The following is a 54,339-nucleotide window of genomic DNA, read 5'->3' as shown; positions in this document are numbered from 1 at the left end:
GCTCGGCCCCCCGACCCGGCGGCTCGGCCCCCCGACCCGGCGGCTCGGCCCCCCGACCCGGCGGCCCGATCCCCGACCCCGCGGCTCGGCCCCCGACTCCGCGGCTCGGCCCCTCCCCGGCCCCAACCTGCGCGGCCCCGCCGCCCCGCCGACCGCTCGCAACTCGCTTGCCGCTCGGAATCTTGGACAGTTACGGTGCGCACCGCACGGTAACTGTCCAAGATCAGCTGGGTGCGCCTCCAGCACGGCCCGGAGTCGCATCGCATCGCGGGGAGGGGACGGGGAGGCATGGGGGACGCGATTCGCCGCCGCGACGGGCAGGTGCTCGTCTTCGACGCCGACGACACGCTCTGGGAGAACAACGTCCTGTTCGAACGGGTGATCGACGACTTCCTGGAGTGGCTGGACCATCCGACCCTCGACCGGGCCGAGACCCGGGCCATCCTGGACGACATCGAGCGGGCCAACGCGGTGGCGCACGGCTACGGCAGCAAGGTGTTCCTGCGCAGCCTGGGGGAGTGCCTGGAGCGACTGCGGCAGCGGCCCGCGACCGAGGCGGAGCGGCGCGAGATCGAGGGGCTGGCGGCGGCCCTGGTCGCGCACCAGGTGGAGTTGATGCCCGGGGTGGCCGAGGCGCTGGACGTCCTGGCCGTCCGGCACCACCTGCTGCTGCTGACCAAGGGCGAACGCGAGGAGCAGCAGCGCAAGCTCGACGCCTGCGGTCTGTTGCACCACTTCCGGGCCGCGCACATCGTGCCGGAGAAGGACGTCGACACCTACCGGTGGCTGGTCCGGGAACACGGCGTCGACCCCGCTGTCACGTGGATGATCGGCAACTCCCCGAAGTCCGACATCCTGCCCGCCCGCGCCGCCGGGCTGAACGCCGTGTTCATCCCGAACGACAACACCTGGGTGCTGGAGCACGACGAGCTGGACCCGGCCGACCCGGGCGTGCTGCGGCTGTCCGCGTTCCCCGATCTGCTGCGCCACTTCTGAGCCGCAGCCGGGCCGCCGGGGAGCCACAGCCGGGCTGCCGGGAAGCGGCGGCGGCGCACCGGACACAATGGTCGCCTCGACGGGAAACAGCGTTGGCCCCGAGGGGTGTGTTACGTCGACATGCCGCTTTTCCGCCTTGACATCAATCACGCCGCCTCGGCCCCGGCTCGTCCTTGTCCGGGCCCCGGCGGCACGCCTAGCCTGATTCGGCGCTCACGGCCCTTCGGGGTGGGCCGGGAGCGTGCCGAAGTCCGGTTGCCGGGCACACGGAGCTGAGTGCAGGCGGCAGGCTCGCCGCGTCGAGCCCGGCGTGGGCGGCGTGCCACGCCCACGTGCTCACGCGGTGCGTCCGTTACGACGCCGGACGGCTGGGGGCAGGACCGGGGAGTTGCGGCCCCGGTCCTGACACCCTCGGCGGATCGCCTCTCCGTCGCGTCGCCTGACGGCGGAAGACCCGCCGTCGCAGAGCGCCGCCCGACGACGGAAAATCCCCCCGTCGCAGAGCGCCACCGTGGGCATCACCATTCGATTCGGTGACCGGTGCGTCGGCGGGCCGGCGGGTGGGCCCACTGGTCGCCTGACTGCGCCGGCGGATCACCGTCGCGGGCCGCTGCGGCCGAGCCCTGCGGAGGGCGGCAGGGCACGGGCTACTCCCGCCGGCTCGGCCCGGGACGTGGCGGCCCGGCCGGTAACGAGCGTTGCCGGGCACGTCACGGGGCGTCGACGACCTCGCGTCCGAGGGGCCAGATCGCGGCGGGAACGAGCTTGAAGTTGGCGATTCCGAACGGAATGCCGATGACCGTGAGGCACAGCGCGACACCGGCCAGGACGTGGGACAGGGCCAGCCACCAGCCCGCGAGCACCACCCAGAGGACGTTGGCCAGCCCGGAGGCGATCCCGGCGCCGGGCTTGGGCACGACGGTGCGCCCGAACGGCCACAGCGAGTAGACCGCGAGCCGGAGCGACGCGACGCCGAACGGGATCGTGACCACCAGGACGAAGCAGATCAGCGCGGCGATGCCGTAGCCGGCGGCGAGGACGATGCCGCCGCCGAAGACGAGCCACAGCACGTTGAGCACAAATCGGATCATGTCTTCGAGCATGACCGACCGGTACCACCCGGTGCCGGCCGTCCGGCCCGTCGGGCGCCCTGCAGCGTGGGACCGCCCGCCACCGGACCCGGGGCGGGCGGGAGCGGCGGGAGCGGCGGGAGTACGTCTCAGGAGACCTCGCCGCGCACGATCGCCACCGCCACCCGGCAGAACTCGTCCATGTCGGGATTGAATCCGGCGGCGATGTCCGGGTGCAGCCCTGAGCGCGTCTCGTCGAGCAGCCGCTGGCAGACCTGCTCCACCGGCTCACCGGCGTAGCTGGCGCTGATCCGTTCCGTGGCGGCCTGCAACGCCGAGGTCAGCTGGTCCTCCAGCGGGCCCTGCAGCTTCTGCTGCACGGGATCGAGCCCGCGAGGGTCCAGCGTGACATGTGGCTCCGACATCGGCGCTCCCTTCGTCGGCGTCCGCGGTACCCCACCGCGGCCATCGGTCAAACCACGTGCGGTACGGCGGCCACCCGCACCCGGTACGAGAAGTTCTCGGCCGGCTCCTGCGCGTACGACAGCCGGCGGATCTGCCGGTCGTCGTCGTAGAGGGCGACGTCCACCAGGACGCCGAGGTGGGCCAGGCCGATGCTGGCCACCCGCTTCTTGTCCTGGAGCACCCCACACACCCCGCCCAGCAGGGCGCTGGCGTCGGAGGTGCGGTGCCCGGGCGGGCAGCGCAGCACGAGGTCCACCTCGATCGGCCCCGACAGCGGCGTCCAGCCGGTGCGCTGGGCCGCTTCGCAGGCCGCCTCGAGCAGGGCGCGGACCCTCGTCGCCTGCCGGTGCCCGGCGGCGAAGACGGACAGCGCCTCGGTCCTGACCGGTGGCAGGCCACTCACCTCGAACGTCAGGGCGAGAGCGCGCGTGTCCTGCACGACGGCACCTCCTCGTTGGCAACGATCCTGCCCAACGCAGCCGGCGGCGGCGGAGGATCCCGCGAGAACCCACCGATCGGGGCGGACCGACCGGCCCGGGGCGCCCGACGCCGATCATGAGGTTGGTCGCGACGAAACGGACGAATCGCCACGCCAACGTCATGATCAACGAGGCAGGGGAGGGGTGGGGGGATCTTGTTACGGTGTGGTCGTGGCGGATGGAGCGGCTGGTTGGGGGAGGAAGGTCCTGCTCTGGGCCGGGCTTCCCTTCCTCGCCCTTCTCGGGCTGGCCCTCGGTGTACCCGACGTCGCCCCGGCCTGGCAGGCGAAGTCCGGTGGCGGCACGGCGGGCACGTTCACCGCACTGCACGAGAAGTGCAGCCGCTACTGCGTCTGGTACGGCGACTTCGTCCCGGACGAGGGCGGGACGCCGCGTCACGACGTCATCGTCTACGACGGGCCGGACCGGCTGACCCAGGGGACCACCGTGGCGGCCCGCGACACCGGCGCCCGCAGGGGCGTCTTCGCCGTCCAGGGCGGCGACACCTGGCTGCTCTTCTCCGGGCTGGCGGGGGCCGGCGCGCTCGCCGCGATCGGCTGGGTGGTGCTGCTGGTGCGCGCGATCACCAACCGGCGCCGCGTCGGGCCCTGACCGGGCCAGCCAGCCACGCCTCCCCGAGCGGGCAAGGCGCCTCGACCGGGGAGGCCCGAGCAGGCGACGCCGCAGGCCCCGGGAGGGCAAACGGCCGTAGGCCCGGGAAGGCGACGGCGCCGCAGGCCCGGGTAGGCGACGGCCGCAGGCCCGGGCGAGCGATTGCCGTAGGCCCGGGCAGCCGACTGCCGCAGGCCCCGGCAGGCGACGCCGCAGGTCAGTGGCGGGCGCGCTTGACCTCGTGGAAGGCGGGCATCCGGATCAGGGGTAGCAGCGAGTCCCAGATCGTCAGGGCGTCGTCGGTGCCGGGGACCTCGGTCAGGATCGGGCCGTGGATGCCCCGCTCGGCGCCCGGGACCATGAGCACAGGCGCGCCGATGTCCGGGCCGGCCGAGGCGTACGCCAGGGCGTGCGACTCGCGTACCGCCTCGTCCCAGCGGTCGTCGTCGAGTGCCGGCGCAGCCTCTCGCAGGCCCGCCGCCTCGACGGCCGCGTCCACGATCTTCGCCGACAGCGGGTTGCCCGCGTCGTGGCTGCGGGCGCCGACCTCGGCGTAGAACCGGGCGACGTCGTCGTGACGGCCCTCGGCGCGCAGCGCCTCCACCAGCCGCAGCGCCCGGCTGGAGGCGGTCATCGCGTCGGCGTACTCCGGCGGCACCCCGCCCGAGTTGAGGATGGCCAGGCTGAATGCCCGCCACTCGATGTGCAGGCCCCGGGCGTCGGCGACCGCGACGAGCCAGCGGGAGGTGCGCCAGGTCCACGGGCAGGCCGGGTCGAGGAAGAAGGTGGCGTCCATCGGCCGAGCCTACGGGCGACCGGGCCGGCCCGCACGGCGGTGATCCGCGCCACAGCCGGTGCCTCCGGCGCCGTCCCAGCAGCGTCAGGTTTCGCAACTTCGCAGGTCGGGCAGTGTTGGGGCCACGAAACGTCCGGGCGACGCAACCGCTGGTCAGACGGCCCGAACGGCTCGCCGTGCGCCGGGGCGCGGAGCCTCTCCCCGGCCTTGGCCGACACGAGGGGAGGGGTGATGAGCGACCCTGAAAAGGCCGGACGCCGACGGCGGCCACGCGTGCGCGCGGTGGCTGCCGCCGCGGCGTTGACGCTGGTGGCACCGATGGCGGCCGCCTGCGGTTCCGACGGGGACGGCGGCACACCCACGATCAACCTGTACTACCCGCCGGAGCAGAACCTGCAGAAGGTTGTTGACGACTGCAACGCGCAGGCCCAGGGGCGCTACAAGATCGCCTACCGGGTGCTGCCCCGGCAGGCCGACGACCAACGGGTGCAGATGGTCCGCCGGCTGGCGGCACAGGACAGCGGCATGGACGTCCTCGGCCTCGACGTGACCTGGACCCAGGAGTTCGCCAGCGCCGACTGGATCAGGGAGTGGACCGGGCAGGACCGGGCCGAGGTCGAGCAGGGCACCCTCGCCGGCCCGCTGGAGACGGCGCGCTACGAGGACAAGCTCTACGGCGCGCCGAAGAACACCAACGTCCAGCTGCTCTGGTACCGCAAGGACCTGGTGCCGCAGCCGCCGAAGACGTGGGACCAGATGATCTCCACCGCCCAGGAGCTGAAGCAGCAGGGCAAGCCGCACCAGGTGCTCACCATGGGCGCCCAGTACGAGGGCCTCGTCGTCCTCTACAACACCCTCGCCGAGAGCGCCGGCGGCAAGATCCTCAGCGACGACGGCAAGAAGGCGGTCATGGACGAGGGCACCGTGCGGGCACTGGAGCAGCTCCAGCGCTTCGCCACGTCGGGCGTGACGTCGCCATCGTTCAGCAACGCCACCGAGGACCCGGTCCGGCTGGAGTTCCAGTCCGGCGACGGCGCGTTCCAGGTCAACTGGCCGTTCGTCTACCCGGCGCTGCAGGAGGCCGACCCGGAGCTGGCGAAGCAGGTCGGTTGGGCCCGTGTCCCGGGCGTCGACGAGAACACCCCGAGCAAGGTCACCATCGGCGGGATCAACATGGCGGTCAGCGCCTACTCGAAGTACCCCGAGGAGTCCTTCGAGGCGGCCCGCTGCATCCGCAACGAGAAGAACCAGAAGTTCTCCGCGGTCAACGACGGCGTGCCGCCGACCATCGAGAAGGTCTACGCCGATCCGGAGATGGCCGAGGCGTACCCGATGCGGGACACCATCCTCGAAGAGCTCAAGGAGCCGGCGGTCCGGCCTTTGACCCCGGCGTACCAGAGCATTTCCACCGTCATGTCGGCGATCCTGTCGCCGCCGTCGGCGATCCGGCCCGAGCAGACCGCCGACGAGCTGCGCGACGCCATCGCCGACGCCCTCGAATCGAAGGGGGTCCTGCCGTGAGCCAGCGCACCCGGCGACTCGACGCCGACCGCCCGGAGGTGGCGGCATGAGCGTCAACGCCACGCCGGCCGGCGCCGACGTGGCCGCCGACGAGACGGCCGCCCGGCCCGGCCGGGACGCCAAGGTGCCGGCCCAGCGCGCCGGTCGGGGCCGCAAGGCCCCGCTGAGCGAGAACAAGAAGGCCGAGCGCCGGCTGGGCTGGCTGCTCTGCGCACCCGCCGCGCTGGTCATGGTGCTGGTGACCGCGTACCCGATCATCTACTCGGTCTGGCTGTCCCTCCAGCGCTACGACCTGCGTTTTCCCGCCGAGCGCCAGTTCGTCGGGCTGGAGAACTACGCCACCGTGCTGACCAACGAGTTCTGGTGGACGGCCTTCGGGGTCACCGCGTTGATCACGGTGGTCACCGTCGCCGTCGAGCTGGCGCTCGGCATGGGACTGGCGCTGATCATGCACCGTACGCTGGTCGGCCGGGGCATCGTGCGGACCGCCGCCCTGATCCCGTACGGCATCGTCACGGTCGTCGCGGCCTTCTCCTGGCGGTACGCGTGGACGCCGGGCACGGGCTACCTGGCCAACCTGTTCAGCGACGGCGCGCCCCTGACCGAGCGGGCCAGCTCGCTGGCGATCATCATGCTGGCCGAGATCTGGAAGACCACGCCGTTCATGGCGCTGCTGCTCATGGCCGGCCTCGCCCTGGTGCCGGAGGACCTGCTCAAGGCCGCCTCCACCGACGGCGCCACCTCCTGGCAGCGCTTCACCAAGGTGATGCTGCCGGTGATGAAGCCGGCGATCCTGGTCGCGCTGCTGTTCCGCACCCTCGACGCGTTCCGGGTGTTCGACAACATCTTCGTGCTGACCGCGGGCGGCAACGAGACCTCATCGGTGTCGATGCTCGCCTACAACAACCTGATCCGGGGCCTGAACCTCGGCATCGGGTCGACGATGTCGGTGCTGATCTTCCTCACCGTGGCGATCATCGCCTTCGTCTTCGTGAAGCTGTTCGGTACCGCTGCCCCCGGCAGCGACGACGGGGAGAGGCGTTGAGATGGCTGACACCACCACCCGGGCCAAGCTGCGCTGGGGCCTGCTGGACGCCATCGTGGTCGTCTTCGCGCTGGTGCCGGTGCTCTGGATCATGTCGTTGTCGTTCAAGACGCCGGCGACCCTGACCGACGGGAAGTTCATCCCGCAGGAGTGGACGCTCGACAACTACCGGACGATCTTCCAGACCGACCAGTTCGTCCGGGCCCTGGTCAACTCGATCGGCATCGCGCTGATCGCCACCGTGATCGCCGTGGTGCTGGGCGCCATGGCCGCGTACGCGATCTCCCGGCTGGACTTTCCCGGCAAGCGGCTGCTGGTCGGGGTCTCCCTGCTGATCGCGATGTTCCCGCAGGTGTCCCTGGTGTCGCCGCTGTTCGAGATCGAGCGGCAGCTCGGCCTCTTCGACACCTGGCCGGGCCTGATCCTGCCGTACATCACCTTCGCGCTGCCGCTGGCGATCTACACGCTGTCGGCGTTCTTCAAGCAGATCCCGTGGGACCTGGAGAAGGCGGCGAAGATGGACGGCGCGACGCAGGCCCAGGCGTTCCGGCGGGTCATCGCCCCGCTCGCCGCGCCGGGACTGTTCACCACGGCGATCCTGGTCTTCATCTTCTGCTGGAACGACTTCCTCTTCGCGATCACGCTGACCTCCACCGAGCGGGCGCGCACGGTGCCGGTGGCGCTGTCGTTCTTCACCGGCGAGTCGCAGTTCGAGGACCCCACCGGGGCGATCTGCGCCGCCGCCGTGGTGATCACCGTTCCGATCATCCTGTTCGTCCTCTTCTTCCAGCGCCGCATCGTCTCCGGCCTGACCTCCGGCGCAGTCAAGGGATAGGTGGTACTCATGGCTGACATCGTGCTCGACAAGGTGAGCAAGAAGTTCCCGGACGGGACCGTCGCGGTGGCCGACGTCGACCTGGAGATCGCCGACGGCGAGTTCGTCATCCTGGTCGGCCCGTCCGGCTGCGGGAAGTCCACCACCCTCAACATGATCGCGGGCCTGGAGGACATCAGCTCCGGCGAGCTGCGCATCGGCGGCCAGCGGGTCAACGACAAGGCGCCCCGGGACCGGGACATCGCGATGGTGTTCCAGTCCTACGCCCTCTACCCGAACATGACCGTGCGGGAGAACATGGCGTTCCCGCTGCGGTTGGCGAAGCTGGACAAGGAGACGATCAACCGGAAGGTCGAGGAGGCGGCGAAGGTCCTGGAGCTGTCCGCGCTGCTGGACCGCAAGCCGGCCAACCTCTCCGGCGGTCAGCGCCAGCGGGTCGCGATGGGCCGCGCGATCGTCCGGCAGCCCAAGGCGTTCCTGATGGACGAGCCGCTGTCCAACCTGGACGCCAAGCTGCGGGTGCAGATGCGCACCGTCGTGTCGCGCCTGCAGAAGAAGCTGGGCACCACCACCGTCTACGTGACCCACGACCAGACCGAGGCGATGACCCTCGGCGACCGCGTGGTGATCATGCGGGGCGGCGCCGTGCAGCAGGTCGGCCCGCCGCAGGAGCTGTACGACCACCCGCGCAACCTCTTCGTCGCCGGCTTCATCGGCTCGCCGTCGATGAACTTCCTGCACGCCGCGGTCGAGGACGGCAAGCTGCGTACGGCGCTGGGCGACGTGCCGATCGGCGAGCGGATCCGGCGCGAGCTGGAGGGGGCCGACGCCCCGCGCGAGCTGATCCTCGGTATCCGGCCGGAGCACTTCGAGGACGCCGCGCTGATCGACGACGACACCCGCCGCCGGGGCGCGGAGTTCGAGGCGCCGGTCGACATCGTCGAGTCCATGGGCTCCGACAAGTACGTCTACTTCAGCGTCGAGGGGGAGCGGGCCAGCGCCGCCGAACTGGAGGAGCTGGCGGCCGATGCGGGCGCCGACTTCAGTGGCGGTGGGGCCAGCCTGGTGACGCGGCTCTCCGCCGAGTCCCCGGTCGAGGAGGGACAGACCCGGCGCGTCTGGTTCAACCTGGAGAAGATCCACCTGTTCGACCCGTCCGACGGGCGCAACCTGACCCTGCACGAGGGACGGGCGGCGGGCGCGCTCGCCGACTGACGTACGCCGAGACGGGCGGGTGGGTCGAACCGACCCACCCGCCCGTCGCCGTGTCAGCGGTCAGCGACGTCGCCGACTGCGTTCCGGGATGTCCGCGTCCACCCGCTCCCGGCGGATCCGGTCGTCGATGGGCTGCTCCTCGACGACCTCGTCCTTGGCCAGGTGGACCCGCTCGACGGGCACCGTCTCCTTGCCGACCACCGGCCGCTCGGCCCGCAGGGTCATCTCCTGCTCGGCCTCGCCGATGTCGGCGCGCATGCCGCGTGCGTCGCGGGCGGCGATGGGCTCCCGCTCCACGTGCACCTCGTCGTGCTCGACCGGCACGGTGGTGTGCACGTCCTCGGTGACCACGTACTTGCGCAGCCGTGCCGTGCCGGCGGGCTGGCTCTCCGTGCCGACCCGCATCCGCTCCTCGGACCGGATCATGTCCTCGCCGGCGGCGGGCTTCCGTCCCCGGTCGGGGGCTTGCGGCGCCTGCGGCGTCAGGCGGTAGTGGCCGTAGAGCTGCTGGATCTGCGTCGTGTCCAGCGGCTGTTCGGTGCCGGCGTCCACGGCCGGGGCGTCCTTCACGGTCGACTTGTCGTAGTCGACGGTGAGTCCGCCGTCGGTGATCCGGGCCTTGTCCAGCGGGGCCATCGACTCCTTGCGGCCCATCAGGCCCGTCTGCACGCTGACCCACGTGGGCTCGCCGGCGGCGTCGGCCCAGATCTGGCCCACGCTTCCGATCTTCGAACCCGAGCGGTCCTTGACGTCCTGTCCGTACAGCGAGTTGGCCTGCTGTGCACTCAGCTTCATCGGTCGTCGACCTCCCTCTCGTGTCACGGGCCGGATACCCGGCCGGCCGGCACGGATTCGTCGACGGCCGGCCGGATAGGAGCAGCACCGGCCTTCGGGCGGGCGCGGCGGGCGAGGCGGTCCGCCGGGGCCAGTGGGGCCGATGGGATCCGTGGGATAGGTCGCGCCTTCGGCCTGGCGGTCAGTCGGGCCAGACGATCCGTAGCGGCAGGCCCAGGAAGTCGGCGTAACGGCCCAGCGCCACCGCCACCCGGGCCCGGGTCCCCTCCTCGAAGGGCACCAGCGGGAACACCGTGACCGTCACCCGGTTTCTGCCGACCGCGCGCTTCCACGTGCCCACGACCCGCCCGTCCCGGACGACCGTGGCCTGGAACACGCCGTTGCGCCCCGGCACGATCGCCTCGGCGTGGGCGGGGTCCAGCATCAGCGAGCGGTCCTTGAAGCCCAGCAGGTACTCGTCGAAGCCGGGCAGCACCAGCAGGTCGTCGACCGGCTCGCGGGGCGCGTCGAGCAGGGCCGCGTCGACGAGCGCCTCCTGCCCGTCGACCCGCACCACGGTCAGGGCGTCGCCGGCCGCCGCGAAGCCCCGGCGCGCGTCGGTGAGCGTCAGCCCCGTCCAGCCGGCGAACTCCCGGGCGGTGACGGGCCCGTGCCCCCGGACGTAGCGGTGGGCGAGCATCGCCAGGGCCTCGTCCCGCTCGGGCCGGCGAGCCTCGGGCGCCCACTCGGCGAGCAGGGCGAAGGTCTGCTCGGTGCCGACGTTGGGCGCGAGGCAGGTGACGCCGCGGACGCTGGCGTACCAGAGCAGGTGGTAGCCGCGCTGGTCGCCGGTGTCGATGCCGGCCGCCTCCAGCGTGGCCAGGCACCGCGCCCGGGTGAGCCGGCCGCCGCCGGCCAGCGCGGCGCCGAGCACGTCGAGCGCGCGGTCCGCGTCGGTCTCGGTGAGCCCGAGCTGCGCGCGGCGGGTGGCGGCGCCGGCCAGCGAGCGTACGCCGGTCAGCTCCAGCATCCAGCGGGCGTCGCGGGGCGGCACGAGGTGCACGGTGCCCCGCATCGGCCAGGTGCGCAGCGCCTCCCGGCGTTCCAGCGCGGCGTGCACGTCGGCGTGGCCGAGCGCGGGCAGCCGCACCCCGAGCGACCACATGCCGCTGGCCAGGTCCTGCGCCTGCATGGCCCCGAACCACCCCACCACGCCCTCGACCCCGCCCACCGCCGCCGTGGGATGCGGGCGGAGCAGCAGGCCGGTCATCCGCAGCGCGAGCGCCTCGCGCCCGGTCAGCTCCGCTGGCATGGGGGCTCCTCCGCTCGGGTGGGGCACCAGACTAGGGCCGACCTCCGACATCCGACGCATGACCGCCGTCGCGGCGGGAAAGCGGCCGGCCAGCAGGCGCGCCGTCCGCGCGCCCGGAGGGAGCGACATGACCGCGTCCAGCGAGCCGGCCCGGGGCGCCGGCACACCGACCCGCGCCGGCCGAGGCGGCCCGGCCGCCAAGACCAGCGCCGCCGCCTTCGCACTGGTCTTCGGGGTGGCCGCGCTGATCAGCGTGCTGACCGTGATCCTGTCCTGGATCGGCCTGCTGCTCGGCATCATCGGCGTGATCCTGGGCATCGTCGGGCTCAGGATGGCCGGTCGGCCCGGGGTGACCGGCCGGGGCGTGGCGATCGGCGGCCTGGTGCTCAGCGCCCTGGCGGTGCTGATCGGGCTGGCCTTCGCCGCCGGGATCACCACCGTCCTCAACAACGAGGACGCCGTGAACCGGATCCAACAGGAGGTCGACGACCTGCGCGACCGCCTCGACACCTGACCCGGCGGCCCCTGCCGCGGCAGGCCGGGGCGCGTCGGCTCCCCTGATCGCGCTTCGCCGGCGACGCTGCCGGCGCAGCGCGATCCCCCGTTCAGGGTGGCCGGTGCCGGGCGGTTGCCGGTCCGCCGGCGCCGTGGCACCAGCATTCCCGGCCGGCGGTCGGACCGGCACCGGAACGGATCGAAACTTGCGGACATCTTGAGCTACCGACGGCAGCGGGGCCGTCACAGTGGGCGGTGCATGACGGGCAGGTCCACGAAGCCCCGGGCCGGGCGCGCGACCCCGGGTGACCGTTTGACGGCGCAAACATCGGGTAGTCGCGGGAGCTGACCCGACATGAGGAGGGAACACCCGATGGCTGCCCAGACCAAGGTCGCGGTGATCTACTACAGCGCCACCGGCATCACGTACCAGATGGCGCAGGCGGCGTGCGAAGGCGCCGGTGAGGCGGGCGCCGAGGTGCGGCTGCGCAAGGTGCGCGAGCTGGCGCCGGACGAGGCGATCCGTTCCAACTCGGGCTGGCACGCGCACCAGATGGAGACCCAGGACGTCCCCGAGGCACAGCTGGACGACCTGTCGTGGGCCGACGTGGTGATCTTCGGGACCCCGACCCGGTACGGCGTGATGGCCGCCCAGCTCAAGCAGTTCATGGACACCACAGGGCCGCTGTGGTCGCAGGGCGCCCTGGCGGACAAGGTCTATTCCGCGTTCTGCTCGACGGCCACCTCGCACGGCGGGCAGGAGGCCACCCTGCTGTCGATGTTCAACGTCTTCTACCACTGGGGCGGAGTCGTGGTGACCCCCGGCTACACCGACCCGAGCCAGTTCGTCGCCGGCAACCCCTACGGCGCCTCGCACACCAGCAACAACGGCGAGACGGCGCCGGACGACATCGCGCTCGGCGCCACCGCGTTGACCGCCAAGCGCGCGGTGCGGATCGGTGCGGCGCTGAAGGCGGGCCTGGCCGGCTGACCCGGCGTCGCCGGTTCACCGGCTGGACCGGCGCTGCCAGCGGGTCGGCTGTACCGGCGCGACCGGCGGCCCGGGCGGGGGCTCTCGACCCGTCCGGGCCGCCGGTCGCAGCACCCCTACCCCCGATCGGGGCGGCTATGCACGCTCGGCCGCTCCCGACAACCCGCCGTGCGCCGTCGACGGATGTCCCGTCGGCGCCGGCAGCAGCGCGCCCACCAGATCGGCGAGGACGGCCACGCCGTCGGGGCTGAGCACCGACTCCGGATGGAACTGCACCCCCGCGAACCCGCGCCCGCGCAGGGCGTGCACCGCGCCGTCCGCCGCGTCCCGGGCCAGCTCCACCGGGCCGTACGGGGTGTCCAGCCGGTCGGCGTCGGCGCGCGCCGTGAAGGTGGCGTAGAAGCCGACCCGGCGGCGCGTGCCGAAGATGTCCACCTCCCGCTGGAGCCCCTGGTAGGGCGCGTCCCGACGGTGCGGCGCCAGCCCGAGCAGGCCGGCGAGCAGTTGGTGGCCCAGGCAGACGGCCAGGGTCGGCCGGCCCTCGGCGAGCAACCCGGCGAGCAGCCCCCGCATCGTGCGCATCTTCGGCTCGGTGGTGCTGCCCGGGTCGCCCGGACCGGGGCCGACCACCACCAGGTCGTGGCCGTCCACCGGACCGGCGGCGTGCCACGGCCGCACTGTCACGGCCAGGCCGAGCGCGCGCAGCTGGTGGGCCAGCATGCCGGTGAAGGTGTCCTCGCCGTCGACGATCAGCGCCCGCCGGCCGGCCAGCCCGGGCAGGCCACCGGCATCCGGCGACCGCTGGTCGAGCCAGAACCGGGCCAGCGGCGCGTTGCGTGCGGCCAGCGCGGCCCGCACCTGCGGGTCGTCGGCGAGGCGTACGGCGGGCTCCGGGCCACCGGCGGGCGCCTGCGGGCCGAGGCCGAGCGCGGCCAGCACGCCGGCCGCCTTGGCGTGCGTCTCGGCCACCTCGCCCTCGGCGGTCGAGTGCCGCACCAGGGTGGCCCCGACCGGCACCCGCAGCTCGCCCTCGGGGGAGATCTCGGCGGTACGGATCAGGATCGGCGCGTCCAGGCTCTGCCGGCCGGCGTCGTCGTGGCCGAGCAGCGCCAGCACCCCGGCGTAGTAGCGCCGCCCGGTGCCCTCGTGCCGGGCGATGACCCGGCAGGCGTTCTCCATCGGGCTGCCGGTGACCGTGGGCGCGAACATCGTCTCCCGCAGCACCTCCCGCACGTCCTTCGTGCCCCGGCCGGCGAGCAGGTACTCCGTGTGGGCCAGGTGGGACATCTCCTTGAGGTGGGGCCCGACCACCTGGCCGCCGTGCTCGGCGACCGTGGCCATCATCTTGAGCTCCTCGTCGAGCACCATGTACAGCTCCTCGACCTCCTTGGGGTCGGCGAGGAAGCGCAGCAGCGCGGCCCGGTCGGCGCCCGCGCCGGTGTGCCGGAAGGTGCCGCTGATCGGGTTCATCATGACCAGGCCGTCGTCGACGCTGACGTGCCGCTCCGGGCTGGCCCCGACCAGGATCCGGGTTCCGGTGTGCACGAGGAAGGTCCAGTACGCGCCGCGCTCGCTCCGCAGCAGCCGGCGCAAGGCGGCGAGCGCGGCGACCAGCGGCGGACCCTGCACGGTGGCGCGCAGGCAGCGGTGGATGACGAAGTTGGCGCCCTCGCCGCGCCCGATCTCCTCGGCGAGCACCCGGCCGACGGTGGCGGCGTACTCGTCGTCGGTGACGTCGAAGGCGGCGTCGGCCGTGCGCACGGGCACGTCGGGCAGGGCGGCGAGCGCCTCGGCCAGGACGACCCGTTCGTGCCGGTCGATCTCGAGGAACTCCAACGGGACGCCGTCGTCGACGCAGGCGAAGCCCCGCTCGGTGATCTGCCGGTAGGGCACCAGCGCCAGCGTCCGGGGGCCGGGCGCCCCGCCGGGCAGGGGGAGGTCGGCGAGCCGGCCCGCCGTGCGTACCGTGCCGGTGAACAGCTCCAGGTGCGCGGCGTCCTCGCGGCGGACGAGCGCGAACGGGCCGGGGTCGCCGCCGCTGGCGACGGCGGCGAGCAACTCGGTCAGGTGGGTCATCGGGTCTCCTCGGGCCGGGCGGCGCCCGGCGGGGCGACCGGGAGGGCCGGGGAGAGACCGGCGGCCGCCTCGTCGGGCGGCCGCGTGGGAAGCTACGCGCGGGGGATGGCCGCCAGATCGGCGGGCCACCAGCAGGACAGGTGCGCGGGCATGCGATCACCCTACGGCCCCGCGCGGGCACCGGAAAGCCGATCGGGCGTACGGCCCAGGCGCTGGGACGCCGGGGCGCGCCGCACCGGGTAACTTGACCCGCGATGAACATTCTCGCGCTCGACCTGGGCACCTCCTCGGTACGCGGACTCGTGCTGGACACGGACGCCCGCCCGCTGCCCGGCGCGCTGGCCCGGCGCAAGGTGAGCCTCGCCGTGCACGACGACGGCACCGGCACGCTGGACGGCCCCGGCTACCTGGCCTGCCTGGTGGCGTGCCTGGACGAGCTGGCCGCCGGTGGCCACCTGCGCGACGTGTCGCTGGTGGCGACGTCCGGGCAGTGGCACTCGGTGGTCCCGCTCGGCGCCGACGGCGCGCCCCTCGGACCGGTGCTGACCTGGCTGGACACCCGTCCCGAGGCGCCCGCCGGCCCGGCCGGCCCGGCCGACCCGGCCGACTTCCACCGGCGCACCGGCACGTGGTGGCACCGCTGCTACTGGTCGGTCCGGTTGCCCTGGCTGCGGGAACACACCGGCGGGCGGGTCGCCCGGTTCGCCGGCCTGGCCGAGTACGTGCTGGGCGAGCTGCTCGACTCGGCACCCATGTCGATCTCCCAGGCCTCCGGCACGGGCCTGCTGGACCTGCGGACGCTGGACTGGGACGCCGAGGCGTGCGCGCTGGCCGGCAGCCACGCCGACGAGCTGCCCGAGCTGGCGCCGAACGGATGGCGGGGCCGGCTGCGGCCGGCGTACGCGCGGCGCTGGCCGCAGCTCACCGACGCGCCCTGGGCCGGCCCGGTGGGCGACGGCGCGGCGTCGAACGTCGGCTCGGGCTGCGTCGAGCCGAGCCGGGTCGCGGTGACGGTCGGCACGTCGGCGGCGGTGCGGCTGGTGCAGCGCGTCCCGGCGGGGCAGGCCATGCCACCGCTGCCCGAGGAGCTCTGGCGCTACCGGGTCGACCACGACCACGTGGTGACCGGCGCCGCGTACTCCTCCGGCGGCAACCTCTTCGCCTGGGCCGACCGGGAGCTGCGGTTGCCCGGGGGCAGCGAGCTGGAGGCCGCCCTGGCCCGGGTGCCGCACGACAGGACCCTGCCGGTGAACGTCCGCTTCGGCGGGGACCGGCCGCCCGGGATGTCCCCGGCCGGCTCGGGCGCGCTGGGGGGCCTGAGCTTCGGCACCACCTCGGTGGAGATCCTGGCGGGGCTGATGCGGGGCCTGTGCGACCTGGTCGCCGGCGACCTCGTCGTGCTGGAGTCCACGGTGGACGAATCGGTCGAGGTGGTGCTCGGCGGGGGAGCGGTGGCGGCCTCCGACTGGTGGCGTACGTCGTTCGCGGCGGCGCTCGCGCCCCGGCCGGTGTGGTACGGGCGCAACCCGGAGGTCGGGGCGAGCGGCGCGGCGCTGGTGGCCCTTGGGCGCATCGGTGACGCCTCCCGGCTCGCCGCCATCGTCCGGACGGACGAGACCGGCTCACCCTCCTGAGTAGCACCTCAGCCCGCCCCGTTGACACGGCTAGCGGGCCTGGTTGGATGGACTCCGCTCCCCGGCTCGCGGCGGACGCGGGACAGGGAGGGGGTAGGTGTGGGGGCAGGTCCGGAACCGTCCGACGACGGGGTGTCGCAGCACCGCCGGCGCCGGTTCGACGTCCGGGTCGTGCCGCACCGTCGCCGCTCCCCGTTCCGGCTGCGGGACTGGCGGATGCGCACCAAGCTCGTCACCGTGCTGGTCATCCCGTCGGTCGCGTTCCTGGTGCTGGCCGGCGTGCAGACCCACACCCTCGTCGGGCGGACGACCGCGTTGGGTGACTTCGCCCAGCAGGTCGGCATCGGCCGGGAGATCGTCACGCTGGTGCACCAGCTCCAGCAGGAACGCGACCGGGCCGCCGGTGAGCTGGGCGAGTTGCGCCGAGGCGGCGCGGGCGCCGACCGGGACTCGGCGATCGTGGTCCTGAGGCCGTTGCAGGCCGCCACCGACCAGGCGCTGCGCGACCTGCGCCGGGCCGCCGGGCCGCTGGCCGACGCGGACGCCTCCTGGCGGGTCGCCTACTCGGAGGTGCTGGAGGCCTACGACCAGGTCGTCTACATCCGGGCCGCGATCCCCCCGGCGGTGCTGGGCAGCGACACCATCCTGAGCAACTACCACCGGGCCGTCGACGCGCTGCTGCGCCTGCTCGCCGAGCCCTCGCCGGGCGAGGACCGGCCCGCACTCAGCGACGCGGTGCTGCGCTACGTGCAGCTCGCCCGGGTCAAGGAGCTCTCCTCACGGGTCCGGGCCCAGCTCTACGAGGCCGCCCGCGCCGGCCGGTACGGCGTGGAGGACCAGGTGGTCCTGACCGACCTGCGCGCCCAGCAGCTGACCGCCCTGGGCGCGTTCCGGGTCGCCGCCACCGCCGAGCAGGTCCGCCGCTACGACGAGACCTCGACGGATCCGGGGTTCCTGACGGCCACCCGGTTGGAGGAGCAGAGCCTGGTGACCGGGGCCGCCGCGCCGAGCGTGCTGCCGGCGCCGCAGTGGTGGGCGGCCGGCGAGCAGCGTCAGGAGCTGCTCCGCCGCATCGAGGCGTCGGTGCTCGACGACGCCGTACGGCAGGCCGACGGGGTGAGCGCGACGCAGCTGCGGACCACGCTGCTGGTCGTCGGCAGCATCCTCGCGGTGCTGCTGGTCGCCCTGCTCATCTCCGTCCTCGTCGGCCGGTCCATGGCCCGGTCGATGCGGCTGCTGCGCGGCCAGGCGCTGCGGATCGCCCAGCTGGAGCTGCCGGACGCCCTGGACCGGCTGCGTACCGTGACCGGGGGTGTCCCGGCCATCGAGGTCCCGCCGGCGGTGGTCCGTTCGCTCGACGAGATCGGCGAGCTGGCGGAGGCGTTCGTCGCGGTGCACCGCAGCGCGGTCAACGTCGCCGTCGAGCAGGCGACCACCCGGCGCAACGTCAACGCGATGTTCGTCAACCTCGCCCGGCGCAGCCAGGTGCTCGTGGAGCGCCAGTTGGAGCTGCTCGACGACCTGGAGCGCGAGGAGAGCGATCCGGACCAGCTGGAGAACCTCTTCAAGCTCGACCACCTGGCCGCCCGCATGCGGCGCAACGACGACAGCCTGCTGGTGCTCGCCGGGACGGAGGCGACCCGCCGGTGGAACCGGCCGGCGGGGCTCGGCCCGATGCTGCTCGCCGCCAGCGCCGAGATCGAGCAGTACCAGCGGGTCCGGCACGGGGCGGTCGCCGACCTGCACGTCGTCGGCCACGCCGTCGGCGAGCTGGTCCACATCCTCGCCGAGCTGCTGGAGAACGCCACCTCGTTCTCCCGTCCCGACACGGTCGTGGCGGTCACCGCCCGGAGCGAGGGGGCCGGCGCGGTCATCGAGATCACCGACCGGGGGATCGGCATGAGCCCGGCCGCGCTGGCCGAGGCGAACGCCGTCCTGGCCACCCCGCCGGCCGCCGACGTGGCGACGGTCGAGCGGATGGGCCTGTTCGTGGTCAGCCACCTGGCCGCCCGGCTCCGCGTCGAGGTGCGCCTGGCCGGCGGCGAGGAGGGCCTCGTCGCCCGGGTACGGCTGCCCGGTGGCCTGCTGGCGCCGGCGCCCGAGCGGGAGGCGCCCGTCGCGGCCCGGATGCTGGCCGCCGCGGCGTGGGACGGGACGCCGCCGCCCGGTGGGTTGCCGGTGGCCGGGCGGCCGCCGGCGTGGGCCGGTGCGCGACCGGCGGGCGAGCTGCCGGCGGCCGGGCGGCGGTCCGAGGCCCCGCCCCGGCAGGCCCGGTCGGTCCCGGTGCGGGCCGAAGACGTGCTCGCCCCGGCGGCCCGGCCGCCCGCGTCGACCGGTGGGGGCTGGTGGTCCCGGCAGGGGCCGTCGCCCGGTCCGGTGCCGGGGGCCTCGCCCACGCCGCCGGCCGTCCCGGTCACCGGCGGGACCAACGAACGCGGCCTGCCCGTCCGGGTGCCGATGGCGCAGCTCTCGGCCGTCACCCGGCCGGCCCGGCCGGAGCAGCCGGCGGTACGCCACGACCCGGACCCGGAGGCGGTCGGGGGGATGCTGTCCCGGTTCTACAGCGGGGTACGGCGGGCCGAGGCCGAGGACACCACGGAGATTTCCATGCCGCCGGGCGGCGTACGCACCGAAGGGGGACAGCGATGACGACGTTGAGCCGGGAGGCCCGCGACCTGAGCTGGCTGGTCAGCGGGTTCGCGGAGCGGGTGCCGGGGGTGGTGCACGCCATCGTGGTCTCCTCCGACGGCCTGCTGGTCGCGATCTCCGACCACCTGCCCCGGGACCACGCCGACAAGCTCGCGGCCGTGACCTCGGGGCTGATGAGCATCACCGCGGGCGCGGCGCAGATGTTCGACGGGGACATCGTCAAGCAGACGGTCGTCGAGATGGGGCGCGGCTACTTCCTGGTCATGCAGGTGCGTGACGGTTCCATCCTGGCCACGCTGGCCGGGGCGGAGGCCGACATCGGTGTGGTCGGCTACGAGATGGCGCGGCTGGCCAAGCAGGCGGGGGAGATGCTCACCCCGGCGCTGCGGGCGGAACTCCAGCAGGCCCTGCCCCGCTGACCGGGTCGACGCGCCCGCCCGGCGTCCACGCTGGCGGGCGCGCCGACGGCGTCCACCCCGGCGCCGCCGAGCGGCGCCGGGGTGGCGGATGCCCGGCGGTCAGAGACCGTTGGCGGCGATGACCTGGCGGTACCAGTGCGCGCTGCGCTTGAGCACGCGCCGCTGGGTCTGGTAGTCCACGTGCACCAGGCCCCAGCGCTCGTCGTAGCCCGCGTCCCACTCGAAGTTGTCGAGCAGGGACCAGACGTGGTAGCTCTCCAGCGGCACGCCGGCGGCCATGGCCCGGTGCGCGGCGGCGAGGTGGTCGCGCAGGAAGGTGACCCGGCCGGCGTCGTCGACCGTGCCGTCGGCGTCGAGGGTGTCCGGGGTGGGCAGCCCGTTCTCGGTGACGGTCAGCGGGATCGGGCCGTAGTCGCGGGTCACCCGGGTCAGGATGTCGTACATCCCGTCGGGGTGGATCTGCTGCCAGGAGGCCTGTGAGGTGGGCCAGCGCCCGACCGTCGCGCCGTCGCCGGTGAGGTAGTAGGGCGTGTAGTACTGCACGGCGAGCAGGTCGACCGGCGCGGCGATGGTCGCCAGGTCGCCGTCGCGGATGCCGCGGACCAGCCGGCTGTCGGGGCCGAGGTCGTCCAGCACGTCCTGCGGGTAGCGGCCGGTGAGGATCGGGTCGAGGTAGAGGCGGTTCTCGTAGCCGTCGTAGAGCCGGGCGGCCCGGGCGGCCTCGGGCGAGTCGTCGGCCGGGTAGCAGGGGTGCAGGTTGAGCGCCGGGCCGATCCGGCCGGAGCCGGTGGCGCGGAACGCCGCCACGGCGAGCCCGTGGGCCAGGTGGAGGTGGTGGGCGACCAGGTACGCGGCGTCCGGGTCCTGGCGGCCCGGGGCGTGGTGACCTTCGAGGTAGCCGTTCTGCACCACCGTCTTCGGCTCGTTGACGGTCAGCCAGACCGGCACCCGGTCGCCGAGCGCGCGGAAGACGATCTCGGCGTAGTCGGCGAACCGGTGGGCGACGTCGCGCGACTCCCAGCCACCGGCGTCCTGGAGGGACTGCGGCAGGTCCCAGTGGAACAGCGTCGCCATCGGCGCGATGCCCCGCTCGTGCAGCCCGTCGACGAGACGGCGGTAGAAGTCGAGCCCGCGCTGGTTGGGCGCGCCGGTGCCGTCGGCCTGTACGCGCGGCCAGGAGATGGAGAACCGGTAGCTGTCCAGCCCGATGTCGCGCATCAGGTCCAGGTCCTCGGCGTACCGGTGGTAGTGGTCGGCGGCGACGTCGCCGGTGTCGCCGTTGCGGGTGCGGCCCGGCGTGTGGCTGAACGTGTCCCAGATCGACTCGCCCCGGCCGTCCTCCTTGGCCGCGCCCTCGATCTGGTAGGCGGAGGTGGCCGCCCCCCAGCCGAAGCCCGGCGGGAAGCGCAGGCCTGCCGACGGCGTCTCGTCGGCGCGCGGTGCGGGGCCGGTAGGGGCGGGGGCGGTGGCGGAGAGCGCGGCGCCGTGGGGCGGGCGCGGGGTGGGCATCGACATCGGTTCTCCTCATGGTCTGCGTGGCCACCGCCGGGCCGGGAGCGCTCCCAGCATAGGGCAGAAGCCGCCGGCCGGTCGCGTCCGCCCGGCCGGGCGAAGGGCGATCGGGGACGGCGGAAAGGTGCGTGCGTGATGCGCCCGTGGCGGCGGTGCGGGAGCGGGGGCGCGCGGTGGCGCCGGGCGCTCGGGTGGCCGGCCGCGGGACGCGGGCGCCGGGGCGCGGGGCGTCGACCGGGCGGTACGGGCGGACAGCGGACGAGGCCGGTCGGAACGGCGACACGGCCAGTCCCGTCGGCCTCTTTTCCCGCCGTGGCGGGGGGTTTAGTGTGTGGGGACGGGGGAGGGCAACCCCCGTCCCCACCATTGCTGCACACGCACGGGCGGAATTGGCGTCCTGTCGTGCGTGTCGCGCGGGAGCCGGGCCACGCGAGTGGCTAGAGGATCCACCTCCCTCCATGTCGGTGGGAACGGCTGACGGCGGTGTCCGGGCTGGCCCGCCGTCAGCCCTCGGGCTGAGTCCCCGGAGTCCGTCATGGACGGACTCCGGGTGATCTTCTAATTGGATCTCCGTCGATGGAAGCGCTCCCATCGACCGATGCTGCGACTGTAACGCCCGTCACGGCTTTGTGAAAGCCCCAAAACGAGATCGAAACATGTTGCTGCTTCGGTGCGCCTCCGGCCATTGTGGGAGCGCTTCCATGCATGGCACACTGTCGCCACCGCGACGCGGAGCCAGATCGCGCAAGCGTGGGTCGCCGAGGGCAGCCGGTGTCTCCGGTACGGCATCCGACGCAGTCGGCGGAGCAGCCGCCCCGCAGGGGGCGCCGCCCGCCGTACCCCGGCCTCGGGCCGGGGCGACCACCATCCCGGGTGCCCCCGAATCCCGTTCGCGGGAGGGCGCCCCGCCGGGGCCCTTCGTCCCCGGCCAGGTCCGAGGAGACACCGCGCACATGAGAAATCTGGCAAGACGTCGCCGCCTGGCGATGGTCGCCGCCACCGCGCTCGCCGTCGGCGGGGTGACCCTGCCGGCCGGCGCCGCACAGGCCGCCCCCGCCTGCGACGTGGTCTACGCGACCAGCGACTGGAACAACGGCTTCACCGCCAACGTCACCATCAAGAACCTCGGCGACCCGATCAACGGCTGGACGCTGAAGTTCGCCTTCCCCGGCGACCAGCGGGTGACCCAGGGCTGGTCGGCCAAGTGGAGCCAGACCGGCAACCAGGTCACGGCCACCAACGAGTCCTACAACGGCAACCTCGGCACCGGCGCCTCGACCAGCATCGGCTTCAACGGCTCGCACGGCGGCACCAACCCGAAGCCGACGTCATTCTCGGTCAACGGCGTCACCTGCGGCGGCACCCAGCAGCAGCCGCCGACGGTCGCGCTGAGCGTGCCGGCCGGCCCCTTCGAGGCCCCCGCCGACGTGCCGCTGAGCGCCACCGCCAGCGACCCGGACGGGACGATCAGCAAGGTCGAGTTCTACCGCAACGGCCTGCTGGTCAACACCGACACCACCGCCCCGTACGGCTACACGCTGGAGGACCTGCCGGCTGGCGCGTACACGGTGCAGGCCAAGGCGTACGACAACGCGAACCTGACCGCCACCGCGGAGAAGTCCTTCACCGTCACGGCGGCGTCCGGGCCGGTGCTGGTCGCCACCCCGTCGGCGGTGAGCGTGACCGAGGGCGGCAGCTCGACGGTCAACCTCAAGCTCAGCGCCGCGCCGACGGCCAACGTGCCGGTCTCCCTCGCCCGCACCGGCGACACCGACATCACCGTCTCGCCGGCCTCGGTGACGCTGACCCCGAGCAACTGGAACACCGGGGTGAACGTGACCGTCGCGGCGGCCGAGGACGCCGACACGCTCGGCGGCACCGCCACCGTCACCGCCTCGGCCACCGGCTACGCGCCGCTGGCGATCACCGCCACCGAGATCGACAACGACACCGGCGGCGGGGACAACACCTACGTCAAGCGGTTCCTCGACCAGTACGGCAAGATCAAGAACTCGGGCTACTTCAGCCCCGAGGGCGTGCCGTACCACTCGATCGAGACGCTGATCGTCGAGGCGCCCGACCACGGGCACGAGACGACCTCCGAGGCGTTCAGCTTCTGGCTCTGGCTGGAGGCCCAGTACGGGCGGGTGACCCAGAACTGGGCCCCGTTCAACAACTCCTGGAACGTCATGGAGAAGTACATCATCCCGTCGCACGCCGACCAGCCCACCGCGGGCGCGGCCGGCACCGCGCAGTACGCCGCCGAGCACGACCTGCCCAGCCAGTACCCGTCGCAGCTGGAGCCGAACGTGCCGGTCGGCCAGGACCCGCTGCGCTCGGAGCTGCAGAACACCTACGGCACCGGTGACATCTACGGCATGCACTGGCTGCTGGACGTGGACAACACCTACGGCTACGGCCGCTGCGGCGACGGCACCACCCGGCCGGCGTACATCAACACCTTCCAGCGGGGCACCCAGGAGTCGGTGTGGGAGACCGTGCCGCAGCCGTCCTGCGACACCTTTGCCCACGGCGGCCGCAACGGCTACCTCGACCTGTTCGTCAAGGAGGCGAACGCGCCGGCGAAGCAGTGGAAGTACACCAACGCCCCCGACGCCGACGCCCGCGCCGTGCAGGCCGCGTACTGGGCCCTGACCTGGGCCAAGGAGCAGGGCAAGGAGGCCGACGTGGCGGCCACCGTGGCCAAGGCCGCCAAGATGGGTGACTACCTGCGCTACGCCATGTTCGACAAGTACTTCAAGAAGATCGGCAACTGCGTCGGGGCCGCCACCTGCCCGGCCGGCACCGGCAAGGACTCGGCGCACTACCTGATGTCCTGGTACTACGCCTGGGGCGGCGCGTACGAGCCGAACCAGAACTGGTCGTGGCGGATCGGCTCCAGCCACAACCACTTCGGCTACCAGAACCCGTTCGCGGCCTGGGCGCTGACCAACGTCAACGAGCTCAAGCCGAAGTCGCCGACCGCGGTCACCGACTGGACCAAGAGCCTGGAGCGGCAGCTGGAGTTCTACACCTGGCTCCAGTCCGCCGAGGGCGGCATCGCCGGCGGCGCGACCAACAGCTGGGGCGGCCACTACGGCCAGCCGCCGGCCGGCACGTCGACGTTCTACGGCATGTACTACGACGTCGACCCGGTCTACAACGACCCGCCGTCGAACCAGTGGTTCGGCATGCAGGCCTGGTCGATGCAGCGCATCGCCGAGCTGTACCTGGAGACCGGCAACGCCAAGGCCAAGGCGCTGCTGGACAAGTGGGTGCCGTGGGCGATCGCCAACACCACGGTCGGCACCAACTGGTCGATCCCGTCGGACATGAAGTGGACCGGCCAGCCGACCACCTGGAACCCGGCCAACCCGCAGCCCAACACCAACCTGCACGTCGAGGTCACGGTCAAGGGCCAGGACGTCGGCATCGCCGCCGCCTACGCCCGCACGCTCATCGCGTACGCGGCGAAGTCGGGCAACGCGGCGGCGAAGAACACCGCCAAGGGCCTGCTGGACGCGCTGCACGGCGCCAGCGACGCCCAGGGCGTGTCCACGGTGGAGAAGCGGGGCGACTACCGCCGCTTCGACGACGTCTACGACGCCAGCACCGGCCAGGGCCTCTACGTGCCGCCGGGCTGGACGGGGACCATGGCCAACGGTGACCCCATCGCCGCGGGCAAGAGCTTCCTCGACATCCGCTCCTTCTACAAGAACGACCCGGCCTGGCCGAAGGTCCAGGCGTACCTGGACGGCGGCCCCGAGCCGGAGTTCAAGTACCACCGGTTCTGGGCCCAGGCGGACGTCGCCATGGCGTACGCCGACTACGGAAAGCTGTTCCCCAACGGCTGACCGACTCCTCCGGGTGGGTGGCGCGGCCCGCCCGCCCGGAGGCCGGCCGGGCGGGCCTGGGGGAACGGAGACGCCCGGTCGGCGGACGGCCTGACTCCCACGGTCAGGCCGGGGTGGGCCGGTCAACCGGCCGACGCAGCGGGGCAGCCGGCCCACCCCAACCGCACCCGGATATGCACCGGGCGCGAAAACGCCCGAAAAACCGGCCACCACGGGATCACGCATGGGGCCGGAACGGAGTAACGTACGTCACCGGAGAGGCCGCTCCCCCCGTGGCGGCCTCTCCCTTACTTTCCCGCCGGTTCCACCGGCGCACGGGCCGGCACCACCGGGTGGCGCAGCCCCGGGTGACCGGCCGGCAACGACCGGCGCACCACCACCCAGCTCACCGCGAGCACCGCCGCCACCAGCGGCCAGGACAACACGACCCGGGCCACCGTCAGCGCGACCACCTGACCGCCGAGCCACAGCGGCAGGAACACCGCCACCCGCAGCACGTAGGACGCCGCCCATGCCCAGCTGCCCCGGCCGTACGCGCGCAGCAGCGCCGGATCCCGCCGCCACCGGGCCCGCTGGCCGAGCGCGACGCCCACCACCGTCCCGAGCAGCGGCCAGCGCACCACGATGCTGACCACCCAGGCCAGCGCGCTCGCCGCGTTCGACAGCAGTTGGACGAGGAAGAAGTCCTCGGCGCGACCGGTGCGCAACGCGACGAGCGCGGCCACGCAGACGGCCAGCAGCCCGACCAGCACCGAACGCGGCCGGTCGCCCCGGTGCAGCCGCCAGCCGGCCAGCGCGGCGCCGGTGACCACGGCCGCGCCCACCCCGCCCCACAGCGAGTGCCCGCCGAGCAGCCAACCGAGGGCGAACGCCACCGGCGGCAGGCTGGCGTCGACCGCGCCCCGGCGCCCGCCGAGCAGGTCCGCGAGCGTCTCCGGCCGGTCCGTCGGGGCCGGCGCACCCTCCGGTGTACGCGTCACCGCACCCTCCTCACGTCCGCCACCAACCTAGCCGTAGCCGAGCGACAGGCCACCCGCCGACCGGGCCGTGCCTGCCGCTACGGTGTGCGGGTGCGAACGACGCCGAGGGGTTGGACCGCGGTCTGGTTGGTCGTCCTGGCGCTCGTCCAGGCGGCGGCCTTCATCGCTGTGTGGCGGGTCGCCGTGCACGTCGAGATCGGCCAGTGGGTCGACACCGTCGCCCTGACCGGCAACCGGATCGGGCAGGACCACATCGAGGAGCCGGTGAACCGGATCCTCAACGCCATGTCGGTCGTCTCGCTGCTGGCGGCGACCGCGGTGATCGGCTTCATCGCCCTGATCCGGGGCCGGATCGCCCTGGCCGTCACGGCCACCCTGCTGATCGCCGGCGCCAACGCCACCACCCAGTTGCTCAAGTACGGCCTGGCCCGGCCCGACTTCGGCATCGACCCCGAACGGATCTACGCCGGCAACAGCCTGCCCAGCGGGCACGCCACGGTCGCCGCCTCCGTCGCGGTGGCCCTGATGCTCGTCCTGCCGCGCAAGGTGCGGGTGCTTGGCGCCTTCCTCGGCGCCGGCTACGCCGCGATCGCCGGGGTAGCCACCCTCTCCGCCGGCTGGCACCGGCCCAGCGACGCGGTGGCCGCGTTCCTGGTGGTCGGGGTCTGGGCGGCGCTGGCCGGGCTGATGCTGCTGATCACCCAGCGGGAACAGGCGCAGGTCGAGTCGGCCGACGCCCACCGGGTCGCCGCGACGGTGCTCGGCGTCGGCGGCGTACTGGCGGTGGTGGCCTGCGGTTTCGCCCTCTCCTGGCTGGTCGACCTGCGCGCCACCCCGCCCAGCGAGCTGGCCCGCAGGCCCCTCCTCGTCGGCTACGCCGGCAGCGCCGCCGGGATCGTCGGCACGATGGGCGTGGTCATGGCGCTGGTGCTCGCCGCCGTGCACCGGCTGGTGCCCCGGGTCAAGGGCTGACCGCTCAGCGGGAGTAGGTGCCGACCATCGTCCCGCTCGCGGCGTCCCGCTCGACGAGCAGGCGGTGCACCTCGTCCGCCCGCGGCGTCTCGGGCAGCTCCAGCGGCCGGTCCAGCGCGTAGAGCCGGAAGAAGTACCGGTGGGGATCGTCGCCCTGGGGCGGGTGCGGGCCGCCCCACCCCGTGGTGCCGAAGTCGTTGGGCCACTCGCGGCCGCCCAGGGGCACGCCGCCCTCCGGAGCCCCGGCGGCGCTCGGCGCGATCCCCGTGACCAGCCAGTGCAGGAACGGCGTCCTCCCCGCGTCCGGGTCCTCGACGAGCAGGACCAGCTCGGCGGCGGACTCCGGCACCCGCTCCCACTCCAGCGGAGGCGAGACGTTGCCGCCCTCCTTCGAGAAGCGGCTCGGCAGCATGTCGTGGTCGTTGAACGCGGTGCTACGCAGCATGATCCCGGCCATCCCTGGCGCTCCTCTCGTCGGCCCGGCCGCGCGTACCCGCCGGACGGGACCCGAAACGGCCGCGCCGGTGTGAGAGGGTCGGCGGGACGGGGGAGGGGACCATGGAGAGCGTACGGGCGGCGTTCCGGGACGAGTGCGAGCGGCTCGGCGAGGTGCTGCGCGGCGTCGACGAGGCGGATCTCGACCGTCCGACCGACTGCCGGCCGTGGACTGTACGCGAACTGCTGGCCCACGTACGCACCGGCGCGGGCCGGCTGGTCGACATGCTCGCCGAGCCCGCCCCGCCCCGCGCCGAGGTCGACGCCGCCGCCTACTACGGCGCCGCCAAGTTCACCCCGTCCGTGGACGCCGCCCGCGTCGACAGCGGCCGGCGGGAGGCCCGGGAACTCGACGGGCCGGCCCTGGTGGCCGACTTCGACCGGGCCTGGCGGGCCGCCCTCGACGCCGTCGACGCCGCACCGCCGGGTCGGGTGGTACGCACCCGGCACGGCGACGCGATGGCGCTCGCCGAGTTCCTGCGTACCCGCGTGGTGGAGGTCGGCGTGCACGGCCTGGACCTGGCGGCGGCGCTGGAGCGGCGGCCGTGGCTGACGCCGACGGCGGCGGAGGTCGTCGCCGACCTGCTCACCGGCGGGCGGGCAGTCCCGCCCGGGCTGGGCTGGGACCGGCTCACGCTGATCCGCAAGGCGACCGGCCGGGCCGGCCTCACGGACCGTGAGCGGGCCGTCGTCGACGCCGCCGGCTTCCGCTGGCTCTCCTTCGGCGGCTGACCGGGCGGGCCCCGGGCCCGGCCCGGCGGGCGAGTCAGGCGTCGGCGCCGAGGGGGTCCGCCTCCGGGCGCGGGGCGGGCACGTGCGGGGCGGCCCTGCGCAGGTGGTCCAGCACGACCGGGTCGATCCGGCCGGGCACCAGGCGCTCCTCCAGGTTCTCCAGGCCGGCCCAGGAGAAGAGCGCCTCCTCCGGCCGCGCCGGGTCGACCGGGTGGCCGAGCGCGCCCAGCAGCGCGCCGACCTCGGCGGCGACCGCGCCCGTCAGGTCGAGCAGGGTGGCCGGGTCGGGCCGGCCGAAGAGCAGGGTGTGCACCGAGAGCAGCCGGCCCAGCTCGGTCACCGGATCGGGGTGGTCGTCGACCCGCAGGTCGACCAGCACGTCGCCGGTGCCGTCGTACCCGCCGCCGCGCTCGACCACCAGCAGCCCGGCGCTCTGCCGGCCGCGCCGATCGCCGCCGGCCCGGTCCCCGGCGCGCAACGCGGCCAGCAGCCGGTCGGGGAACGGCAGCGCGGCCCCGCCCAGCCAGGCGTCCCGGACCGCGTCGATCACCTCCGGGCCGACCAGGATGTTGCCCTGCGCCGCCCAGCCGTCGCCGGCCTGACCGCCGGCCCAGGGATGGCAGCTCGGCCCGGTCCAGGTCGCGCCCACGCCGGTGGCGGCGACCACGCCGAGCTGGCGGTGGTCCCGGTCCGGGTCGGCGGCGACCAGCCCCGCCACCACGTCGGCCGCGGCCACCCCGGTGCGCAGCAGCGTCAGCCCCTGCGGGCGGTAGGCGAGGTTGACGTGCGCCTGGGTGGCGAGCGCGCCGACCTCGGCCTCGGCGGCCGGCACCAGCGCGCCGGCGGCCAGGAACCGGCTGGCCACCACGACGCCGTGGTGGCGGCCGTCGGCGGAGCGGGCGACGAGCGAGAAGGTCACGCATGGAGAGTAGCTCCCTCCGCTGCGTGCATATCCCCAGGCTTCGATGGATGTGGGATCGTCGACGGGATCTTGCTCTGTGGCCCGGCGAGCGGGCACGATCGACCGATGACGACGCGATGGGGCATGACCGTGCCGCTGGACGGCATCCCGCTCGCCGAGCACGCCGCGATCTACGCGGCCCTCGACGGGGCCGGCTTCACCGACGTGTGGTCCTCGGAGGTCAACGGGGCAGATGCGTTCACCCCGCTGGCACTCGCCGCCGCCTGGCAGCCCCGGCTGCGCCTGGGCACCGCGATCACGCCGGTCTTCACCCGGGGCCCGGGCCTGCTGGCGATGAGCGCGGCGGCGCTGGCCGACGCCGCCCCGGGCCGGTTCGCGCTCGGCATCGGCGCGTCCTCGCCGGTCGTCGTGGGCAACTGGAACGCCGTGCCGTTCGAGGAGCCGTTCCGGCGCACCCGCGACGTGCTGCGGTTCCTGCGCGCGGCGCTGGCCGGGGAGACCGTCGACGAGGAGTACGACACCTTCGCCGTGCGCCGCTTCACCCTGGACCGCAAGCCGGCCGTGCCGCCGCCGGTGCTGCTCGCCGCGCTGCGCCCGGGGATGCTGCGGCTGGCCGGCGCCGAGGCCGACGGCGTCATCCTCAACTGGCTCGCCGCCACCGACGTGCCCCGGGCCCTCGCCGAGGTCGGCGAGCGGCGCCCCGGCTTCGAGGTGGTCGCGCGGATCTTCGTCTGCCCGACCGAGGACGCCGTGCACGCCCGCGCCCTGGGCCGCCGGCTGATCACCAGTTACCTCACCGTGCCCGCGTACGCCGAGTTCCACCGCTGGCTGGGCCGCCAGGAGGTGCTCGGGCCGATGTGGCGGGCCTGGGCCGCCGGGGACCGGCGCGGCGCGGGCGCGGCGGTGCCCGACGACGTGGTCGACGCGTTGGTGCTGCACGGCTCGCCGGAGCGCTGCCGCGAGCAGGTCCGCCGCTACGCCGACGCCGGTGTGGACGTACCGGTGCTGGCCCTGCTGCCCACCCCCGAGCTCGCCGCGGGTGGTGCGGCGGCACTGGGGGACCTGATCGCGCGCCTGGGTGGGGGTGGGTCGCGGTGAACCTGACCGACCGGGTGGTGGTGATCACCGGCGGGGCCGGCGGGATCGGCGCCGCCCTGGCCCGTCGCTTCGCCGCCGAGGGCGCCGCCGCCGTGGTGGTGGCCGACCTCGACGCCGACGCGGCCCGCGCGGTGGCCGAGGGCCTCGGCCCCGTCGCCCGCGCCGTCGGGCTGGACGTCACCGACGAGGAGCAGGTCCGCGCGCTGGTCGCCGACACCGAGCAGCGGTACGGGCGCATCGACCTGTTCTGCGCCAACGCGGGCGTCACCTCCGGCGGCGGGATGGAGATCGACGACGCCGGTTGGGACCGCGCCTGGCAGGTCAACGTGCTCTCCCACGTCTACGCGGCCCGCGCGGTGCTGCCGGCGATGCTCGCCCGGGGCGGCGGCTACCTGCTGCACACCTGCTCGGCGGCGGGCGTGCTGACCTCGGTCGGCGACGCCCCGTACGCCACCACCAAGCACGCCGCCGTCGGCTTTGCCGAGTGGCTCTCCGTCACCTACCGCGACCAGGGCGTCCGGATCAGCGCGCTGTGCCCGCAGGGCGTGGACACGCCGATGCTCGCCGACGGGCTGGCCGCCGGTCACCTGGGCGCGCGGGTCGTGGCCGCCTCCGGCGCGGTGCTCACCGCCGACCAGGTCGCCGACGCGGCGGTCGCCGGCATCGCCGAGGAGCGCTTCCTGATCCTCCCGCACCCCGAGGTCGCCGACTACGCCCGCCGCAAGGCGGAGGACCCGGACGGCTGGCAGTCCGGCCTGCGCAAACTCGTCCGTCGGCTGAGGGCGTAGCCGCTGTCGTCGGGCAGGGTCGACCGGCGACAGCGGAGGTCCGACCGGGCCGGTTCCCGGCGGCGCGTGTGACCGAAGCGCGCGGCGCGCGTGGGCGTGGGCTCGGGCCGCGCCCGCCCGCGATTCGGACCAAACCTGTCCGCTGTTGGCGTCGAACCCGCCCGCTGTTGGCGTCGAACCGCAAGGACCAGGAGGCTCATGTCCCGCAGCAGTAGGTCGGTGGGGGTTCTCGTCGTCGACGACCAGGTGCTGATCCGCGCCGGTCTGGCCGCCCTGCTCCGGGCCGCCCCGGGGATGCGGGTGGTGGGCGAGGCCGCCGACGGCGCCGAGGCGGTGGCCGTGGCCGCCGCCACCCGGCCCCACGTGGTCCTGATGGACCTCCGGATGCCTGGCGTCGGCGGGATCGCAGCCACCCGTGAGATCATCGCCGCGGCCGGGGACGACCCGCCCCGCGTCCTCGTGCTGACCACGTTCGACACCGACGATTACGTCTACGCCGCGCTGCGGGCCGGGGCCAGCGGTTTCCTGCTCAAGGACACGCCCCCGGAGCGGCTGCTGGCCGCCGTCGCCACCGTGGCGCGCGGGGACATGCTCTTCACACCCCGCGTGGTCCATCGACTCGTCGAGTCACTTGCCGCCTCCGCCGCGCCGCGGCCCGGTGCGCTGCCGGCGCTCGACATCCTCACCGGACGGGAGCGGGAGGTGCTGCGGCTGGTCGGCACGGGCCTCGACAACTCGGAGATCGCCGGGCGCCTGGTGATCGCGGAGGCGACCGTCAAGACCCATCTGAACCGGACCATGGCCAAGCTCGGCCTGGCCAGCCGGGCGCAGGCGGTGGTCCTGGCGTACGAGTCCGGTCTGGTCCGGCCAGGTGAGAGGGGGTTCACCAATCCGCCATAGATGCACGGGTGTCCTGGAGTTCCTGGACCGGACGTGACAGCAGGCAGGCTAGGCGGGCCGGGCCGGAGGCGACGACCGCCGACCGGTGACCCCCGGCTCGTGCCTGCCGGGTGGGACGACCCCGACGGGCAGGCTGAGGGTGACGGTGAAGCCGCCGCCCGGGGCGGTGCCGGCGTGCAGGCTTCCGCCGTACAGTCGTGCCCGCTCGCGCATGCCGGCGAGACCGTGGCCGTGCGCCGGCCCGTCAGGAGCGCCGGGGCCGTCGTCGGCGACCCGGATGGTCAGCCGCTCCGGCTGGCCGTAGTCGAGCGTGACGTTCGCCCGGGCCCCGCGCGCGTGCTTCAGGACGTTCGTCAACGACTCCTGCGCCACCCGGTACGCGCAGAGGTCCGTCCCCGGTGGCAGTGGGCGGGGCGAACCCACGACCACCACCGCGACCTGGACGCCGGCGGCCCTGATCCGCTCGACGAGTTCGTCGAGCCGACCCAGCCCCGGTGCGGGGTCGCAGCCGTCGCCCTCGCCTCGCGGGTCGGCGTCGGACACCCGGAGCAGGGCGAGCATCCGGCGCATCTCCTCCAGCGCTTCGTGGCTGCTGTCGGTGATGGTGTCCAGCGCCGCGCCCACCGTCGCCGGATCGGTGGCGAGGACGTACCGGGCCAGGCCGGCCTGCACCGAGATCACCGACATGTGGTGGGCGACCACGTCGTGCAGCTCGCGGGCGATACGTATCCGTTCCGCCAGGACCGCGCTGCGGGCCCGGGCCTCCCGCTCCCGGCGCAGTTCCTCCGCCAGGGCGAGCAGTCGCCGGTTGCGGTCGGCCAGCCGTCGGGCCCCGGCCCCGAACAGCCAGGCCACCAGGGTCGCCACCAGCGCCTGGGCGAGCGCCGTCCACAGCGTGTAGACCTCGACCACCATGCCGCTGTAGAAGGTCACGCCGGCCGTGGCCGCGGCCCCCGGCAGGGCGGTGCGGGTGGGACGCGTCGCGGCCACGGTGTACATCGCGAGCAGCGGCCCGAACAGGTTCAGGCTGGGCACGTAGCCGAGGGTGAGAAACCACGCCACCACGGTGCAGCAGGTCAGCAGGACGGTCACCGGGGCGCGGCGGCGTGCCGCGAGCGGGATGTTGGCCAGGCAGGTCAGGACCAGGGCCGTGCCGTCGAACTCGCGGAAGCCGGGCAGTTGGTAGTCGCGCCCCATCCAGGCGGTGACCGCCACGATGCCGGTGGCGACCGCCGCGTCGACGACCGTCGCGGGCACGTCGTGCAGTCGTTGCCGGAGCCGCTCGCGGTGTGGCACCGGTAGATCCTAAGTGGTCGGTGCGAGGTCGAGCGGTGGCGATGAGGGCCGGTGTCCCGCGGATGGTGCCGTACAACCGCTGCGGTAGTCAGCCGATCCAGATACCGCAGCGGTCGTGGTAGGGGATCAATCAGCGGGACGATGTGGACGGACGCCGTGCGAATTAACGTCTCAGGTGCAAGCCAACCACTAAAGGGAGTACGAATTGAAGAAGCGTCGTTTCGCCGCCGCCCTCTTGGGAATTTCCGCTCTGGTCGGTACGGTCGTGATTTCTCCGGCCCCAGCCCAGGCAGCCACCGAATGGTCGATGAGCAACACGAGCGCGGATGTCTCCGGCGCCTGGGTGCACGGTAGTTGGTGGTGGGGCGACAATGGCCGACTGTACGTCAAGGTGCAGGTCAAGGACACCGTGGCGAACGACCGCAACGCGAAGGCGCGGCTCGCGGCCTACTACCGGGACGGTGGAACGCGCTACGAGGAACTCGCCAACGACAACGGCACGAACTCGACGGTCACCAGGACCTACAACTTTGCCTCGAATGTCACGCGGGTCGAGATCAAAGAGTGCACCGACAATTCCCTGAGCGCCAACATCTGTGGAAGCTACAGCACGATCTTCTATCGTTCCTGAACGACCGGCGCAGGCGGCGGCACCCGCACGGATCCGGCGCGGCGACAGGTGGCGGGCCCGGCCACTGTCGCCGCGCCGTGGTGCGCCTGACCGCGCGGGCCAAACCCCGGTCCCGGCCGCAGCCGGGACCGGGGCGACGTCGTGGAACGCCGCTCACAACTGGACGATCTGACCCACACGTGGCGGCGTCCGGCCGGCGAGCGTCTCCGACCAGGCACGTCGCAGGGCGTCGTGGCCGGCGTCGACCCAGAGGTCGAGCCACCCGCTCACAACCCCGGTGAACCGCTGCCAGGCGTCGGTGAACCGCTGGTCGAGCCCGTCGCGGCCCCAGTCCTGGCGGCGTTTGCGCATCTGCACCGGGGCGAAGAACACCTCCTCAGCGGCGTCGGCGTTCGGAGTCTAAGTGGTGAGCCCGACCGCGATTTCCGCGACCAGGGCGTCCGGATCAGCGCGCTGTGCCCGCAGGGCGTGGACACGCCGATGCTCGCCGACGGGCTGGCCGCCGGTCACCTGGGCGCGCGGGTCGTGGCCGCCTCCGGCGCGGTGCTCACCGCCGACCAGGTCGCCGACGCGGCGGTCGCCGGCATCGCCGAGGAGCGCTTCCTGATCCTCCCGCACCCCGAGGTCGCCGACTACGCCCGCCGCAAGGCGGAGGACCCCGACGGCTGGCAGTCCGGCCTGCGCAAGCTCGTCCGCCGCCTGCGGTCCTGAAACCCGGCCGCGCGGATCCGCCTCGCCGCGCACCGCGTGCCGGGCCTGGTTGCGCGGCGCTAGAAGCTGCTGACGAGCTTGACGAAAGCGTCGTCGATCTTCGCCGGGTCGCGGGCGTCGAACGCCTTGCCCGCGGACGCCTTGGCGATCTGGTCCAGCTTCCCGAAGTCGGACTTCTCGTCGAAGGCGATGCAGAAGATCTTGATCGGTCGTTCCGGATCCAACGCGACATCCTTCAGCAGCCGGCCGAGGTTGTTGTCCTTGGTGTACTCGTTCGTGCCGTCGGTCAGCACGACCACCGCGTTGATCCGGGACTGGTCGTAGTGATCGAGCATGTGCCGGTGTGCCGCCCGTACGGTGGCGTACAGCGCGGTGCCGCCCTCAACGTGGAGATTGTTGAGCTCCTTGGTGAGCGCCTTCTGGTTGAAGGGTGACAGCCGGACCTCCTCGCTGTACGGCGACTTCGGCCGCTGTGGGGTCTCGGACGAGAACGACCAGAGCGCGACCTTGTCCTCGGAGTTCAGCAGGCCGAAGCCCTTGGCGGCGGCCCTGGTCGCCACCTGGAACCTGGTCTGGTCACCGATCTTCGCGTTCATCGAACCGGACGTGTCGACGGCCACGAGGATGTTGGCCTTCTTCCGCAGCGTGCCCCAGCCGGTGAGGATCGCCTTGACCACGGCGGGATCCGGCGGGTCGAAGTAGGTGAGGTTCTCGGCCCTCCGCCCGCCGACGGCGGCGATCAACGGGCCGGCCGCGTTCCGCTCGTGGTCGCGGAACCCGTGCCGGCTGAAGCTCTGCTGCTGCGGCGGCTCCTGCAGGAACTTCAGGAAGTCGGCGGCGGCGTCACGCTGCTCCGGGCTGGCCGAGGGGAGCACCACGTACGGGTGGTCGAGGTTGAACGTGCCTTCCTTGGGATACAGCGCGACCAGCGGGACCCTCGGCTTCTTGCCCGGGGTCGGGCTCAGCTTCCCCTCGTTGTACTGGTAGACCAGCTCCTCCTGCGTCACCACCGCGCTCATGTCCGTCGGGGCCGCCGTGTCGGCGCTGGACAGGTCCGCCTCGGCGCGGTCCTTCAACAGGTCCACGATGTCGTCGCTGTAGTGGGACACGTTGGCCTCGATGCGGCGCACGAACTGGGTCACCGCCGGATTCGCGACGTCGCTCTCGGTCAGGTCGCTGGCCCGGTTGATGGCCGCGTAGTAGCTCGCGATCGTGGCCGCCAGCCCGGAGGTGGACAGGTTCGGGTTGACCTTGCCGAAGCTGAACCGCCCCCAGTCGGGGCGGCCGAAGGTGGCCCAGCCCGTGCGCCCGGACGAGCCGAGGACCTCACCCCAGCCGAGTGGGCCCTGTTGCTGGAGGTGCTTTCCCTTCGACTGGGGCATGGCGATCACCAGCGGGCTGTTCGCGATCGACGGGTACCGGCCGGGGGTCTGCGCCGGGCGTCCGGCGGCCTCGTCCAGCAACTTCAACTGCCCGGTCCACAGGCTCGACGTCGGCAACCACACCTGCGGCCGTGGCAGGTCGGGCTGCTCGGCCGCCCAGTCGCCGGCCAGCGCGTCCGTCGAGGCACCGGAGGCGAGGCCGTGCACGGTCACCACGGCGCACCGGTCGCCGACTCGCCGATCGCTCTTGTTGTAGCGTTCCGCCAGCTCGCCGAGCAGCACGTCCTTCTCGATCGACGCGCTGACCTCCAGCGGCGTGCACACGGCGTCCGCCGCCGGCCGGGCGATCAGGTAGGCCGCCGCGATGACTGCGGATCCGGCCACGATGGCCACGGCGTACGGCAGCCACGGCCGGGCAGTCGGTCGACCTGAAACCATCGGTTCCCTCCAGAGGTGCGGCGGTGGCGTCGGCGATGGCCTGCCGGGTTGACCGCTCCCCGGTAGCCGTGTCCGTCCCTGCCCGGGTGGACGGCGCCCCGGCCGCCCACGCCCGGCCGCCCGATGAGCTGGCAGGGCCCCGCCGTGCGCGGATCACACGAACCCGGCGGCGTGGTGCCCGGCATCGCTGCCCCTTCGGCCCAGCCATTGTGACTCCACCGGAACCTTGACGAGCCGCGCCGAGGCGACGGACGACAGAGGTATGGTGTCACGGCCCGCCAGCCCGAAAGCCACTCGCCTCCGGCGTGTCGTGCCGTCTCGGCGGTTCGACGGACGGCGATGTCGGGGACGGCACGGCCCGCAGGTCCGGCCTGTCGCGTCCCGCACCCTCCATTCAGGAGCGGTACGCGGCCCAGGGGGCTGTGCCGCACCCGGGGCGGGAGCGGCGGCAGCGATGACGGTGGACCCCTCGCCCAGAAAAGCGGTGAGTGGCTTGTCTGCCCGCAGCCCGTCCGGGGCCGGGACACCGCTCACAACTGGACGATCTGACCCACACGCGGCGGCGTCCGGCCGGCGAGGACCTCCGACCAGGCGCGCTCCAGGGCGTCGGGCCCGGATCCGGTCCGGACGTCGAGCCATTCGCCCACGACCCCGGTGAACCGCTGCCAGGCGTCGGTGAACCGCTGGTCGAGCCCGTCGCGGCCCCAGTCCTGGCGGCGCTTGCGCATCTGCACCGGGGCGAAGAACACCTCTCCGGCGGCGTCGGCGTTCGGGATCTGGGTGGTGAGTCCGACCGCGACGTCGCGCACGAGCCGGTCGCCGAGGTGCTCCCGCAGCGCGGCCCGGGTGGCGGGCGCGCCGGACAGGTCGAGGTAGGCGGTCGGTACGGCGTCGAGGGCGTGGATGTCGTCGTAGGAGACGACGTCGTCGTAGCACCCGAGCGACCGGGTGAACGCGAGGTTGCCGGGTGAGGTGAGCCCGACCAGGCGCGGGCCCCGGCCGTGCAGCTCGAAGGCGGCGGCGTACGCGGTCTTGCTCGATGCCGACGACAGCACCAGTGACTGCGCCCCGTAGAAGTCGTTGTCGACGACCTGGTCGGCCAGCATGAAGGAGGTGAAGAACAGCGGCCGGAACAGGACCAGCAGGTCCTCCTGGTCTTCCCGGTACGCCGGGTCGCCGGTGGTCGCCCGGTACACGTTGTACGGCGAGGGCAGGTCGGCCCGGTGCGCGCTCGCGTCGCGGAATCCGGAGGCGTCCACCCGGTCCGGCCGCACCACCAGGTGACCCGCCGGCGGGAGGTAGCCGTAGACCCGCTGCCCCGCCGCGACCCCCTCGACCGTGGACTCGACCACCTCGGCGAAGCCCCACAGCGGCGGGAGTCCCCACTGCGGGCCGAGCCCACGGGGGCCGGGCGGGAAGAACTCCCAGTACCGCATCGAGTCGCCGAGCACCGCGTAGGTGACGTTGTTGGCGGTCAGGCCGACGCGGTCCACTCGCAACAGTGCCTCGCCGTCGGCGAGGGTGGGCGTCGTGCCTTCGACGAGGGTGGTCCGGCTCAGGTCGTCACGGGCAACGGCGAAGGTCCAGGAAGCAGGCATGATGCGACGCTAGGCAGCCCCGGAGGCCGAGACAAGTGCACTGCGAGTGCAAAATCCCACTCGCGGTCCGAATGGACGTGGCGACCGGCCGCACGAAGGTGCCGCACCTGTGGCCGGTAGCGGGGATGCGTCGTGACCGCGCGGGCAATCAGGGCGCCGGAACCCATTCCTGCCAGACTCCGACGTCACGGAACCCGAGCCCCCGGTAGAGCCGCAATCCGGCCGGGGTGGACTGCAGGGTCGCGTACCTCTCGCCCCGGTACCGTGCGTCCAGCAGCGCTCGCGTCATGACGGCCCGGCCGAGGCCGCGCCGCTGGAACTCCTCACGGGTAGTGACGAACGAGATGTTCGCTACGGCACCGGTCGTCATCGTGATCGCCCAGGACTCCCACCGCTCGGTCGCATGGCCGTAGGTGTGCGGAAGGTCCGCGAGCATCGACCGGCCCACACCGCTGTGCTGCGCCACGTCACCCGGCGCCACCGCCACCACGGGCACAGCAGGTGGTCGATCCCAGCCGGCAAGCTCAAGCACCATCGGCACCGTGCACTCGTTGCGCCGATACCCCACTACTTCGAGGCCGTCGCCGGGCTGCCGCACCCATACCGCATGGTGACGCTCGCCGAACACCTTTCGGATCCGGTCGAGCCCCCTCGGCGAGCGCAACAGTGCGTTACACAGGGCCGGATGCGAATGCGACATGGTCACCGCATCCTGATCGTCGACGACCTCGCCTTCCGGATCCACCGAGGCGAGCAGTCGCCATGAGGCGATCAGCGAGTTCTCGTGCAAGGTGAACAGACCGTCGAGCACGCCGAGACCGTACCAGCGGACATTGGTCCCGACATGACGGTCTGACAGGGCGCCCCATGGATGTGGTGGTGGCACCGGCGGCCACCGTTGTGCACGGAATCATGCGACGTAGACGCGTCGCAGCCGCTGGCGCCGCAGGAGTGTCGTCGCGGGTGATCAGCGGGGCCCGGCGGACGGCGCCACGTCGCGGAGGGGGCCTAGCGGCGCCAGCGGAGGGGACCGGGGCGCACGGACCAGAGGAGCCGGCGCCACCAGGGGCGGGCGGCGCGCAGCGTGGCGACGTAGTCATGGGCCGTCGTGGTGGCCCGCGCGGCCTGCTCCGCAGTGGTCGTGCCCGGGGCGAACGCCGTCTGGTTGAGCAGCCCCGCCAGCTCGTCCACCCGGGCGTCCAGGTCGCCGGCAGCCGTCATGGTGCCCGTCGGTCCGGTGCCTCCCGGTCCGGGGCCGCTCAGGGCGGTGCCTCCCGGGGCGGTGCCGGCGGGACCGGGGGAGGGGCCTGCCGTCGTCGGGGCGTGCCCGGACCGCCTCGCGCGGGCGTCGGCGACGGCCCGGCGGGCGTGGGCGGCGACCTCGGAGGCGGAGAGATCCCCGCCGACCGGGTGCCCGGACAGCCGCAGCGCGTCGGTCACCTCCCGCCAGGCGCCGGCGATCCGCTGGCCGGGGTCGGCCCGCTCCAGCCGCGCCCGGGTCAGCGCCCGGCGCATCAGCAGCAGCGCGAGCAGCGCGACCACGACCAGCAGCAGCACGCCGCCCGTCCCGCCGCCGACCAGCAGCGCCGTCGACGGTCCACCGGAGCCGGCCCGCCCGCCCGGCGCGGCGGCCGGTTCCGGCGACACGGTCGGCTCGACCGTGGGCTCCGGCACCTCCGACGGGGGCGGCTCCTCCGGCGCGGGGCGGAAGTCCTCCTCCACCGGGCGCGGCTCCTCGTCGGGCCTGGGCAGCGGGTCGAACGGCACCCAGCCCAGCCCCTCGAAGAGCACCTCCGGCCAGGCGTACGCGTCGCCGGCCCGGACCGGACCGTCGCCGGCGGCACGGAAGCCCACCACCACCCGGGTCGGCAGCCCCGTCAGCCGGCCCAGCACGGCGAACGCCGCCGCGAACTGCTCGGAGGTGCCCCGCTGCCCGCCGGCGTTGCGGGGTCCGAAGAGGAAGAAGTTCAGGTTCGGGTACGCGTGCCCGCTGGGCGCGTCCGCGACGAGGCGGTAGTGCTCGGCGAGGAACTGCTCCACGGCGGCGGCCCGCGCGTACGGGGCGCCGTTGGACTCGGCGAGCTGGGCGGCGAGCCGGCGCAACGGTTCCGGCACCCCGTCGGCGACCCGCAACACCCGGGCCACGTCCTCGCCGGCCGGCACGTCCGCCGTGGCGAGCAGGTTGGAGTCGGGCGTCTCCAGCGCCGACGTCACGTCGTAGCGCAGCCCCGGGGTCAGGCCCTCCGGGCGGATCAGCGTCCCGGTCGTCGGGTCGTACGCGACCCGGGCGCCGGTGACCTGGCGCGGGGTGGCGACGGCGGGCAGCAGCCGGCCGCTCAGCCCGGCGACGGTGATCTCCTGCCGTACCGTCTCCACGGTGCTGTCGGCCGCCGGCGCCGTCACGGGCAGGATCCGCCCCGCGTTGCGGTACGTGGCGCCGACCCGCCAGGTCACGCCGTCGTAGTCGCTGAGCACCGCCAGCCGGATCGGCACCGGGCGTGCGGCGGCGCCCGGCCCGGGGGCGGCCCCCGGCTCCTCGGCCGGCGCGGAATCCGGCGGGCCCGACCGTTGCGTACGCACGTCGAGCAGCTGCTGGCCCGGGTTCAGCGCCCAGCCGGAGATCCGGATGAGCGGGTTCTCGTCGAGGGTCTCCACCTGCGGCGGCTCGACGTACCGCCGGGGGTCCACCGGCCGGCCGTCGACCTGGCCGGCGAGCAGCGGACCGAGCAGCGCGACGAGGCCGACGACCACCGCGAGGCCGGCGGCGGAGGCGGCGGCGAGCCGGGCCCGGACGGCCGCGCGGACCGCCGGGGCCAGCCCGGCGGCCGCGTCGGCGCCGGCCGCCCCGCGTGGCGGCACCGCCAGCCCGAGCACCGCCACGGCCACGAGGGCCAGCGTCGGCCCGATCGCGGGATCGGCGTTCGGGCCGACGACGTAGAGCGCGGCGGCGTAGAGCAGCACCGGCGGCAGGTAGCCGAGCAGCACCCGACCCGCCCGCATCGCCACCTCCGCCCCGGCGAGACCGGCCAGCCACGCGGCGACCAGCGGCACCAGCACCGTGTCGGGGGTCGGCTCCACCGGGATCATCGCCGTCAGCAGCCGGGGGATGCCGTTCGCGGCGGCGTCGGCGGTCACCTCGGCCAGGCCCCCGGGCAGCTCGGCGCGGGTCGCGGTGAGCCGCAGCGACCAGGCCGTCCAGCCCGCCATCGCGAGCACCGAGACGGGTGCGACCAGCCACGAGGGCAGCCGGCGGGCGGCCACGCTGACCAGCACCGAGCCGACCGCCGCCCCGAGCACCAGCCAGGTCAGCAGCGGGCCGGCATAGACCCGGCCGAGTACCGCGCCGGCCAGGCCGATCATCCCGACCAGCGCCAGCGGCACCGGGACGGCCCGCAGCGCCCGCGCCACCCGGGCGACCCCACCGCCGCCGGCCGACCCGGGGTCGCCACCGCCACCGGCTGGCCCGGGGTCGCCAGCTCCGCCGCCAACCCCGGACGGCCCGGCGGCGTCCGTCGCGACGCCGCCGGTGCCCCGCCCCGCCTGACCGTCGGGACCGCCGCCGGCCACCGTCACCACCTGCGCACCCCGTCCCACTCGGCGGCGAACGCCGCCCCGTCCGCGGCGTCGATCACCACCAGGCCGGCCGCGCCCGACGGCGCCGGCTCCGTCGCCCCGAAGACCCCCACCACCACCGACGGGTACGCGGCCCGCAGCGCGCCCACCGTCCCCAGGTCGTCCCGGCCGCCCGGCCCGGTGAGGAAGACCAGCGTGTCGCCGAGCCGTTCCCGCCGCAGCCGGGTGGTGGCGGGCTGAAGGTCACCCCCGTCGGCGAGCTCCGCCGCCGCGAGCCGGTCCAGCGGCCCCTGCGCCGCCGCGTCACCGCCCGCCGGCTCCGGCGCGACCAGCAGCAGCACCACCGGCAGATCCTCGCGGTACGCGGCCACCAGCACCGAGGCGGCGGCCTCGCACGCCGACTCGAACGACTCGGCCACCCCGTCCAGGCGCTCCGGGTGGGCCGCCGCCCGGTTGTCCAGCAGCACCACGATCCGGGGCAGGCTGGTGTCCACGTTCTCCCGCACCATCAGCTCGCCCACCCGGGCGCTGGTCCGCCAGTGCACCCGGCGCAACTCGTCACCGACCACGTACTCGCGTAGCGAGTCGAAGGTGATCGAGCCGTGCGGCACCTTGTCCACCCGGCCGTCCAGGCTGCGCCCCGCCCCCGTGGGCACCGCGTTCAGCGGGTGCACGCGCGGGTGCACCCAGACCGGCACCGTGCCGCCGTACGGGCGGGCCAGCGCCACCAGGCCGAGGGGGTCGCGCCGGGTCACCCGCAGCGGCCCCACCGGCACCACGCCCCGGCGGGCGGTCGGCACCTCGTAGCGGACCGTGGTGTCCCGGCCCGGTCGCAGCCGCAGCAGCGGCACCGGGACCGCCCGGTCCCCGCACCGGTCCTCGGCCACCAGGCTCGCCGCCCGCAGCCGCCCCGCGTTGCGCACCGTCAGGGTCATCGCCGCCGGCTCGCCGCGCGCCACCCGGTCCGGGTCGGCGCTGCGGGTCACCTCCAGGCGGGGCCGCCACGCCGCGCTCAGCACGGCGTACCCGACGGCGATGCCGGCCGCCGCCCCGAGCAGCGTCAACTCCGGGTACGCGAAGCGGAAGCCGACGCCCAGCAGCACGACGGCGGCGACGAGCAGCCCGACACACCGGGCGGTGAGCGCGGACACCGGCGTCGCCGGTCAGCCCTGGACCGGGGCCGGCTGGCCCGAGGGGAGCGGCACCGGAACCGAGGCGACCGCCTGGCGCAGCACCTCGGCGGCGGTCACCCCGCGCACCTGCGCGTCGGGGGTGAGCAGCAGCCGGTGCGCGAAGACCGGCTCGGCCAGGGTCTTCAGGTCCTCCGGCATGATCCAGCCCCGCCCGTCGATCAGCGCGTACGCGCACGCCGCCCTCGTCAGCGCGATCACGCCCCGGGGACTGACGCCGACCCGCACCTGCGGGTGGGTGCGGGTGGCCGCAGCCAGCCGCACCGCGTACGCGTAGAGCGGCTCGGCGATGTGCACCCGGCGGGCCATGCGGACCATCTCCCCGACGGTGGCCGTGTCGGTGACCGCCGTCAGCGCCTCGGGGGAGCGGACCGTCGCCCCGCGCAGCACCTCCACCTCGACCGCCTCGTCGGGGTAGCCGACGGAGAGCTTCACCAGGAAGCGGTCGAGCTGGGCCTCCGGCAGCCGGTACGTGCCGTCCATCTCCACCGGGTTCTGGGTGGCCACCACCAGGAACGGCTGCGGCACCGGGTGCCGGACGCCGTCGACGGTGACGGTGCGCTCCTCCATCACCTCCAGCAGCGCCGACTGGGTCTTCGGCGACGCCCGGTTGATCTCGTCGGCGATGACGATGTTGGCGAAGACCGGGCCCGGGTGGAACTCGAAGCCCCGGGTGGCCTGGTTGAAGATCGTCACCCCGGACACGTCGGAGGGGAGCAGGTCAGGGGTGAACTGGATGCGCCGCCACTGCCCCTTCACGGTCGCCGCGACGGCCCGGGCCAGGGTGGTCTTGCCGACCCCCGGCACGTCCTCCAGCAGCACGTGCCCCTGGGCGAAGAGCGCGGTCAGCGCCAGCCGGACCACCTGGGGTTTGCCCAGCACCACCGCGTTGACGTTCTCGGCCAGCCGGGCGGCGAGGGCGGCGAAGCCCTGCACCTCCGGCTGGGTGAGCGGGTCTGGGGTGTTCACGCGGGTGGTGCTCCTTGCCTGGGTGGGTCAGCAGGTGGGCAGGTCCTTGATGTCGTCGCCGCCCTCCAGGTTGAGCCAGGCCCAGGGGATGTAGTTCTTCCCCTTGTAGTCGACCTGCACCCACCAGGTGCTCTGCTTCTGGTTGTTGTAGATCCAGGAATCGACGTTCTCGCCCGACTTCTTGCAGTACGCCTTCAGCCGGGTGCCGGGCTTCGCCCAGCCGGCCTGCTGGTCGTTGTCCTGCCGGGTGACCTTGAAGACCTCGTTGCCGTTGCGGCCGTCAACGTCCCTGTCGCAGTACGTGCGCTGTTCGCCGTCCGGCCCGTTCTTGCAGGTCGCGATGCCGTAGAGGGCGTCGGTCGTCTGGGCGCGGGTGCCGGTGCCCTTGCCGGCGGCGTTGCTCGCGGTCACGGTGAACGTGTACGCCGTGCCCGGGGTCAGGCCCGTCATCGTGATGCTGGAGCAGTTGCCGGTCTTCGCCGGCTCACCGCCCGTGCTCAGCGAGCAGGTCGCCTTGCCGCCGCCGGCGTCCACGGTGAACGTCACCGTCGCCGACGTGGCGGTCGCCGAGGAACCGGTCACGGTGACACGGGGCTCGGCCACCGTACGGGCCGTGGCGGTGGCCTCCGGGCCGGGGCCGGCCTCGTTGACCGCCCGCACCTTCACGGTGACGTTCTGGCCGTTGCCCAACCCGTCCACCGTGGCCCGGGTGTCGGTCACCTCGCTGCTGCGCCCGCCCACGTCCACGACGTACTTCGTCACCGGCCGGCCGTTGGCCACCGCCGGGGACCACTGCACCGCGACGGAGCCCGGCCGGTCGGCCACAGTGGTCGGTCGCAAGTCGGTCGGCCGCTCCGGCGGCGCGTACGGCACGACGGTGTTGCTCACCGGCGAGGCCGCCGAGCCCGCGCCCCGGTCGTTGACCGCCACCACCGTGAACGCGTACTGCGTGCCGTACTCCAACTCGCCCGCCGGCACCACCAGTTCCGTCCTGCGGGACTCGCCGGCCGGGGCGTTGGTGCCCGCCGACGTGGCCGTGACCACGTACTTCGCGATCCTGTTGCCCTGCCCGTTGGCGGCCGGCCACTTCACCAGCACCGTGCCGTCCGGGCGCTCCTGGGCGGTGACGGCGGCCGGCGGGTCCGGCACCGCGGCCGTCGGCGTCACCGGGTTACTGGTGCGCGCGGGACCGTCGCCCTTCGCGTTGACCGCGTGCACCGAGAACCGGTACGTCTCACCGTTGGTCAGGCCCTTGATCTCCACGGCCCGCTGGTTGGCGCCCACCTGCACGCGCTGGCCGGCGCCCTGCACCACGTACCGGACGATCTCCGCCCCGTTGGCCGGAGCCGGCCGCCAGCTCACCCGGGCCTGCGCGTTGCCGGCGGCGGCGGTGACGCCGCGCGGGGCGCCCGGCTTGCCCACCTCGGGCTTCTTCGGCGGGGGCGGCGGCGGGGGAGCCGGCGGCGGGTCGCCGCCGAGCACGTCGTTGGCGTACTTGTCGACCTCGCGGACCTGGTGCTTGTCGTCCACCACCTGCGCGGTCGCCGAGTCGGGGGCGTTGATGAAGAGGTGGTTCTCCCGCACCTCCAGCTCCAGCGGCCCGGTGCCCCGGCCCCGGATGGTGTCGACGAGCTGGCCGCCGGAGTCGAACGCGTAGACCGTGCCGGACGCCTCGTCGGCGCAGTAGTACCGCCCGGCCCACGCCACGGCCGGGCTGAGCTGGTCGCCCGCGCCCGGCACCGTGAACGCCCGGACCGCGCCACCACTGTCGACCACGTGCACCCGCCGCTCGCCGGGCACCGTCACGGGCACGTCCGGCCCGCTCGTCCGCGCCGGCAGCGCGCCCGGCGCTGCCATCGTCAGCGGCGTGGTCCGGACCTTGCCGCCCTGCACCCGCACCAAAGCACCCGCCGTACGGTCGAGCACGGCGACGCCGTCGTCCAGGGTGGAGAGGACCAGCTCGTGGCTGGCGTCCGCGACGTCGTACGTCTCGACCTTCTTCGGGCTGAGGCCGGCCCCGGCGGGGGCCGCCGACGCGGGCGCGGAGGGCAGCGGCGCGGCGGTGACCGCCGAGACGGTGCCCTCGCTGGGCACCGCGATCCACAGGCGCCCCTCGCCGTCGAAGGACCCGCCGGTGATGCCCGGCGGGTAGCGCACCGGCTCACCGATCGGGGTCAGCGACCGCGGGTCGAGCTGCCGGACGACACCCTGCACGGCGTCGACGACGAACGCCGCGTCCTCGTGCAGGGCGACGTTGACGCCGAGCCCCGGGGTCGTCCGGGTGGTCGCGGTGATCTGGAGGGTGGCCAGGTCCAGCGAGCTGACCTGCCCGGTGTTCAGGTCCCGCAGGACCAGCAGGCGGTCGGTCTGGGTGACCTGCACCGGGTGCCGGCGGGCGCCCGGGACCCCGACGCGGGTGTCGACCCGCGCGGTGATCCCGTTGACGCGGGCCAGCTCGCTGCGCGCGGCGCTCCACAGCCAGGAACTCGCGTCGTGGCTCGCCACCGCGTTGTCCGCCGCACCGAGGCCGTGGACGGTGAGCCCCATGGCGGCCAGCAGCGCGGCCACCGTCGCGATGGTGACGACCCCGCCCCGCATCCGGCGGGGCCGGGGACGCGGGGGGCCGGTGCCGGCGTGCCCGGCGTCGTCGATGGTGGCCACTACCGGCTGCCTCCCGTGTCGTCCCTGGCAGGTGGCACGCCATGACGGCGACCCTCCCCTGAGCCGGGTGCCATCATATGGCCGGGTCGGGGGCATGGGAACCCGCACCGTCCCCCTGTGGACACCGAGCGTGTGCGCCGCGCCGTGGTGTCCGGTCAGCTCGACGGCGTGTCGCCCTCCCGTTCCGTGCAGACCTGCCCGGACGTGGCGAACGAGTCCGTCGAGTAGACCGCCAGCACCGTGAAGCAGTAGTCCACCCGCGAGTTCAGCCCGTTGACCGTGTAGCTGGTCCGGCCCGGGTCCACCGTGGCCATCACGCCCAGCGCCTGGCCGGTCCGGCCGCCGGCCACCATGAACGGCACCCCGCCGCCCGCCGGGTCCGTCCAGTTCAGGGTGATCGTCGCCGAGTCGTCCTTCAGCGTCAGCCCGCCCGGCGGGGGACCGGCCGCCGACGCGGACGGCGCGGCCGCAGACGGCGAGCCGGGTCCCGCTGGCGGCGCCGCGTCCCGGTTGAGCACCAGCACGCCCACGCCGACGAGCGCCACCACGGCCAAAACCGCGACGACGACCGCGACGATGACCGCCGTGCGGTTCCGGCCGCCCTCCTCGGGCTCCGGCATCATCGGGTACGCCGGCGGCGGCGGGAAGGCCGGCGCCTGCTGCTGCGCGGGGTGCTCGGCCGTCGACCGGGTCCGCACGGGCTGCGCCTTCATCGGGAACGTCTCGTCGATGTCGAGGTACGCCGGCGGCAGGTCGTCGACCCGCTCCGGCTCCGGCTGCTCCACCTCCTCCCGCTGCCGTTGCGACTCGGCCCGCTCCAGCTCCTCCTCGACGTCCGGCTGCTCGGCGTCGCTGTCGGCGTCGGTGGTCGCGCCCGTGAGCGCCTGCGGGGGCGCCGTGCTGCTCCACGGCGGCGCGGACATGCTCCACGGCGGCGCGCTCACCGGCGGTTGGCCCCCGGGTGGGGCGCTCACCGGCGGCTGAATCCCGGGGGGCGCGCTGAACTGCTGCGGAAGAGCGGGCGGCGCGTTGACCGGCGGTGGCATCACCGATGGTGGGGGCGGGATCGGCGGCAAGGGGGGAACCGGCGGCGTGCTGACGCCCCGCGGCGGTGTGCTGAACGGTGGGCTGCTCGTCGAATGCGCGGGCGGCGCGCTGAACGGTGGGCTGCTCGTCGGGTGCGTGGGCGGTGCGCCGAAGGGTGGGCTGCTCGTCGCGTGCTCCGGCGGTGCGCTGACGGGAGGCGTGGGCGGTGCACTGACGGGCGGGCTGCTCGTCGGGTGCGCGGGCGGTGCGCTGACCGGAGGCGTCGGTGGTGCGCTGACGGAGGACGACGGCGGTGCGCTGACCGGTGGTGTGCTGACTGGCGGTGCGCTGATCGGCGCGGCGTGTGCCGCTGCCGGTGGCGTGTCGAGCGGTGGCGTCTCGGATGATCGGGCGGGGCTGACCGGAGCATCCGGTCCGGCGGGAGCACCGGCGGCGCGAGCGATCTCCTCGGCGAGCAGCGGTTCGATCTGCTTGACCTGGATGGTCGGCTTGGCCCATCCGGGCGCCGGCCCCGCCGGGCGCTCCGGCGCCGCCGCCTCCGACGCCGGGGCGGTCGCCTCGGGCGCGGATGCGCGCGGGGCCTCGTCGACGGATCCGGTCAGCCGCGAGGACCGGACGTCCGGCGCGGCAGGCTCGGGAGCCGGCGTGCCCGGTCCGGGTGCCGCGGCGCTGGTCGCACCGGTGGTGGAGGACGGTTCGGCGGCGGGCCCCGCTGTCGTTGCGGGCGGCGTGGTGGTCGACGGGGACTCGGCTCCGGGCGCCGCCGTCCCGGCCGACGGGCCGACGCTCGGGGACGCCTCGTCGGCGGGCCGGTGTCGCGGCGCACCGGCGGGTCCCGTCGGGGGCACCGCAGCCCTCGTCTGCGCGGCCGGCTCGGCGCCGACCGGGGAAGGGACGGGTGGCTGCGGCGTGGCCGGCACGGATGGGGCGGGCGGCTGCGGCGTGGCCGGGGCGGATGGGATAGGTGGCTGCGGCGTGGCCGGCACGGGTGGGGCGGGCGGCTGCGGCGCGGTGACGACGGGAGCGGCGGCCGCGTGACGCGGGAGCGGCGGAGCGGGTGGCGGCACGGCAGGCGGAGACGACACCGGGGCCGCCGTCGCCGGCGGGGCCGGCGGCTGCGCCGTCCTCGGGGCCGGAACGACGGAGGCCACCCCGGCCGACGCGGGCGGGGCGGGACGCGGCGGGCGCTGCGGCGCAGGCGTGGCGGGACCCGGCATCGCCGGCGGTGGGGTCGGTCCGGGGGCAGGCGCCCAGGGAGACTGCGGTGACGCCGGTGCGGGGCGCTGCGCCGGGACGACCGGGGGCGGCGGCACCTGAGGGTGCGCCGGGGCGGCGGTGGACGCCGACGGTACGACCGGGGGCGGCGGGATGGGCACCGCCGGGGCGTACGGCGGCTGCGCCGAGGGCGGCACGGCCGGCGGCGGGGGCACGACGGCACGGGCCAGCCCCGGTGGCGCGGGCACGACCGGCGGCGGCGGGATCGTCGGTGGTGGCGGGATCCGCTGCGGCGGGGTGGCGTACGGGGTGGCCTGGCCCCGCCCCGGGGCATGCGGTGTCTGCGGCGGCGCCGGCACATGGGGTGGCGGCGGCGGGGCCCACGCCTGCCGGGGCGGGGCGGGCACCACCGGCGGGGGCGGAACCTGGGCGCCCTGCGGCGGAGCCGGATACGGCTGCGGCGGCACGGGCGGCATCTGCGCCGCGTGGCCGGCCGAGTGAGGCGGCTGCGGGGACGCCGCAGGGTGCGGCGCCGGGGCGACGGGGGTGGCCCGTCCCACGCCGCGTACGCCCGGAACGGGCGGCGGCGGCGGGATCGGCGGGGTGTACGGGGCGGCCGGGGGGCCGCTCACGACGTGCGGTGTCGGCTGCGCGACGGGCGGCTGCGGGGGGCCGGCCGCGGCGGGCTCGTGCGGCCGCCAGGTGGTGGAGAGCACCGCCAGCGACATCGTCGGCTCGGAGAGCGCGGACATGGCGGGCCGCGCGGCCGGCGGGGCGGGCTGAGGGGCGGGAGCGGCGTCGCCGAGATACTGCCGTGCCGTGCGTACCGCAGGATGGTCGGCGCCGAGCACGGCGGGCCCGAGGGCGGCGACGCGGGTGTAGTTACGGCGCGCCTCGTGCCGGTTGCCCAGCTCGTCCGCCACCGCGGCCAGCTCGAAGGAGAGCGCCAGCATCAGCGGGTCGGACGGCGGCCAGAGGCGCTCGCCGGCGGCGAACGCCTCCTCCAGCACGCGCCGGGCGGCACCCGGGTCGTCCGCCTCCCGGTGCAGGCGGGCCAGCAGGTGCGCGGTGCTCAGCACATCCGGGTGGTCCTTGCCGTACGGCGGCCGGGCGGAGCCGACGGCGTCGTTGAGCAGTCGACGGGCGGAGTAGAGATCGCCCGCGGCGCGCAGGGCGAGGGCCCGGTGCTGCACGGCGGCCAGGGGAGAGGGATGGGACACGTGGCCATGCTGCCGCGTGAGGCCTGTCGGACGCTACCCAGGTCCACCGGTTGGCTGCGGCTCATACGGGTCCGGTCACCCGTCCGACCTGCGGCGACCCATCGGCCGGAAGCTGATGTGCATGATCCACCCGGGCCGTGTACAGTAACTCCCCGTGCGGCCCACCAGGGCGGCCGACGGGTGGAAGATCGCCTCGGTCGACACGGTAGGCTGGACGAGCAGGTCCGGGTGGCGGAATGGCAGACGCGCTAGCTTGAGGTGCTAGTGCCCGTATAGGGCGTGGGGGTTCAAGTCCCCCCTCGGACACAAACTTGCGGCATCCATGCCGTCTTCTACGTACTGGTGGTCAGGGCTCCTTGACCACGTGAATCTGATCTTCGCGACCAACTTCGCCAGCCCTGTGTCGGTTGGCGGTGGTGGTCGCTGTGGCTGAGTCTTCTCTGGCTTCTGTCATCCCTCCAGTCCTTCTGCCGGCCCGTGGTCGAAGCAACCCGCGTGACGCCCATGCACCGCTGCGTCGGGCTCCGTGCCGATGCCAGCGCTTGCGCAGCAGCGGTCCGAGGCCAAGGTGTACCGTCTCGCGTCGGTCGATGCCAGTGACCGGATCCGTGATCGAGGCATCGTGCGTGCCCTGGCTTGGGAGCCGGGTGCCCGACTGGAGATCCGCGAGAGAGCTGGCGTCATTGTCGTGCGTCGGGATCCTGGTGGAGTTTTCGCTCTCACCGGTCAGGGGCACCTATTGCTGCCGGCGCCCCACAAGAGAAGCAGGCGGCGGCAATGCGGGGGTACGTCAGAAAGACCGGCGGCCCGTTCGGCGGGGGCGAGGGTGTTGGTCATCGGGATGCCTCCGGCGCGGGGTCGAGTTGGGCCATGAGGGCTTCCACCGGCTAGTTGTCGAACCAGAACACGATGCGCACGTCCTCCGGGGCACCCAGCTTCGCCAGCAGGTCGAGCCGACCGAAGTACCAGTCGTGGAGGAACCCGCGAACCGTCTTCACCTGCGGCTCACCCTCACCACGCTGATCGGCGAACGTCTGGTCATAGTCGAACGCCAGCAGTTCAGCAAGGGTCAGCCACGTGTGGCTGTGCCCGTCAACGTTCCAGTCGTCGCTTTTGGCGCGAACCTCGGCGGACACGTCGGCGGGCAGGCCGCGCGGCTCGGCGATGACCGGCGACTCGGAGTAGTTCCGGACGTCGGCGAGGAATCCGAACAGGCCGTAGTCGCGGGCGCCGTCAAACGGGCACTGCTTTTCCTTGGGGAACTCGTTGTCGGGGAAGGTGTTGTCTCCGGCGTAGGCCCAGGTGCCGTTGGTGCGGGTTTCGACGTAGGCGTGGATGTCGGATCCCATGGGTGGCTCCTTCGAGGTGTTGGGCTAGCGCGACCAACAGGGCAACCTGACCCTGCCAAGGTCCAACTTGGGAGAATGGTTCCACCCGCGAACACCGACGGGAACGGCCGACAGGCCGTCGCACTACTTTGGCGCGGGACCGGGATGGCGCTGATCGTCTGCGCGGTGACGAAGTCGTGCTCTGGTCGACGCGTTCGTCGCGAAGGTCGACGAGGACCTCGCCGTCTCCGCCGGGCTCAACCTGGCCGGCCTCACCACGGGTGGAGCGGTATAGGACTGCCTTCACGCAGGTAGGACAACGACCACCGCGCCTCCTGCCGCAGGAGTGGGGTGAGGCGCGGCTCTGCCAGGAATGCCTCGTACAAGGTCGTGCCTCGGCTGGGATCCGTGTCGGCGACGCAGCGGATCGCCGCACTGCGTACCACGAGGTTCTCATCGGCGAGGGCCTGCTCGACCGCCTCCCGGCTCGCCGGGCCGGTGTGCTTGGCCAGTGCCCTGACGGCGTTGACGCGGTGCAGGAAGTCCTTGTGCCGAGCCTGCTCGCAGAGGATGTGCGTAGCGCGGGGGTCGTTGATGTCGCCGAGGATCACGATGTCCGTGGTGCCGACGCGGTTCGGCAGCTGGGCGAGGAACTCCTCGGGCGCGACCGAGGCGGCGATGTGCAGGGCGGCCGACCAGCTGTCGCCCAGCTCCCGGCCGGTGGATTTCGTGACCAGGTTCGCCCTGGCCGTGCCGTAGTAGAGGTCGAAGACGCGTTTCGCTCCGGTGGGCCCGGCAGCGATCAGGGCTTCGTCGGCCCCGGGCTCCCCGTCGAGAACCTTGACGATCACGGCATCGAGACCATCGTTCATCGGCCCATGATGCCATTGATCTTGTCGACTGCATGATGGGGTGCCACAGCCACGGCAACCCGGCCGCCCGGGGAAACCGGATGCGGACGCTGAGCGGGCCGTGCGGGCGCTTGCAGCCGAACATGATCCGCGAGACAGGACCCAGTGGTGGGACAGCGTTCGCCCAGTGCCTGCTCGATGTCCATGGTCCTACTGGCGGTAGCAGGCTCTCGTGCATGGTGGGGAGGTCGCCCACGGGCGCAGCCGAATACAGGCGGTGGTGTCCTCGGGTGCAGGTGTCAGTGCCCGATGACGCCCTGGAGGTCCACGGCGACCTGGATCGCCGCGATGGTCTTGCGCTTATGCAGGTTCTGGACCTTCGCCTGTCCACCCGTCGACAGCAGCGGCACGAAGATGAACGACTCGTCGCAATGCAGCTCGCCGTGCACCGCGACCGCCTCAGGGAAGAGGTCCCAGTGGAGGTTGTCGGAGAGTTCCTCAGGGCCATCCAAATCGACCATGAAAGGAAGTTGCGCAGCGTGGTGTTGAGTCCGCCCAGGCTCTCCTCGAAGACCGTTGCCTCGGCGGCCGCCCACCATGTGGCTACACCCTCCGCGACCTCCCCCGGCCGAGCTCGCGGCGGCGCTGGTCCAGCTCGTCGGCTCCGCTGAGCCGCCGGTGTGCTGGGTGGCCGACGCTGCCACGGCCGCTGTCCCGGAGCAGAAGAGGAAGATCCTGCTCGATCAAGCTGGCGCGCACCAAAGACCTGTCATCGTCGCTCACTCACGACAACGCCTGATCGGCTACCCGCACACTGATCCGGCGGACATCGCCGGTGACGCCAGCAACTGTGGATGCACGCCCACACCCGGCGGCACACCGGGGCGGTGGCTGACGGGGTGGGGCCGGGCGTCTGCCGAGACGACGTGCTCTGGTTGTCCATCCGCAGGCGTACGGTGACCGCCTGGCGCACCGTCCGGTGTCGCGAGCATCCACCGCTCTCCCGATACGGCGGCCGGATCCTCCACGTCGAGAAGCACACGCTGGCGCAGTTCGCGGGCGATGTCTTGCGCCACTGCTGCCTGGGAAAGGGACACGGGCGTCGATGGCGGCCAGATGATGCACAGCCCCATCTCGAAGCCTTCCGGGTAAGGGATGACCTGCACGAATCCGACCGATCCCTCCTGGAGACAAGCCTCCGATTCCAGCGGTAGGCCGCAGGCCCGGGAGCAGGCGAGTACAACAGCCGCATCAGATGCGGCCTGCTCGACGAAGAAGTTCATGAAGTTCTGGTCTGTCATTTCGGGCATATACCCTTGCGGGCCATCATGCGCAGCAATGCCTCCACTCGCCGTCCTCGGCCGTCACCTGCTGCGGTCTCGTGGCGTGCCGATCAATGTGCTTGGGGTCGGTGCCGGGTCAGGCGGCATGGCGCCGGTTTTCGACGGCGCCAGTCAGCGGGTCTTCTTCGTCGCCCGCTTGCGGGGTGGCGTCAACAGGTCGGCGATCGCGGCGATCGCGGACGGCACCAGGCGGTAGTACGCCCAGACGCCGCGCTTTTCACGCTCGAGTAGGCCGGCCTCGGTGAGGATCCGAAGGTGGTGACTCACCGTGGGTTGGGAGAGGCCGAGCGGCGCGGTGAGGTCACTGACGGACGCCTCGCCCTCCGGAGCGGACTGGATCAGGCTGAGCAGTCGCAGCCGGGCCGGGTCGGCGAATGCCTTCAGCACTCCCGCGAGCCGCTCGGCATCGGCGCGCTTGATCGGCTCGCCGGCAAGGGGCGAGATGGCAGGCGTCGTAGTTTTCGCAGTTCCCACGTCTTGCATCGTTGCAGCAACGCCACCGGTAGGCCGGCGAAACGAGGGCTGGATCACGGTGAATGATGTGGTGGTCGTCGGGGGCGGGCAGAGGGCTTGTGGGCCTGACCCGGTTTGACGGACATCCCAGATCAGGGGCTCTGAGCCCCTCGGGAGGATGTTCATCATGGAAGGCATGGGAAGAACCCGCGCCGGCCTCGCAGGGCGTTCACGGCCGGAGTTCAAGGCGGAGATCGGCGGGGTGTTCGGGGACGCCGTTCGATGGCGGCCAGGTATGGGGTGGCCGGGTGGACCGGATCGCGGCTGTCGGTAGTTTCCGAGTGGCCTAACTTGATCTTTAACCTGCTGGGCGGTGGCATCGACCCCGGCTGATCATGAGGACAGCCCTTGATCGATCATTCCTCTTGTCCAGGGAAGAAGATCAAGGGATGTCTCGTATCCCTGATGTCTGTCTGTTGAGGACGATGGGGGCAGGTGATCTCGGTAGCCCGCTCGGCGTGGATCTTTCCGTTCACCGGGCTGTAGCCGCCCGGTTCCGCACGCTGGTCCGGCTGGTCGCCGAGCGTGGCGGTGACGGCATCGCCGACGGCCGGCCGGGCTGACAGTGGGCCCTCGACCTGCCGGATCGGGTGTTGCTGGTCGCCGCGTACTGGCGTACGAACCTGACGATGCGGCAGTCGGCTGCCGTTCCGCTCCGGACGACGGTTCGTGCTGCCTGTTCCGCCTGTCATCGGCAATTATCCAATGGGGCTTCGCCCAGTTCGGAGCGGGTGCG

At 73.6% G+C, this 54,339-nt stretch carries 45 protein-coding genes, 1 tRNA gene and 4 pseudogenes; 23 read left to right on the top strand and 27 right to left on the bottom strand.

The window, feature by feature from the left end:
* Positions 1–288: 288 nt before the first annotated feature.
* The gene (locus tag ABZ573_RS15605) at positions 289–996 is read left to right on the top strand and encodes an HAD family hydrolase (RefSeq protein WP_151455251.1); all 708 of its coding nucleotides are present in this window, start codon (positions 289–291) and stop codon (positions 994–996) included.
* A gap of 710 nt (positions 997–1,706) precedes the next feature.
* Here the strand turns inward: ABZ573_RS15605 and ABZ573_RS15600 are convergent.
* From ABZ573_RS15600 to ABZ573_RS15590, 3 genes are all read right to left on the bottom strand, one after another.
* Entirely contained in the window at positions 1,707–2,087 is a 381-nt protein-coding gene (locus ABZ573_RS15600) for a YccF domain-containing protein (protein ID WP_101415103.1), read from the bottom strand.
* A gap of 128 nt (positions 2,088–2,215) precedes the next feature.
* On the bottom strand, positions 2,216–2,491 hold the full coding sequence (locus ABZ573_RS15595) for a hypothetical protein (protein WP_121400795.1): 276 nt from the start codon (positions 2,489–2,491) through the stop codon (positions 2,216–2,218).
* Positions 2,492–2,538: 47 nt separating this feature from the next.
* The gene (locus ABZ573_RS15590) at positions 2,539–2,970 is read right to left on the bottom strand and encodes a hypothetical protein (RefSeq protein ID WP_151455252.1); all 432 of its coding nucleotides are present in this window, start codon (positions 2,968–2,970) and stop codon (positions 2,539–2,541) included.
* A 211-nt stretch (positions 2,971–3,181) separates the two neighbouring features.
* Between ABZ573_RS15590 and ABZ573_RS15585 the strand changes: the two genes are divergently transcribed.
* Positions 3,182–3,622 (top strand): hypothetical protein, encoded by a 441-nt coding sequence (locus tag ABZ573_RS15585; protein WP_358118658.1) that lies wholly within the window; start codon positions 3,182–3,184, stop codon positions 3,620–3,622.
* Between the two features lie 217 nt (positions 3,623–3,839).
* On the opposite strand, the gene ABZ573_RS15580 is transcribed toward ABZ573_RS15585, so the two are convergent.
* On the bottom strand, positions 3,840–4,418 hold the full coding sequence (locus ABZ573_RS15580) for a DsbA family protein (RefSeq protein ID WP_151455254.1): 579 nt from the start codon (positions 4,416–4,418) through the stop codon (positions 3,840–3,842).
* Between the two features lie 231 nt (positions 4,419–4,649).
* Between ABZ573_RS15580 and ABZ573_RS15575 the strand changes: the two genes are divergently transcribed.
* The 4 genes from ABZ573_RS15575 to ugpC are packed head-to-tail and all read left to right on the top strand — an operon-like array spanning position 4,650 to position 9,034.
* Positions 4,650–5,939, top strand: coding sequence for an ABC transporter substrate-binding protein (locus ABZ573_RS15575; RefSeq protein ID WP_358118655.1), 1,290 nt, complete (start codon positions 4,650–4,652; stop codon positions 5,937–5,939).
* Between the two features lie 46 nt (positions 5,940–5,985).
* Entirely contained in the window at positions 5,986–6,984 is a 999-nt protein-coding gene (locus tag ABZ573_RS15570) for a sugar ABC transporter permease (RefSeq protein WP_151455256.1), read from the top strand.
* Position 6,985: 1 nt separating this feature from the next.
* A complete protein-coding gene (locus ABZ573_RS15565; protein WP_121400801.1) occupies positions 6,986–7,819 on the top strand; it encodes a carbohydrate ABC transporter permease in 834 nt (277 codons plus the stop codon).
* A gap of 9 nt (positions 7,820–7,828) precedes the next feature.
* The gene (gene ugpC, locus ABZ573_RS15560; protein WP_327028979.1) at positions 7,829–9,034 is read left to right on the top strand and encodes a sn-glycerol-3-phosphate ABC transporter ATP-binding protein UgpC; all 1,206 of its coding nucleotides are present in this window, start codon (positions 7,829–7,831) and stop codon (positions 9,032–9,034) included.
* Between the two features lie 60 nt (positions 9,035–9,094).
* Here ugpC and ABZ573_RS15555 read toward each other — a convergent pair whose 3' ends face one another.
* Positions 9,095–9,829 carry a PRC and DUF2382 domain-containing protein gene (locus ABZ573_RS15555; RefSeq protein ID WP_151455258.1) on the bottom strand — a complete coding sequence of 245 codons (735 nt, stop codon included), beginning with the start codon at positions 9,827–9,829 and terminating at the stop codon, positions 9,095–9,097.
* A 181-nt stretch (positions 9,830–10,010) separates the two neighbouring features.
* A complete protein-coding gene (locus ABZ573_RS15550) occupies positions 10,011–11,120 on the bottom strand; it encodes a winged helix DNA-binding domain-containing protein (RefSeq protein ID WP_327028978.1) in 1,110 nt (369 codons plus the stop codon).
* Between the two features lie 127 nt (positions 11,121–11,247).
* Here ABZ573_RS15550 and ABZ573_RS15545 point away from each other — a divergent pair, with 127 nt between their 5' ends.
* Positions 11,248–11,634: a DUF4190 domain-containing protein gene (locus tag ABZ573_RS15545; protein ID WP_358118652.1), complete on the top strand. Its 387-nt coding sequence runs from the start codon at positions 11,248–11,250 to the stop codon at positions 11,632–11,634.
* A 354-nt stretch (positions 11,635–11,988) separates the two neighbouring features.
* On the top strand, positions 11,989–12,606 hold the full coding sequence (wrbA, locus tag ABZ573_RS15540; RefSeq protein ID WP_151455261.1) for an NAD(P)H:quinone oxidoreductase: 618 nt from the start codon (positions 11,989–11,991) through the stop codon (positions 12,604–12,606).
* 135 nt (positions 12,607–12,741) lie between these two features.
* On the opposite strand, the gene ABZ573_RS15535 is transcribed toward wrbA, so the two are convergent.
* Complete coding sequence (locus ABZ573_RS15535; RefSeq protein ID WP_327028977.1) at positions 12,742–14,682, bottom strand: chorismate-binding protein; 1,941 nt, start codon at positions 14,680–14,682, stop codon at positions 12,742–12,744.
* Positions 14,683–14,936: 254 nt separating this feature from the next.
* Between ABZ573_RS15535 and ABZ573_RS15530 the strand changes: the two genes are divergently transcribed.
* From ABZ573_RS15530 to ABZ573_RS15520, 3 genes are all read left to right on the top strand, one after another.
* Positions 14,937–16,316, top strand: a complete 1,380-nt coding sequence (locus ABZ573_RS15530) for an FGGY family carbohydrate kinase (protein WP_151455263.1) — start codon at positions 14,937–14,939, stop codon at positions 16,314–16,316.
* A gap of 99 nt (positions 16,317–16,415) precedes the next feature.
* On the top strand, positions 16,416–18,965 hold the full coding sequence (locus ABZ573_RS15525; RefSeq protein ID WP_151455264.1) for a nitrate- and nitrite sensing domain-containing protein: 2,550 nt from the start codon (positions 16,416–16,418) through the stop codon (positions 18,963–18,965).
* A gap of 5 nt (positions 18,966–18,970) precedes the next feature.
* Positions 18,971–19,384, top strand: a complete 414-nt coding sequence (locus ABZ573_RS15520) for a roadblock/LC7 domain-containing protein (protein WP_197697869.1) — start codon at positions 18,971–18,973, stop codon at positions 19,382–19,384.
* Positions 19,385–19,483: 99 nt separating this feature from the next.
* Here the strand turns inward: ABZ573_RS15520 and ABZ573_RS15515 are convergent, their stop codons facing one another.
* A complete protein-coding gene (locus ABZ573_RS15515) occupies positions 19,484–20,899 on the bottom strand; it encodes a GH1 family beta-glucosidase (RefSeq protein WP_327028975.1) in 1,416 nt (471 codons plus the stop codon).
* Between the two features lie 959 nt (positions 20,900–21,858).
* Between ABZ573_RS15515 and ABZ573_RS15510 the strand changes: the two genes are divergently transcribed.
* The gene (locus ABZ573_RS15510; RefSeq protein WP_192581586.1) at positions 21,859–24,750 is read left to right on the top strand and encodes a glycoside hydrolase family 48 protein; all 2,892 of its coding nucleotides are present in this window, start codon (positions 21,859–21,861) and stop codon (positions 24,748–24,750) included.
* A 287-nt stretch (positions 24,751–25,037) separates the two neighbouring features.
* On the opposite strand, the gene ABZ573_RS15505 is transcribed toward ABZ573_RS15510, so the two are convergent.
* Positions 25,038–25,730, bottom strand: a complete 693-nt coding sequence (locus tag ABZ573_RS15505; protein WP_358118648.1) for a DUF3159 domain-containing protein — start codon at positions 25,728–25,730, stop codon at positions 25,038–25,040.
* 84 nt (positions 25,731–25,814) lie between these two features.
* Here ABZ573_RS15505 and ABZ573_RS15500 point away from each other — a divergent pair, with 84 nt between their 5' ends.
* A complete protein-coding gene (locus tag ABZ573_RS15500) occupies positions 25,815–26,702 on the top strand; it encodes a phosphatase PAP2 family protein (protein ID WP_327028973.1) in 888 nt (295 codons plus the stop codon).
* 4 nt (positions 26,703–26,706) lie between these two features.
* Here the strand turns inward: ABZ573_RS15500 and ABZ573_RS15495 are convergent, their stop codons facing one another.
* Positions 26,707–27,159: a YbhB/YbcL family Raf kinase inhibitor-like protein gene (locus tag ABZ573_RS15495; protein ID WP_327028972.1), complete on the bottom strand. Its 453-nt coding sequence runs from the start codon at positions 27,157–27,159 to the stop codon at positions 26,707–26,709.
* 101 nt (positions 27,160–27,260) lie between these two features.
* Here ABZ573_RS15495 and ABZ573_RS15490 point away from each other — a divergent pair, with 101 nt between their 5' ends.
* Complete coding sequence (locus ABZ573_RS15490) at positions 27,261–27,929, top strand: maleylpyruvate isomerase N-terminal domain-containing protein (RefSeq protein ID WP_358118646.1); 669 nt, start codon at positions 27,261–27,263, stop codon at positions 27,927–27,929.
* Positions 27,930–27,963: 34 nt separating this feature from the next.
* Here ABZ573_RS15490 and ABZ573_RS15485 read toward each other — a convergent pair whose 3' ends face one another.
* On the bottom strand, positions 27,964–28,848 hold the full coding sequence (locus ABZ573_RS15485) for a DUF1028 domain-containing protein (RefSeq protein WP_358118644.1): 885 nt from the start codon (positions 28,846–28,848) through the stop codon (positions 27,964–27,966).
* A 126-nt stretch (positions 28,849–28,974) separates the two neighbouring features.
* Here ABZ573_RS15485 and ABZ573_RS15480 point away from each other — a divergent pair, with 126 nt between their 5' ends.
* From ABZ573_RS15480 to ABZ573_RS15470, 3 genes are all read left to right on the top strand, one after another.
* On the top strand, positions 28,975–29,949 hold the full coding sequence (locus ABZ573_RS15480; RefSeq protein ID WP_327031248.1) for an LLM class F420-dependent oxidoreductase: 975 nt from the start codon (positions 28,975–28,977) through the stop codon (positions 29,947–29,949).
* A complete protein-coding gene (locus ABZ573_RS15475; protein ID WP_358118642.1) occupies positions 29,946–30,737 on the top strand; it encodes an SDR family oxidoreductase in 792 nt (263 codons plus the stop codon). The genes ABZ573_RS15480 and ABZ573_RS15475 overlap by 4 nt, the downstream gene beginning before the upstream one ends.
* Positions 30,738–30,935: 198 nt before the next feature.
* A complete protein-coding gene (locus ABZ573_RS15470; RefSeq protein WP_358118640.1) occupies positions 30,936–31,637 on the top strand; it encodes a response regulator transcription factor in 702 nt (233 codons plus the stop codon).
* A 48-nt stretch (positions 31,638–31,685) separates the two neighbouring features.
* On the opposite strand, the gene ABZ573_RS15465 is transcribed toward ABZ573_RS15470, so the two are convergent.
* Positions 31,686–32,933 carry a sensor histidine kinase gene (locus ABZ573_RS15465; RefSeq protein WP_358118638.1) on the bottom strand — a complete coding sequence of 416 codons (1,248 nt, stop codon included), beginning with the start codon at positions 32,931–32,933 and terminating at the stop codon, positions 31,686–31,688.
* Positions 32,934–33,138: 205 nt separating this feature from the next.
* Between ABZ573_RS15465 and ABZ573_RS15460 the strand changes: the two genes are divergently transcribed.
* Complete coding sequence (locus ABZ573_RS15460; protein WP_151456878.1) at positions 33,139–33,564, top strand: hypothetical protein; 426 nt, start codon at positions 33,139–33,141, stop codon at positions 33,562–33,564.
* A gap of 153 nt (positions 33,565–33,717) precedes the next feature.
* Here the strand turns inward: ABZ573_RS15460 and ABZ573_RS15455 are convergent, their stop codons facing one another.
* Positions 33,718–33,936, bottom strand: a complete 219-nt coding sequence (locus tag ABZ573_RS15455) for a DUF2855 family protein (RefSeq protein ID WP_225852446.1) — start codon at positions 33,934–33,936, stop codon at positions 33,718–33,720.
* A 51-nt stretch (positions 33,937–33,987) separates the two neighbouring features.
* On the opposite strand from ABZ573_RS15455, the pseudogene ABZ573_RS15450 reads away from it, so the two are divergent.
* Positions 33,988–34,275: pseudogene (locus ABZ573_RS15450) on the top strand (dehydrogenase); the annotation flags it as partial.
* Positions 34,276–34,334: 59 nt separating this feature from the next.
* On the opposite strand, the gene ABZ573_RS15445 reads toward ABZ573_RS15450, so the two are convergent.
* The 8 genes and pseudogenes from ABZ573_RS15445 to ABZ573_RS15410 form a co-directional block, all read right to left on the bottom strand.
* Positions 34,335–36,095, bottom strand: coding sequence for a substrate-binding and VWA domain-containing protein (locus ABZ573_RS15445; RefSeq protein ID WP_327028966.1), 1,761 nt, complete (start codon positions 36,093–36,095; stop codon positions 34,335–34,337).
* A 530-nt stretch (positions 36,096–36,625) separates the two neighbouring features.
* The gene (locus ABZ573_RS15440) at positions 36,626–37,693 is read right to left on the bottom strand and encodes a DUF2855 family protein (RefSeq protein ID WP_327028965.1); all 1,068 of its coding nucleotides are present in this window, start codon (positions 37,691–37,693) and stop codon (positions 36,626–36,628) included.
* A 148-nt stretch (positions 37,694–37,841) separates the two neighbouring features.
* Positions 37,842–38,504 carry a GNAT family N-acetyltransferase gene (locus tag ABZ573_RS15435; RefSeq protein ID WP_151456881.1) on the bottom strand — a complete coding sequence of 221 codons (663 nt, stop codon included), beginning with the start codon at positions 38,502–38,504 and terminating at the stop codon, positions 37,842–37,844.
* A gap of 197 nt (positions 38,505–38,701) precedes the next feature.
* Positions 38,702–41,101 (bottom strand): transglutaminaseTgpA domain-containing protein, encoded by a 2,400-nt coding sequence (locus ABZ573_RS15430; protein WP_358118673.1) that lies wholly within the window; start codon positions 41,099–41,101, stop codon positions 38,702–38,704.
* Positions 41,102–41,262: 161 nt separating this feature from the next.
* Positions 41,263–42,417, bottom strand: coding sequence for a DUF58 domain-containing protein (locus ABZ573_RS15425; RefSeq protein ID WP_358118635.1), 1,155 nt, complete (start codon positions 42,415–42,417; stop codon positions 41,263–41,265).
* A 12-nt stretch (positions 42,418–42,429) separates the two neighbouring features.
* Positions 42,430–43,425, bottom strand: a complete 996-nt coding sequence (locus ABZ573_RS15420) for a MoxR family ATPase (RefSeq protein WP_358118633.1) — start codon at positions 43,423–43,425, stop codon at positions 42,430–42,432.
* A gap of 27 nt (positions 43,426–43,452) precedes the next feature.
* Positions 43,453–46,023 carry a fibronectin type III domain-containing protein gene (locus ABZ573_RS15415; RefSeq protein WP_358118671.1) on the bottom strand — a complete coding sequence of 857 codons (2,571 nt, stop codon included), beginning with the start codon at positions 46,021–46,023 and terminating at the stop codon, positions 43,453–43,455.
* A 218-nt stretch (positions 46,024–46,241) separates the two neighbouring features.
* Positions 46,242–46,697: pseudogene (locus tag ABZ573_RS15410) on the bottom strand (fibronectin type III domain-containing protein); the annotation flags it as partial.
* Between the two features lie 481 nt (positions 46,698–47,178).
* Between ABZ573_RS15410 and ABZ573_RS15405 the strand changes: the two are divergent.
* Both ABZ573_RS15405 and ABZ573_RS15400 read left to right on the top strand, forming a co-directional pair.
* Positions 47,179–48,171, top strand: a complete 993-nt coding sequence (locus tag ABZ573_RS15405; RefSeq protein WP_358118678.1) for a hypothetical protein — start codon at positions 47,179–47,181, stop codon at positions 48,169–48,171.
* Positions 48,172–48,468: 297 nt separating this feature from the next.
* Positions 48,469–48,849, top strand: a complete 381-nt coding sequence (locus ABZ573_RS15400) for a hypothetical protein (RefSeq protein ID WP_358118676.1) — start codon at positions 48,469–48,471, stop codon at positions 48,847–48,849.
* Positions 48,850–49,346: 497 nt separating this feature from the next.
* On the opposite strand, the pseudogene ABZ573_RS15395 reads toward ABZ573_RS15400, so the two are convergent.
* Positions 49,347–49,541 (bottom strand): annotated as a pseudogene (locus ABZ573_RS15395) (tetratricopeptide repeat protein); the annotation flags it as partial.
* A gap of 249 nt (positions 49,542–49,790) precedes the next feature.
* Between ABZ573_RS15395 and ABZ573_RS15390 the strand changes: the two are divergent.
* Positions 49,791–49,874 (top strand) — tRNA-Leu (locus ABZ573_RS15390).
* 581 nt (positions 49,875–50,455) lie between these two features.
* Here the strand turns inward: ABZ573_RS15390 and ABZ573_RS15385 are convergent.
* From ABZ573_RS15385 to ABZ573_RS15365, 5 genes are all read right to left on the bottom strand, one after another.
* On the bottom strand, positions 50,456–50,917 hold the full coding sequence (locus ABZ573_RS15385; RefSeq protein WP_151452368.1) for a hypothetical protein: 462 nt from the start codon (positions 50,915–50,917) through the stop codon (positions 50,456–50,458).
* 251 nt (positions 50,918–51,168) lie between these two features.
* Positions 51,169–51,768 (bottom strand): HEAT repeat domain-containing protein, encoded by a 600-nt coding sequence (locus tag ABZ573_RS15380; RefSeq protein ID WP_151452366.1) that lies wholly within the window; start codon positions 51,766–51,768, stop codon positions 51,169–51,171.
* 278 nt (positions 51,769–52,046) lie between these two features.
* Positions 52,047–52,268, bottom strand: coding sequence for a T6SS immunity protein Tdi1 domain-containing protein (locus ABZ573_RS15375; RefSeq protein WP_225851872.1), 222 nt, complete (start codon positions 52,266–52,268; stop codon positions 52,047–52,049).
* Positions 52,269–52,550: 282 nt separating this feature from the next.
* Positions 52,551–53,048 carry a hypothetical protein gene (locus ABZ573_RS15370; RefSeq protein ID WP_327028963.1) on the bottom strand — a complete coding sequence of 166 codons (498 nt, stop codon included), beginning with the start codon at positions 53,046–53,048 and terminating at the stop codon, positions 52,551–52,553.
* A gap of 153 nt (positions 53,049–53,201) precedes the next feature.
* Complete coding sequence (locus ABZ573_RS15365; RefSeq protein ID WP_151452385.1) at positions 53,202–53,573, bottom strand: metalloregulator ArsR/SmtB family transcription factor; 372 nt, start codon at positions 53,571–53,573, stop codon at positions 53,202–53,204.
* Positions 53,574–54,038: 465 nt separating this feature from the next.
* Here ABZ573_RS15365 and ABZ573_RS15360 point away from each other — a divergent pair.
* A pseudogene (locus ABZ573_RS15360) lies at positions 54,039–54,241 on the top strand (IS5/IS1182 family transposase); the annotation flags it as partial.
* Positions 54,242–54,339: the final 98 nt, after the last annotated feature.

Origin of the sequence: Micromonospora sp. NPDC007220 (genome assembly GCF_040634035.1) — a bacterium.
Classification (GTDB): Bacteria; Actinomycetota; Actinomycetes; order Mycobacteriales; family Micromonosporaceae; genus Micromonospora; species Micromonospora reichwaldensis.
The sequence above is the reverse complement of the archived record's forward strand: the minus strand, read 5'-3'. Positions and strand labels throughout refer to the sequence as shown.

What these genes read in the sequence shown, in the direction of transcription:
- ABZ573_RS15605 (WP_151455251.1), top strand. Translation starts at nt 289, where the DNA reads ATGGGGGACGCGATTCGCCGCCGCGACGGGCAGGTGCTCGTCTTCGAC.
- ABZ573_RS15600 (WP_101415103.1), bottom strand. Translation starts at nt 2,087, where the DNA reads ATGATCCGATTTGTGCTCAACGTGCTGTGGCTCGTCTTCGGCGGCGGC.
- ABZ573_RS15595 (WP_121400795.1), bottom strand. Translation starts at nt 2,491, where the DNA reads ATGTCGGAGCCACATGTCACGCTGGACCCTCGCGGGCTCGATCCCGTG.
- ABZ573_RS15580 (WP_151455254.1), bottom strand. Translation starts at nt 4,418, where the DNA reads ATGGACGCCACCTTCTTCCTCGACCCGGCCTGCCCGTGGACCTGGCGC.
- ABZ573_RS15575 (WP_358118655.1), top strand. Translation starts at nt 4,650, where the DNA reads ATGAGCGACCCTGAAAAGGCCGGACGCCGACGGCGGCCACGCGTGCGC.
- ABZ573_RS15570 (WP_151455256.1), top strand. Translation starts at nt 5,986, where the DNA reads ATGAGCGTCAACGCCACGCCGGCCGGCGCCGACGTGGCCGCCGACGAG.
- ABZ573_RS15565 (WP_121400801.1), top strand. Translation starts at nt 6,986, where the DNA reads ATGGCTGACACCACCACCCGGGCCAAGCTGCGCTGGGGCCTGCTGGAC.
- ugpC (WP_327028979.1), top strand. Translation starts at nt 7,829, where the DNA reads ATGGCTGACATCGTGCTCGACAAGGTGAGCAAGAAGTTCCCGGACGGG.
- ABZ573_RS15555 (WP_151455258.1), bottom strand. Translation starts at nt 9,829, where the DNA reads ATGAAGCTGAGTGCACAGCAGGCCAACTCGCTGTACGGACAGGACGTC.
- ABZ573_RS15550 (WP_327028978.1), bottom strand. Translation starts at nt 11,120, where the DNA reads ATGCCAGCGGAGCTGACCGGGCGCGAGGCGCTCGCGCTGCGGATGACC.
- ABZ573_RS15545 (WP_358118652.1), top strand. Translation starts at nt 11,248, where the DNA reads ATGACCGCGTCCAGCGAGCCGGCCCGGGGCGCCGGCACACCGACCCGC.
- wrbA (WP_151455261.1), top strand. Translation starts at nt 11,989, where the DNA reads ATGGCTGCCCAGACCAAGGTCGCGGTGATCTACTACAGCGCCACCGGC.
- ABZ573_RS15535 (WP_327028977.1), bottom strand. Translation starts at nt 14,682, where the DNA reads ATGACCCACCTGACCGAGTTGCTCGCCGCCGTCGCCAGCGGCGGCGAC.
- ABZ573_RS15530 (WP_151455263.1), top strand. Translation starts at nt 14,937, where the DNA reads ATGAACATTCTCGCGCTCGACCTGGGCACCTCCTCGGTACGCGGACTC.
- ABZ573_RS15515 (WP_327028975.1), bottom strand. Translation starts at nt 20,899, where the DNA reads ATGTCGATGCCCACCCCGCGCCCGCCCCACGGCGCCGCGCTCTCCGCC.
- ABZ573_RS15495 (WP_327028972.1), bottom strand. Translation starts at nt 27,159, where the DNA reads ATGGCCGGGATCATGCTGCGTAGCACCGCGTTCAACGACCACGACATG.
- ABZ573_RS15490 (WP_358118646.1), top strand. Translation starts at nt 27,261, where the DNA reads ATGGAGAGCGTACGGGCGGCGTTCCGGGACGAGTGCGAGCGGCTCGGC.
- ABZ573_RS15480 (WP_327031248.1), top strand. Translation starts at nt 28,975, where the DNA reads ATGACCGTGCCGCTGGACGGCATCCCGCTCGCCGAGCACGCCGCGATC.
- ABZ573_RS15470 (WP_358118640.1), top strand. Translation starts at nt 30,936, where the DNA reads ATGTCCCGCAGCAGTAGGTCGGTGGGGGTTCTCGTCGTCGACGACCAG.
- ABZ573_RS15445 (WP_327028966.1), bottom strand. Translation starts at nt 36,095, where the DNA reads ATGGTTTCAGGTCGACCGACTGCCCGGCCGTGGCTGCCGTACGCCGTG.
- ABZ573_RS15440 (WP_327028965.1), bottom strand. Translation starts at nt 37,693, where the DNA reads ATGCCTGCTTCCTGGACCTTCGCCGTTGCCCGTGACGACCTGAGCCGG.
- ABZ573_RS15415 (WP_358118671.1), bottom strand. Translation starts at nt 46,023, where the DNA reads ATGCGGGGCGGGGTCGTCACCATCGCGACGGTGGCCGCGCTGCTGGCC.
- ABZ573_RS15385 (WP_151452368.1), bottom strand. Translation starts at nt 50,917, where the DNA reads ATGGGATCCGACATCCACGCCTACGTCGAAACCCGCACCAACGGCACC.
- ABZ573_RS15380 (WP_151452366.1), bottom strand. Translation starts at nt 51,768, where the DNA reads ATGAACGATGGTCTCGATGCCGTGATCGTCAAGGTTCTCGACGGGGAG.
- ABZ573_RS15375 (WP_225851872.1), bottom strand. Translation starts at nt 52,268, where the DNA reads ATGGTCGATTTGGATGGCCCTGAGGAACTCTCCGACAACCTCCACTGG.
- ABZ573_RS15370 (WP_327028963.1), bottom strand. Translation starts at nt 53,048, where the DNA reads ATGACAGACCAGAACTTCATGAACTTCTTCGTCGAGCAGGCCGCATCT.
- ABZ573_RS15365 (WP_151452385.1), bottom strand. Translation starts at nt 53,573, where the DNA reads ATGCAAGACGTGGGAACTGCGAAAACTACGACGCCTGCCATCTCGCCC.